The following is a 57671-nucleotide window of genomic DNA, read 5'->3' on the forward strand; positions in this document are numbered from 1 at the left end:
TAACTCATCAGGAGCCGAGCCCAAGTAGATCGCCGCTTCCGCCAGGCTGTTGGTAATCGCAGGCCGAGCAGAAGTCGGCAAGGGCAGGGTAGTCGAGCGGTTCTCATGATCGGTCCACACCACCGAATCGCCCGACACACAAAGCCTGTGCGCCAGCGCATGACTCCAGCCAAACCCCAACCCGCAATCCAGTTCCACCGCACTGGTGCGATACAGCCGCGTCCACTCAAACGGCAAAATCCCGTCCAGCGCGCCATCGGTAAGGGTCAGCAATTCCTCGCCGGTGACCATCGACACCGGGCAACCATGAGTGACCGTCTTATCTGCTGGAGCCGCCGCATCTCCCTTCGGATTCGACGCCACGGCAGGCGCATCATCCACCGATTCCTGGCGGACCAACGTGGTGCGTTGGGTCTTGCTGCGCACCATCGACACCGGGTTCGAAACCAGCGTATCGCCTGCCTTCAACGGCACCACCGGCACGGCCTTGACCGGTGTCGCGGCACTGCTCAGTAACACCGGCTTGGCGACCTCGACATGCGGCCCCAACCCTGGCCCCACTACTTGCTTGGCCAGCAATTCCAACAACGCTCGTGCGCGCCCGGATTTGACGTGACTGAGCACACCAGCCCCCAATCGCACCACTACGCCCATCGCACCCAAGACGCGAATCAGCAGCAGATTGATCAGGACCTCACCGGTAATTTCGCCCCACAGTTCAGCCATCTCCGGCGGCGGGAGCATGCGCATCCAGCTGACCAGCGCCGATAGATAGATAAACAACAGCGGCTCATCACTGAGCACCAGCAAGCCCTGGGCGATCGCGTCACTGCTCAGTGTCAGCAGTTCATCGAGCTCAGTTTGAGAAAGGTATTGCAGCAGTTTTTCGCTGTTGGGCTTGAGGTCCGCCAGCAGCGCCGACAGCTCGCCAATGTTGTCCCACAGGCTGTAAAGCGCCTTGACCATGCCGCTGGCAAAGGCCGCCTCCAGCAGGCGGCGCCGCTCAAGCGGGCGAGCGTCTGCGTAACTTTTCCACTGGGCTTGGAAAGTGTCGGTCCACTCTTTGCGCAGCCGGGCTTCCAGCGCTGCGATCACCGACTGGTAGGAGGCATACAGCGCCTTGAGGTGATCCTGGGAAACGTTGGGGTAAAAGCTCACCCGATATTGCTGGTTGCGATCACACTCGGTGATCTCAAGGATGCCGCTCGGGCCGATGGTCTTGTGGATGGGCTCGCCCAGCGGACCGCCGTTTGGATCAACGCGTTGCAGCATCACCGCTGTGTCGCCGATCGGCACGAACCGCGTGCTCTGGAACATATGCACCAGGGTCAACGTACCGTTGGCCCGGCAGGTGGCGACGGTGCTGCTGGGAAACAGGGAGCGATTGATCGGGGCAACGAGCGTTACCTCATCGCCGACCTTGAACACCTGCTCAAGCTCCAGCGCCGAGAAGCTCCAGAAGCTATTGGCCCAATCGTCAAAGGTGTTCAAGCAATCGCGAAAGTCACGGAAGACGCCTTCAACGTCGACCGTTTTCACGTTCATTGGGGTCAGGGCCAGCCTGCCAATGACCGGGTTCAAGCGCCAACCCCATCAACCGGGGGCGTAACGAAAACAACCATCTGCAATCCCTCGCACTGTTCAATCAGGCGAGGGACTTTGCAGCGGTTCACAGGGCAGGGGAGTAGCGCTTATCCGGCAGTTATGTGGGATGTTTCAGCTAAGGCCAGGCATCCGCTTCGGCTCACCGACGAACCCCGGTTAGACTTACCTGTCGATATCAGCACTGCCCGGCCTGTCGTTAACCAAGGAAGCCTCATGTATCCAAGTCGTCTGTTCTTTTGCCTCATGCCTTTGCTGGTGCTGGCCGGCTGTTCCACCTCCCGTGGCCCGCAGCAACCCGAGCGCAGTGAGGCCGAGGTGAAGGCGCAGATCGTGCGCCTGCTGCCGGCCAAGGTGTCGGACCGCAACGGTTGGGCCCAGGACATCTACACCGCCTTCGACACCCAGAAAATCTACCCCAGCACCGAAAACATCTGCGCCGTGCTGGCGGTGACCGAGCAGGAGTCTACCTATCAGGTCGACCCGCCTGTGCCGGGCATGGGCAAGATCGCCCAGGATGAAATCCTGCGTCGCGCCGGCAAGGTGCATGTGCCCGCGTTCGTGGTACGCAGCGCCCTGCAATTGCGTTCGCCCACCGGCAAAACCTACGCCGACCGCTTGAATGCCGCACGCACGGAGAAGGACTTAAGCGCGATCTTCGATGACTTCATCAGCATGGTGCCCCTGGGTAATACCTTGTTTGGCGGCTTCAACCCGGTGCACACCGCAGGCCCGATGCAGGTCAGTATCGACTTTGCACAAAAACAGGCGCGGGGTTATCCCTACACGGTGGACGGTACGATTCGCCGTGAAGTGTTCACCCGTCGCGGCGGTATGTACTTCGGCATCGCCCATTTGCTCGGCTACCCGGTGAGCTACGACCAGCCGCTGTACCGCTTTGCCGATTTCAATGCCGGTTGGTACGCCAGCCGCAATGCTGCGTTCCAGGCCGCGGTCAGCCGCGTGACGGGTAAAGAGCTGGCGCTGGATGGGGACTTGATCCGCTATGGCTCCCTGCTGCCCGGCACCACCGAACTGGCAGTGCGCTCACTGGGGGCGAAGCTGGACATGCGCAACCCGAGCATCCGCAGCCAGTTGGAGCAGGGCGACCAGTTGGATTTCGAGGACACCACGCTGTACAAGCGCGTCTTCGGCCTGGCCGACCAGGCGGCCGGCAAACCGCTGCCACGGGCGATCCTGCCGGGCATTGTGCTCAAGAGCCCGAAGATCACCCGCAACCTGACCACGGCCTGGTTTGCCAAGCGTGTGGATGAGCGCTATCAGCGCTGTATCAAGCGCTGATCAGCTGCGACGCTTGACGAACCGGCGCCACAACCCAACCCACAGCCACACCACCGGGAACGCCAGGATCACAAACGGCAGCACATAGCTGGCACGCTCCAGGGCGTCTGCCGTGCCGTTCACCAGGTTGTCTCCCAGGTGGCTGAACATCCGGCTGAAACGTGACGCTTGGTTCGCACCGTCAGAAGAGCGGAAATTCAGGGTCACGCGATTGGTATCGAGGCGGCGTTGCTGGCCGACGGCAACCTGGGCCAATGCCTGCAACTCATTTTCAATACTTGCTTGCTCCTTGCTCAGAACGATCAAGTCACTGACGTTGATATCCTTGCGCTTGGCCAGTTCGTCGAGGCGTTGCTGCTGGGCTTGCAGGCGCTGCTGGCGGCGGCGCACATCGTCGATCGCATCGGCCAGGTCTTCGGCGGTAGTGATGCGCTGGCCGAGTTTGCCGCCTTCAGCCGCGAGGGCGACCATCGGTTCCACACCCGTGGGTGCGATCCGCAGGATGATCTGGCCGCCGTTGCTGTCTTCGGTAATGCCAAGGATATTGCAGGCACCAAAGCGTGCCGTTTCACACGCCTCGCGGGTGGCCTGCATACGCGGCGCGAGCAGGGCGCCGGGCAGGGCCAGGGTCAGTTCATGCTCATAGGCCAGTTGCGCCCCGGCCTTGCCCTGTTCGCCATTGATGACCGTGGCGCGAGAGTGGTCCTTGGGTGAGCAACCGGCCAAGGCCAGGCCAGCGAGCAAAATCAACAGCGGCGCGCGAAGCGGGTGGGAATTGCCGTCCAGGTGGCGCATTACGTTTCCTTGAAATGTGCAGGAGAAATTGATCGCGATTAAAGCCGGTCTGGTCCATTAACGCAAAGCATTGCCGGGGATTTGCCTGGCCGATATTGGCATGGGATACGCCATGGCGTTTTCCAGTGAGCCACCGCTGCCGTTGATTACTGCCAGCATGACCTTGGACTACCTGGGCGCCGTGCAGGTGGGGGAGTGGATGGTGGTACGTTTGGAAAGCCACAAGCGCGGGCGGCAGATGGCGTTTGCGACGCTGAGTTTGCAAGTGCAGGAGCGCATTGTGCTGCGTGCGAGTGCGGTGTTTGCGGTGCCACAGGGTGACAGGCAATGAGATCAAATGTGGGAGCTGGCTTGCCTGCGATAGCGGTGTATCAGTCAGCAATAATTTGACTGACACACCGCTATCGCAGGCAAGCCAGCTCCCACCGTCTGACCGAGTGCTTACAGGTAGGGAATCGATAAAAGAAAAGGCCTGGCTTTTCGTGGAACCGGGCCTTTTCTGTGTTGCTCTTATTGGCATGGGGCTGCTACGCAGCCCAACGGGAGCAAGCTCCCTCGCCACAATAGCGATCCGATTCAGCTGCGTTCGAGTGCCAGGGCCACGCCTTGGCCGCCGCCGATGCACAGCGTCGCCAAACCTTTTTTGGCGTCGCGCTTGATCATTTCATGCAGCAGGGTCACCAGCACGCGGCAGCCTGAGGCGCCAATCGGGTGGCCGATGGCGATAGCGCCGCCGTTGACGTTGACTTTATCGGCGTCCCATTCCAGCTCTTTGCCCACTGCCAAAGATTGCGCAGCGAAGGCTTCGTTGGCTTCGATCAGGTCCAGGTCTGCCAACTGCCAGCCGGCTTTGTCCAGGCAGCGGCGAGTGGCCGATACCGGACCGATGCCCATGATGGCCGGGTCCACGCCCGCATTGGCGTAGCTGGCGATACGCGCAAGTACAGGCAAGCCGAGGGCGCGGGCTTTGTCGGCGCTCATCAGCAGCACGGCGGCGGCGCCGTCGTTGAGGCTGGAGGCGTTGCCGGCGGTGACGCTGCCGTCTTTCTTGAACGCCGGCTTGAGCTTGGCCAGGGACTCGGCCGTGGTACCGGCGCGGGGTTGTTCGTCCACCGCGAAAGCCACCGGGTCGCCTTTGCGCTGGGGAATCAGGATCGGGGTGATCTCGTCGGCAAAACGTCCGGCCTCAATGGCAGCGGCGGCTTTTTGCTGGGAGGCGGCGGCGAACGCATCCTGGGCTTCACGGCTGATGCCGTACTTGTCTACCAGGTTCTCGGCGGTGATGCCCATGTGGTAGTCGTTGAATGCGTCCCACAGGCCGTCGGTGATCATGCTGTCGATCATCTTCGCGTGGCCCATGCGCAAACCGGTGCGCGCGGCGGGTAGTACGTAGGGTGCCAGGCTCATGTTTTCCATGCCGCCGGCAATGATCACCTCGGCGTCGCCGCAACGAATGGCCTGTGCGCCCAGGTGCAGGGCCTTGAGGCCCGAGCCGCAAACCTTGTTCAGGGTCAGGCTCGGCACGGCGTGGGGCAGGCCGGCGAGGATCGAAGCCTGGCGCGCCGGGTTCTGGCCGCTGCCTGCAGTGAGCACCTGGCCGAGGATCACTTCATCGACTTGGGCCGGGTCCAGGCCGGTCTGCTCCAGCAGGCGACGGATCACCGCGGCACCCAGTTCCGGGGCCGGAATACTCGCCAGCGAACCTTGAAAGCTGCCCACGGCGGTGCGGGTGGCAGCAACAATCACGACGTCTTGCATGGAATCTGTCCTCACTGGAAGTGCATTTCTGGAACGTGGTCCGGGACGATCAGTTTACCGGCGGTCTTGCTCACAATCTCTTCAACACTGACGCCAGGTGCGCGTTCCTTGAGGACAAAAGCGCCATTTTCGATTTCCAGGTACGCCAGGTCCGTGAGCACACGCTTGATGCAGTTGGCGCCGGTCAGCGGCAGGCTGCATTGGCTGAGCAATTTGGACTCACCGTCTTTGGACGCGTGGGTCATGATCACGATGATATTTTCCGCACCGGCCACCAGGTCCATCGCACCGCCCATGCCCTTGACCAGCTTGCCGGGGATCATCCACGAGGCAATGTTGCCTTGTACGTCCACTTCAAACGCGCCGAGTACCGTGAGGTCGACATGCCCGCCGCGAATCATCGCGAAGGATTCGGCGGAGGAGAAGATCGAAGCACCGATGCGCGCGGTCACGGTTTGCTTGCCGGCGTTGATCATGTCGGCATCAATGGTTTCTTCGGTAGGAAACGGTCCCATGCCGAGCAGGCCGTTTTCCGATTGCAGCATCACTTCCATGCCGTCGGGGATGTAATTGGCCACCAGGGTCGGAATGCCGATGCCCAGGTTCACGTAGTAACCGTCCTGCATTTCGCGGGCGACGCGTTGAGCCATTTGTTCGCGGGTAAGAGCCATGGTTGTTTCCTCTTATTGTTCTGGACGGGGATTATTTGCGGACGGTGCGCTGTTCGATGCGCTTCTCGAAGGTGCCGCAGATGATCCGGTCGACGTAGATGCCAGGGGTGTGGATCTGCGCCGGGTCCAGCTCGCCCGGTTCGACGATTTCCTCGACTTCGACCACGGTGATCTTGCCCGCAGTGGCGGCCAGCGGGTTGAAGTTCTGGGCGGTGTGGCGGTAGATGACGTTGCCGAAGTGGTCGGCTTTCCAGCCTTTGACAATGGCGAAATCGCCGGTGATGGACTCTTCCATCAAATACGGGCGGCCGTTGAATTCGCGGGTCTCCTTGCCTTCGGCAACTGGGGTGCCGACGCCGGTGGCGGTGAAGAAGGCCGGGATGCCGGCGCCGCCTGCGCGCATTTTTTCCGCGAGGGTGCCCTGGGGGGTGAGGACTACTTCGATTTCGCCGCTGAGCAGCTGCTTCTCGAACAAGGCGTTTTCACCCACATAAGAGGCGATCACCTTGCTGATCTGTTTTTCTTCGAGCAGCACGCCCAGGCCGAAGCCATCGACGCCGCAGTTGTTGGAAACCACCGTCAGGTCGCGGGTGCCTTTGCGCTTGATCTCGGCAATGAGGTTTTCCGGAATGCCACACAGGCCAAAACCGCCGGAGAGCACGGTCATGCCGTCTTCCAGGCCTGCCAGTGCTTCTTCATAGGACGCCACGCGTTTATCGAAACCTGCCATATGCACCTCTTTTATTGTTTGTGGTCCAGCCAGTGCGTTGAGTGTTGCGCCAGTGGATTGATTTGTTAAGTTGTTTTTTAAGGTTGATTGATTTAGAAAACAGCATAGTCCAACTGCTGTCTGGAGCTGCCTCATGACCGTCAAACAGATGCGTGCCTTTCTCGCCGTTGCTCAGAGTCTGAGTTTTGCTGCTGCCTGCGAGCGCCTGCACCTTTCTCAGTCGGCACTGAGCTTGACCATCAAGGGGCTGGAAGAAGGGTTGGGCGGGCGCCTGTTCAGCCGCAATACCCGTAACGTCGCGCTGACCCCCGAGGGCGAATCGCTGTTGCCCCTGGCGCGCCGGTTGATTGCCGACTGGGACAACGCCGAGGACGAACTGCGCCAGCGTTTTACCCTGCAACGCGGGCGCGTGACGGTGGCGGCCATGCCGTCGTTTGCCGGTAACCTGTTGCCGCCGATCCTGAAGATATTCCGCGCACGTTACCCTCAGGTGAACGTGACGGTGCATGACCTGATCAACGAGCAAGTGCTGGAGATGGTGCGCGACCGTCAGGTGGAGTTGGGCGTTGCATTCGAGCCGTCCGAAGGGTCATCGTTGGCATTTACGCCGTTATATCTGGATCGCTTTATCGCCGTGGTGCCAGGGGATTCGCCGTTGGCTCAGCGTGCCGAGATCGATTGGAAAACCTTGCTGGAGCAACCGTTTATCACGTTGCAACGCCCCTCCACGGTACGTGTGATGTTGGAAGAACACCTTGGCGCCTTGCAGATGAAATTGCCCGTAGCGTTGGAAAGCCATCAACTGGCGACCGTGGGGAAGATGGTCGCCAGCGGGCTGGGCGTCAGCGCCGTGCCAGCGTTATGTGCCCGGCAGATGGAGGAGGCGGGTGCTCATTGCATTACCTTGACCGGCCCGGTGATCGAGCGGCCAATTGGCGTGTTGACCAAACCGGGCCATGAGTTGTCGGCGGCGGCGCAAGTGTTGTTCGATATTTTTCGGGATGAGGCGGGGAAGGGCAGGTTTCCAACTTTCTAACGTTATAAAAAATGCGGGAGCTGGCAAGCCAGCTCCCGCATTGATTGAGTAATACTTAGTAGTAGCGGTCGATCACTTTAACTTGCGAGCTGTCTTTGAAAGATGCCCAGGCATTGTTGAGTGTATCGAACACCTGCTCGATAAAGTTTCGATCAGCCGCAGCCTTCTTTCCGACATAGCCCTGGCCACGGCGGTACATCTTCAGGCGCGCCGCCAGTTCACGGTTATTGCGGTCGAACTCGGCTTCTTCGGTATGGGGCGCCAGGCAGTCAATTTGCACTTCGCCCGATTTGCCAATCCACAGGATATGGTCGTCGAGTGTGTCTTTCTGCGCTGCGAACATCTCAGCCAATTCATCGATAGTTGGTTGGTTGTTCAGATTCATGTGTAAGCCCCTTGACCAGTTGGCGATCTATCAATTGATTCGTTAAAACTGCGTAGTTGTCTCCGGTTCCGAAAACCGGGCGTCAGTGACGGTCTGCCGAATACGGGCAGGGTCTTGAACCTGATGCATGTAGTCTTGCTGATGAACTGCTACGCAACGCTTTCATAACGAAGACAAGCAGCGTTTTAGCTCCTTGTACCGGACCCTTTCGGGGCTGGTCAGCTTCATCAATCTGCCTTGTGGGCAGTGCACATCCGGAAAAACAGCTCGGCGGTCAGACGAGCCTGTTCAAAACGCTTGTTACCAACGCTCCCGATCCGGGAGACGTCTAGATCATGCAAGGACAAAAAGGTTACGTCAACGATTATGTAGTGATTATTTTTGATCACTACATAATTTGTTGTGGGGGCGGGGGAATGCGGGAAAACGTGACTTGGGCGTCATTTTTTGGAGGTGCAGGTCGGGCGTTTCAACCCTCCTGTAGGAGCCGGTCGACGAGCAACGGCAGTAGCTGCTCGCAGGAGGCCTGGATTTTAACCTGCAGCAGCTCATCCCCGCGTGTCTTGCCCAGATTGATCGCAATCACCGGCTTACGCTGCTCGACCATGGCCTTGCACAATCGGAACGCCGAATAGGCCATCAGTGACGACCCCACCACCAGCAGGCCCTCAGCGTGTTCTACCGCCGCCATCGCCTTCAGCGCCGTCGCCGGTGCGACATTCTCGCCAAAGAACACCACGTCAGGTTTGAGCCGCTCGCCGTTGCAATGGGGGCAGTGGGGCACCTGGAAGTGTTGTTCAAATGCCGGATCGAGCAAGGTGTCGCCATCCGGCGCTTGCACGGCGTGAACCTGCGCCATATGCGGGTTATCAACTTCCATTTGCCGCTGGATCACATCGCGCTCGCTGCGCAGTTGGCAATCCAGGCACAGCACCCGATGCAAGCTGCCGTGCAACTCGATCACGTCATGGCTGCCGGCCTGGTCATGCAGGGTGTCGACGTTCTGTGTGATCAGCCCGCTGATATGGCCACGGTGTTGCAGTGTCGCCAGTGCCAGGTGAGCCTTGTTCGGCTGCGCAATGCGCACACGCGGCCAACCCAGCATCGCCCGTGCCCAGTAACGGCGTCGCGCATCCGGGGTGGCAAGAAATTCCTGGTACATCATCGGTGCTTTGCCCCGGCGTACACCTTCACTGTCGCGGTAATCCGGGATGCCCGACGAGGTGCTGATGCCTGCGCCGGTCAAGGCTAAAAAGCGTCGTTCAGCCATAGCCCGGTGCAGGATTTCGAGGTGGTCTGCCTGATGTTCCAGCGTGTCGAGCATGGTGTCTCCTATTCGCCGCGGATGTATTGCTCCAGCTGTTTGATCAGATCAGCCTGTTCGGCGATGGCTTCCTTCACCAAGTCACCGATGGACAGCAGGCCCAACAGTTCGCCGTCTTCGACCACCGGTAGGTGGCGCAGGTGACTGTCGGTCATGATGTTCATGCATTCCTCGACACTTTTATGGGTGTCGACGGTGATGACGGGAGAGCTCATAACATCGTCGACCCGAGTGGTCACCGACGACAGGCCTTTGAGAATGAGTTTACGTGCGTAATCACGCTCGCTGATGATCCCTACGACCACACCTTCCTTGACGACTGGCAAGGCACCGACGTTTTTCTCAGACATCCGCACCAGCGCTTCGAACACCGTGTGGTCCCATTGAATGGTGTGGACGTCCTGGTTTTTCTGATCCTTGGCTTTGAGCAATTGTGCGACGGTTTTCATGGCGGCCACTCCGGTGTTGTTCTTAGGTAGTCAGGGTCCCCTAAAGAATCCTAGACGGCCTGCGGCAGGGCAAGACCCAAAGCGGCGTTAAACCTGTCGAAAAACGTCATTTGCCGGATTTTTACGCGTTCTAGCCCGCCGTTGTCGGTTTCTTTGTGCGCTTTGGACTGGCCGCAGCCTTGCGTGGAGCGCTCTTGCGTTTCTTCTTCCAGGGCGTGGCACCTCGACCTGCCGGGCTGGCGGGGCCGGTGATGGTCATGCGCATACCGTTACAGCGCGCCACCTGCTTGCTCATCCACGCCGCCTGCTTGGCAACGAATTCTTCCAGGCTCATTTCGCCGCTTTGCACCATGTCCAGCGCTTGCTCCCAGATGGCGGTGGTGCCTGGGTCGGCAATGGCGCGGGGCACCGCGTCAATCAGGCTGAACGCGGCTGGGGTTGCCGACAGGGCTTTGCCGTTTTTCACCAGGTAACCGCGGTCCAGCAAGCCCTGGATGATCCCGGCGCGAGTGGCTTCGGTGCCGATGCCGGTGGTGTCCTTGAGCTTTTGCTTGAGCAGCGGGTCTTGCACCAGTTTGGCGACGTTTTTCATCGCCTTGATCAGGTCGCCTTCGGTAAAGGGCTTGGGCGGTTGGGTCCACAGGTCCTTGAGGTTGACCTTGGCCACGGCGTAGTCCTGGCCCTGCACCAGCGTCGGCAAGGCCTGGGGCGCAGGCGCTTCACGGCCTTTGGCGGGCGCCAGTGCCTCGGGCAATGCGCGTTTCCAGCCGGCTTCGATGATGACCTTGCCCACCGCACGCAACGCCTGGCCGGCACAGTCGAAATCTGCCTGGGTGCGGTCGTATTCATGGTTGGGCAGGAACTGCGCCAGGTAGCGCGCGCGTATCAAGGTGTAGACCGCACTGTGCTTGCCGGTCAGTTGGCTTAAATCCTTGCCCGCCCCAGTGGGGATGATGCCGTGGTGGGCGCTGACCTTGGCGTCATTCCAGGCCCGCGAGCGGCGTTGAGGGTCGATGTGCGGCATCAATTCGTTGACCGCCGCATCCGCACGGCCCAGCGCCGAGAGGATCTTTGGCGCCTCACTGTGCTGGCTCAACGGCAGGTAGCCGCAATCGCTGCGCGGGTAGGTGATGACCTTATGAGTTTCGTAGAGGGATTGGGCAATATCCAGGGTTTCCTGGGCGCCCAGGCCGAGCTTTTTGGAACAGATTTCCTGCAGTGTGCCGAGGTCAAAGGGCAGGGGGGCAACTTCGCGCATGCGTTCGGTGCGCAGCTTTACCAGCCGCGCCGTGTTCGCGTTGCCCATGGCGTCGGCAGCGTCCCGCGCCAGTTGCGGGTTGAGGCAACGGCCCTGATCATCGCAGGCATCTTCATTGGCGCGCCACTGGGCGGTGAAGGTCATGCTTTCGTGACGCAGGTCGACATCAATGGCCCAATACGCCACCGGTACGAAATCGGCGATGCTGCGATCACGGTCCACCACCAGGCGCAGGGTCGGGGTTTGCACCCGGCCTACCGGCAATACGCCCTGATAGCCGGATTGGCGCCCCAGTAGGGTAAACAGGCGGCTCATGTTCATGCCGATCAGCCAGTCGGCGCGGGAGCGGCCCAGGGCCGAGTGATACAGGCTGAAGGTTTCGGCGCCCGGCTTGAGCGCCGCCAGGGCCTTGCGAATGGAGGCCTCGTCCAGTGCCGACAGCCACAGCCGCTGGATCGGCCCACGGTAGCGGCAATGCTCCACCAGTTCACGGGCAATCATCTCGCCCTCACGGTCAGCATCGGTGGCGATCACCAGCTCCTGGGCTTCCCCCAGCAAGCGCTTGACCGCCTTGTACTGGCTGGCGGTCTTGGGCTTGACCAGCATCTTCCATTTTTCCGGAACGATCGGCAGGTCGGCCAGCACCCAGCGTTTGTATTTGGCGTCGTAGGCGTCGGGCGGGGCAGTTTCCAACAGGTGCCCGATGCACCAGGTGACAGTAACCCCGTTGCCCAGCCAGCAGCCGTCGCCGCGGCGTGTGGCGCCGAGCACGGCCGCGATATCCTTGGCCTGGGAGGGTTTTTCACAGAGGTACAGCCGCATGGTCATCACATCAGATCGGGTTGATGCCTTGCAGGATGCTTAGTCAAAAGGATTTGAGCAACCATTATCTGTATGGATGTACAGCAATTTGTGTGAGCAACAACAACCAAAATGTGGGAGGGGGGCTTGCTCCCTCCCACAAGGGATCTTCGGTGTTCAAACGAACTCAGTTGTTATCGATATCCACATGCCGGGTTTCTTTGAGGCAGAACAAACCGACGATCAAGCTCACCCCAGTCACCACCACCGGGTACCACAGGCCATAGAAGATATCGCCGGTGTACACCACCAGGGCAAAGGATACGGTCGGCAGGAACCCGCCAAACCAGCCGTTGCCGATATGGTAGGGCAGGGACATCGAGGTGTAGCGGATACGCGTCGGAAACAGCTCCACCATCAGCGCTGCCAATGGCCCGTAGCACATGGCCGCGATCAGGATCAGCACGACGATCAGCACCACCACCATCACCTTGTTGACCTGGGCCACGTCCGCCGAAGACGGGTAGCCGGCCAGGGTCACGGCGCCACGCAGTGCCGCCTCGTCAAAGCCGTCGATGCGCACATCGCCCACGCTCACCTGCACCGGGCTGCCTGCCGGAGCGGCGGCACTGCTGTAGGGCAGGCCCTGCTTGACCAGGAAGGTCTTGACCTTGTCGCATGGGCTGTCAAAACGCGCCTTGCCCACCGGGTCGAACTGGAAAGTACAGGTGGCCGGGTCGGCCAGCACGGTAATCGGCGCCTGTCGGCTGGCCTGGTCCATCGCTGGGTTGGTGTAGTGCGCCAGGCCCTTGAAGATCGGGAAGTACAGCGCGGTCGCCAGCAGCAGGCCGAGCATCAGCACCGGCTTGCGCCCGACCTTGTCCGACAGCCAGCCAAACAGGATAAAGAACGGCGCGCCAATCACCACGCTGATGATCAGCAACATATTGGCCAGGGCCGGGTCCATGCGCAGGAACTGGGTCAGGAAGAACAGCACATAGAACTGCGCCGCGTAAAAGGTCACGGCCTGCCCGCCGTTGATACTGAACAGCGCGATCAATACGACCTTGAGGTTTTCCCATTTACCGAACGATTCGCGGATCGGCGCCTTGCTGGCCTTGCCTTCTTCTTTCATTTTCAGGAAGGCCGGCGACTCGTGCAGGCTCATGCGGATCCAGGTCGAGATGCCCAGCAGCACGATGGAAAACAGGAACGGAATGCGCCAGCCCCACACTTCGAACTGATCGCCCGTGAAGTAACGGCAGGCCAGCACCACCAGCAACGACAGCAACAGGCCGAGGGTGGCGGTGGATTGAATCCAGCTGGTATGCAGGCCGCGCTTGCCGGGTGGCGCATGTTCGGCCACATAGGTGGCCGCGCCGCCGTACTCGCCGCCCAGCGCCAAGCCCTGCAACATACGCAGTACGATCAGGATGATCGGTGCGGCGATGCCGATGCTGGCGTAGGTCGGCAGCAGCCCGACGCAGAAGGTTGCCACGCCCATCAAAATGATGGTGACCAGGAAGGTGTACTTGCGCCCGATCATGTCGCCCAGGCGGCCGAACACCAATGCTCCGAACGGGCGCACCACGAAGCCTGCGGCGAAGGCCATCAAGGCAAAGATAAACGCAGTGGTGTCGTTGACCCCGGCAAAGAACTGCTTGCTGATCACCGCCGCCAGGGCGCCGTAGAGGAAAAAGTCATACCACTCGAACACCGTCCCCAGGGACGAGGCGAAGATGACTTTTCTTGATTCGCTGGCAGTGCCTGCACTGGCCGCCGAGCCCAGGGGTTGAGCATGTTCTGACATTGGGTGTCCCTCACAGTGATTATTTATTGTTGTCCCACTGTCGGCGCCAACTTCGGCGCCGCTGTTTTTCTTCATATATCGTCAACGATTACGCGGGGTGCCCTGCGGTGCGCGGTGCGGGTGGGTTTTTCGCGAGCAAGCTCGCGCCTACAGTGTTCGGTGAAAGGATCAACTGCGCAGCCTTCTCTGCGATCATCAGCGTCGGTGAGCAGGTATTGCCGGAGGTGATGCGCGGCATGATCGACGCATCGGCAATGCGCAGCCCGGGAATGCCATGCACACGCAGTTGGCTGTCGACCACGGCGTCCTTGTCATCGCCCATGCGGCAGGTGCCCACCGGGTGGAAAATGGTGGTGCCGATGCGTGCCGCGGCTTCGTGCAGTTGTGCTTCTGTTTGCAACGCATCGCCAGGCAGGTATTCCACCGGTTTGAACTGGCTCAAGGCGGGCGCGGCGACGATGCGCCGGGTCAGGCGGATGGCGTCGGCGGCCACGCGCAAGTCCTCGGGGTGGCTGAGGTAGTTGGGTTGTATCAGTGGGGCATCCGCCGGGTTGGCCGAGCGAATATCCACGCGGCCGCGGCTTTGCGGGCGCAGGTCGCAGACCGACGCGGTAAACGCCGGGAAGCCGTGCAACGGTTCGCCAAAGCGCTCCAGGGACAGCGGCTGCACATGGTATTCAAGGTTGGCCGACGTCTGCTCCGGCCCGGAGCGGGCAAATGCGCCAAGCTGGCTGGGCGCCATCGACAGCGGACCGCTGCGGTCGTACAGGTAGCGCAGGCCCATGCCCATCTTGCCCCACAGCGTGCCGGCGATCTGGTTCAGGGTACGTGCATTTTCCAGTTTGTAGATCAGGCGCAGTTGCAGGTGATCTTGCAGGTTGCCGCCCACGCCCGGCAGTTCATGCACCACATCAATGCCCAACGGTTTGAGCACGTTGGTGGGGCCGATCCCGGAACGCTGCAGAATGCCCGGCGAGCCCACGGCACCGGCGCACAATATGATCTCCTTGCGCGCTTTCCAGCTGAGCTGTCGGCCGTGTTGGCGCCCGACAACCTGGGAGGCCCGGCCGTTTTCCAGCAGCACACGGTCGACCTCCACCTCCGTCAACACAGTCAGGTTGGGGCGTTGGCGGATCGGCTTGAGAAACGCCTTCGCCGCATTCCAGCGCACCCCGGCCTTCTGGTTGACCTGGAAGTAGCCGCAGCCTTCGTTGTCGCCCTGGTTGAAATCATTGATGTTGGCGATGCCGCTCTGGGCTGCCGCCTCACGAAACGCATCGAGGATTGGCCACGACAGGCGCTGCTGCTCGACGCGCCACTCGCCACCATCGCTGTGGAATTCCGATCCACCGGCAAAGTGGTTTTCGCTGTGTTTGAACAGCGGCAACACATCCTTCCAGGCCCAGCCCGGGTTGCCTGCTGCCGCCCAGCCGTCGTAGTCCTGGGCTTGGCCGCGCATGTAGATCATGCCGTTGATGGACGAGCAGCCGCCGAGCACTTTGCCCCGTGGGTAACTCAGGGCGCGACCTTGCAGGCCGGCTTGCGCCTCGGTTTTGAAGCACCAGTCGGTGCGCGGGTTGCCGATGCAGAACAGGTAGCCGACGGGGATGTGGATCCAGGGGTAATTATCGCGGCCACCGGCTTCCAGCAGCAGGACGCGGTGGGCCGGGTTGGCGGACAAACGATTGGCCAGCAGGCAACCGGCGGGGCCGGCGCCGACCACGATGTAATCGTATTCAGCAGTTGCAATGGGCATCTGGGGGCTCGCTTGTTTTTCTTGTTGGCCCCATCCTAGTTGTTAGTTTTCGTCTTAAAAATGTTAGTTTTTACCCAGCTGCTGTGCGTTTTTAAACAGCGCGGTCCGGGCTCAGGCAATGGAGGCGATATGTTCGACTGGAATGACCTGCGGTTTTTTCTCGAGTTGCAGCGCAGTGGCCGCCTGCTCACCGCCGCGCAACGCTTGAAAACCACGCATGCCACCGTGGCCCGGCATATCGAGGCCATCGAGAAAAGCCTCGGCACCGCGCTGTTTGTGCAACACGCCCAAGGCTACGAATTGACACCCGCGGGCGAGGCGCTGCTCAAACATGCCGAAGTCATGGAGAACGTGGCGCTGCTGGCCGAAGACGAACTCACCCACTCAGCCGCGCCCTTGGGCAAGATACGTCTGGGGGTGGCCGAAGGTCTGGGCGTGATGTTCCTCGCCGGGCGCATGGGCGGGTTGTTCGAGCGTTACCCAGGTCTGGAAGTGGAGCTGGTGGCCGTACCGCGTTTTGTCAGCATCCTCAATCGCGAAGCGGAGATCAGCATCCACCTGGAACGCCCCAGCGTCGATCAATTGGTGACACGCAAACTCACCGACTACCGTCTGGCGCTGTATGCCAGCCGCGCTTATCTTGCGCGCAACCCGCCGATCGAAAAGCGCGAAGACCTCGCCGCCCATGCCTGGATCGATTACGTCGATGACCTGCTGTTCAGCCAGGAACTGAAGTTCCTCAACAGCTTCTGTCGCAACCCCAAGGTGGTGTTCCACAGCACCAGCGTGATCGCCCAGCACCAGGCGGCGCGTTCGGGGTTGGGCATTGCCGTGTTGCCATGCTTTATGGCGGCGGGCGACAAGAATTTGGTGCCGTTGCTGCCGGCAGAGAGCATCCAGCGCAGCTACTGGATCAGCTCGCGTCGGGAGTTGCACAAGTCGGTGCGGTTGCGGGTGTTGTGGGATTATGTGGTGGAGTTGTGCGCGCGCGAGCAGAGTTTGCTACTCGGCGAATCCCGCTGACACACACGGACTAAAAGGTGGGAGCAGGCAAGCCAGCTCCCACATTTGGGCTGTGGTGTGTCAGGGACGGTCTAGAACTTTACTACCTGATGCACCTGCTCGGCACACGCCCGAGCCTCGTCAATCATCTTGCCGAACGCATCACTGGCCACTTCAGCATGGGTCAGCCAGCGTTTCTTCTGGCTCAGGCGATAGTGGTAGCGCAGCGAGCCATCCTGCAGTTTTCCGTCCAGGTCCAGGTCGTACCAGGGCGAGCGCACTGTGCAGCCGGGGATGGCTTTTTCCATCTTCCCGCCTGTCAGGGTGTAGGTGTAGTCGTAGGTTTCCGGGTTGCCCAAGTAAAGGTCGGCCTGCTGCCCCTGGCGGCGATAGTTGATGTAGCCCTCCCACCGGTCTTTCAACGACGGGTCGGTGTAGACATAGTCATTGGCCAGTTTTTCCAGGGCGCGCTGATCATTCATGCGCGCGGTGACGCTATAACCGTCATGCACCACAAAGCCGGTAGGTTCACGGGTGATCTGGCAGTCGCTGATGTCGTTGCCGAAGTTGGCGCAGATATTCTGGTCGGTGGCGGTGGTGCCTTGCTGGCGGTCGGCGACGCTCATTTGCATCAGCGGCAGGCGGCTGAAGGTGATCGTCGCCTTTACCGCGCCATCTCCCTCTTTGCCGTACTGCACCTGTTTGTCCAGGCGGATCGAGACTTCGGGCCGTTCCAATGGAATGCGCTCTTCGCGCACCTGGCCCTGGGCATCGTTGACCAGCACCCAGCGGTCCTGAATGTCGGGCATGATCTGGCCCGGGGCGAAGACCGGATTGGTCGGGTCAAGCCACCACACCTGGTCATTCACTTCGGCACGCACGATGGCGTGGTTAGGCGCCTGGGTACCCGGAATCAGCAAGGAGTCGACCACATCGCCACGGCTCACCCACGCGGTCTCGGCCTTGATGCCACTGGCCTTGAGCATGGCCGTCAGCAGCGTCGCCAGGTCCTTGCAGTCGCCGTAGCCATGCTGCTCGATTTCCGCCAGGCTGAATGGCACATAACCACGCTCGCTGGCCCGCCAGTCACCCAGGTAGCGATAGTGATCATTGATGTGCTGCATCAGCGCGGCCACTTGCTCGGCCGGTGCCAGGCTGCGTGCGGCGGCCACGGCGGCGGCGGCTTGCGCCGGCAGGTTGGCGCCGAGAATCTGGTTGTAACGCTGGGCGAAATCACCGAAGTAAGCCTGGCGTTCCACGGCGCTACCGACTTCCAGGCGTGGGATGCGCAGCAGGGCGGCAGCGGAGGATTCATTGATGTAGTTGAGGTAGATCGGGGCTTTAAGCGCCACGTCCAGGGTCTTGCCGTTGCTCGAAGGGGTCACGTTGAACGCGTCGAACATTTCACTGCGCCACTGGATCGGGCGTTCGGCGGTAAAGCGCGCCTTGAAGCGATCACGGCGGGCCGCGCCGGGGCCGAACTTGAGCACGTAATGGAACTGGGTCATCAGCGGTTTGGCCGGGTAGTGCTGGCGTACGGTGTAGCGGATCTTTGTGCCCACGCGCAAGTTGGGGAAGGCCAGGGAGGTTTGTTTGTCGCGGCTGAAGCCCTGGTCCGGGTTGGGCGCGCTGCGCGTGTCGATTTGAGTGGCCGCCAGGGGGACCGGCTTGGCGCCAGGCTGGGTGGACTGTGCGCTGATCACCTCAAAGGTATCGCCTTCGGAGTAATCGAAGTCGATGCGCGAAAGCATTTCGCGGCCGTTGGGCTTGAGGATCGTGTAGCGGTAAGTAGTGGTGCAGTCGGTACTGGCGTCGCGGTTGAAGTGGCAGTGCAATTCGGTGTCGTTGGCCAACGGCGCTTCGGCAATAGGTTGCAGGGCAGCGCTGACGGAATGGGAAACAAGCCCCAGACTGATGGCAATCAAAGGGCGGTGAAACGAAAAACGGTACATGGGCGCCTCGGGTGACACATTGAAACAGCTACCCGGCGGGTAGCGAGAAGGCGCCGGATGATAATGGGTCTCAACGGCAAAAGCCAGGATTGTTCGACAATTTATCCGTCTGAAAGGCCCGTGCTAGAGCCTTTCTTTGATTTAAGTCAGGTTTTGGGCAAGTCAGTTTCGGTAGTTTTTAAAGAAACCAGCGATATTCCCGCGCATGAATCTCTTGCTGAAAAGCCAAGTGATCCTGGCGCTTGTTCTCGCAATATACATCGACAAATTCCGCGCCCAGCTTGTCGCGCACTACCGGTTGCTGCTGCATGGCGCGCACGGCGTCGAGCATCTCCACCGGGAAATCGGTACCGCTGTTACGGTCTTCGTTCAGCGATGTGATCGGCTCGCGCTTGGCCTCAAGCCCATGCTCCAGGCCCATCAGGATCGCCGCCAGCACCAGGTAGGGGTTGGCGTCGGCGCTGGCCAGGCGGTGCTCGATCCGCAGGTTGCGCGGGTCGGACTCGGGGATGCGCACGCACGCGTCACGGTCTTCAAAGCCCCAACTGGCGCGGGTGGCGGCGTTGACGGTGCCACCCAGGCGGCGCAAGGCATTGTGGTTGGGCGCGAAGATCGGCATGCAATGCGGCAGCAGCTCCAGGCAACCGGCCACGGCGTGGCGCAGCGGTTGCTGTTGATGAGCGGCAAGCAGGTTATTGCCCGCCGCGTCGTAGAGGCTGACATGCACATGCATGCCGCTGCCGGGAAATTGCAGGTAGGGCTTGGCCATGAAACTGGCGCGGTAACCGTGCTTGAGTGCCACGCCCCGGGTGCTGCGGCAGAACAGTGCGGCCCAGTCGGCGGCGCGCAAGCCGTCGTCGCAGTGGCCAAAGTTGATCTCGAACTGGCCGGGACCAATCTCGGCCGTGATCACGGTGATGTCGATACCCTGTTCCTGGGCGGTTTGCGCCATGTCGTCGAGCACTTCGCTGAAGCGCGAGAGCCGCTCGATATGCAGGTTGGGCTGGTCGTCGGCGTCACCACTGAGCGGGTCTCGGGAAAATTGCGGCAGGCCGTTGTCGAGCTTTTTATCGAACAGGTAGAACTCCAGCTCAAACGCAACCACCGGGTGGATGCCCTTGTGCTGCAAGCGTTCCAGCACCTTGGTCAATACTTCGCGGGGCTCGAATTCGATCGGCGCTGCGGTGCCGTCCGAGGTGATGAGCATTTGCCCCAAGGGCTGCGATTCCCAGCTCACCGGCTTCAATGTGCCGGGCACCAGGCGGCGATTGGCATCCGGGTCACCGTCGTTGAAGCAGTAGTCGCCAATCTTGAACAACCCGCCCTGAGCCCCCAGCAATACCGCGTTCTGCGGCAACTTCAACGGGCTGCCGGCGGCGACTTTTTCAAGCATCTCCACCGGGTAGCGCTTGCCGTAGAAATGCCCGGGAATGTCCAGGGCGATCAGGTCGACATAACGCACGTCGGGGTGGTTCTGGCGAAAGGTCCGTACTTCGGCCAGCAACGTTGCAGATGGGCTTTTCACGGGTGCAGCTCCTAGTTGTAAACCCACAGGACGCGGGCGGGCAGGTCGGTCAGGTTGGCGTAGCGGCAGTGGGCGAAACTGGCCAGGTGGAAACTGTCGCCTTCGTAGAGGGTGACTGCATCGGGCTCACCCTCAACCCACAGGGTTAGCTCGCCCTCCAGCACAAAGCCAGCCTGCTCGGCGCGATCGCTCATGCTTTGCTCGCCGCTGTTGGCACCGGGGGCCAACAAGCTGTCGAGCATCGAGAACGCGCCGTTCATGCTCGGCGACACCAGGATGTCGGTGATGCCATTGGCGTAATACACCGTGCGCCGCTCGTTGGGGCGGGTCACCCAGTCCACCGCCTTGGGTTTGGGCAGGCTGTAGAAATAGGTGGTGGGCACATCGAGGGCGTGGCTGATGGCGGTCAGGTCGGCGACGGTGGGTTGCGACAACCCGCGTTCCACTTGGGACACAAACCCCACCGAGCGCTCGATCTTTTGCGCCAATTGCGCCAGGGTGAGTTTCTTGTGCTTGCGCAGGTCGTGGATCAGGGTCGCGAGAGTGGCGAGTTCTTGTTGCTGGTTCATGAAATTTAGTTCGAATAATTTCATGAAAAATTACATGATTAATTTCATGGAGGCAATCGGGAGGGAGTTTGAAGCGTATTTATTCTTGCTGGAACAGGAGCTGCAGGGGTGTAGCACGCGATCGGATGCGGATCGATTGGGACAATTGTTGGCCGGACTGTATGGGTCAGCAAGGCCGAGCTGGCCACAGGGGAAACTGAGCGGGCTGAATGATTCTGCGCCGCCGCGGTCGGAACCTGGGTACGCACCATTAATTGAAGGAGCACCCATGAAGTCGAAAACCTTAGCCGCTTGCCTGCTGGTCGCTGCCAGCTTTTCCACCGCCAGCGCTGTAGTGCAGGCCGGCGATACCCCTCAGGAAACCGTGCAACCTTCAAACATCAACGCCCGTGATTTGAAAGAAGGTGATCGCGCCCCGGACATGTTGATGCGCGAGGAATCAGCGATTAAAGACTGGAAAAAGCGCGGCCTCAAACAGCCTGAGGATGAGAGCCAATGGGCGCGTGTAGGCGACAAGTACGTCCTGCTCAAGACCACCAACGGCACCATCCTTGAGATTACGCCGGTCAAGAAATAATTCTGCCGGGCCACCTGCTCGTTTCGTGGTTCATGCGTTAAGGTAACCGACCGCAATGGTCGCGTTACCTTCACAGGAAAGAAGCAGGATGCTTGCCACAATAAGAACCTACCCCCGCACGGTGAACCTGCTGCTGTGCGCCACCTTGCTGCTGACGTTGGCCAAGGCCATCACCTTTCCCTACCTGGTGATCTACCTCACCAGCCACTTCGCCCTGGACATTACCCAGGTTGGCCTGGTGATCGGCAGTTCGCTGATTGTCGGCTCGCTGCTCAGCGTGTACGGCGGCTTCCTGGTCGACCGCATCAACAGCTATCGGCTGTTGCTCGCATTGAGCCTGGTGTTTGTACTGGGGTTTATCGGCACGCTGTTGGCGCAGGATATCTGGGCGTTCTATGGCTGCCTGATCCTGATCAACCTGGCCTACGCGGTCATCGACATTGCGGTGAAAGCCGGCTTCGCCAGCCTGTTGCCCGAAGACGCACGCAGTGAAGTGTTTTCAATCAAATATACCCTCACCAATATCGGTTATGCCGTGGGGCCGGCCTTCGGGGCGATGGTGGCCAAGCTGGATATCAGCCTGCCGTTTATTCTGTCGGCGCTGTTGGGGCTCGGTTTTTTCCTGCTGTATTGGCGGTGGGGCGACCGCACCTTGGCCACTGTCGATGCCACGCAAAAACCGGTGCCGTTTCTGGCCGTCGCCCGTGTGCTGCTGCAAGATCGTCGCCTGGTGTGTTTCACCCTCGGCGGTTTGCTCAGTGCGGTGGTGTTCGGCCAGTTCACGGCCTACCTGTCTCAATACCTGGTAACCACCACCACCGCCGAATACACCTACACCGTGATCAGCGCAGTGCTGACCACCAACGCCGTGCTGGTGATTGCCTTGCAGTACCTGATTGGTCGGCGCATTTCGCATCGCTATCTCAGCCAATGGCTGATCGCGGGCTTGAGCATGTTCATGCTGGGGTTGATCGGTTTCGCGCTGTCCACCAGCGTGTTGTGGTGGGTATTGGCAATGGCGGTGTTTACCGTAGGGGAAATCATCGTGTTCCCGGCCGAGTACATGTTTATCGACCGAATCGCCCCGGACCACCTGCGGGGCATGTATTACGGGGCGCAGAACCTGTCCAATCTCGGTGCCGCGCTGGGGCCGGTGCTTTGTGGGCTGGTGCTGGCCAGCCTGCCGGCCCACTACATGTTCTATATGCTGGGGGCGTTTATCATTGGCGGCGGGGTGTTCTATTTCATGGGGGCGGCGATGAAGGCAAATCATCCAGCGTGAGCTTGCCGACGTTGTTGCTTTGCAGTTCGTAGCGCAACTCATCCACCATCTTCGCCACTTCCTGCGGGGTTTGCAGGCGATTGGTGCTGATGCCGGTAACCACCAGGTCGACACGGCCGGTTTCTGCGTCGTAGACCTTGAGGGTCAAGGACGCATCCCGGCACAGGGTGAATTCGCACGTCAGCGGTGACAGGCCTTCTTCGATGCAGTTGCGCAGTTGAGAGAGGGTAAACATGCAGATTCCTTCAAGGCATAAATACGATCCCTTGAAGGTTATGGCGTGCACCCGCGCGCCATAAGGCGAATTCGCACTAGGTGGACTAGTGCATTTGCAAGGGTCAGGGTTTGTTTTTAAGGCGCAATTCACCGGCGAACAGCCCGCGTTCACGGGCCCAAACGATGGCCGCGCTGCGGCTGTGCACCCCCAGTTTGGAATACACCGTGGCCACGTGGTTGCGTACGGTATTGGGCGCCAGTTTCAGGCGCGAGGCGATTTCCTTGTCTGCCAGGCCCTCGCAGATCAGGCCCAGCACATCACGCTCACGGGCGGTCAGGTCGGTGAATGAGACGTTCGGCAGGTTGGGGCTGTTGACGCTCTTGGCGTTGGCCAGTTTCTCGATCAGGGTCTGGCTGAACCAGGACGCGTCCTGCATGACTTCCTCGATGGCCGCCACCAGTTCCAACTCCGAACGTTTGCGTTCGGTGATGTTCATCAGCACCATCAGGTAGCAGGGCACGTCCTGGATGATCACCGTGTCGGCTGACACCACGCAGTCGATCACCTCGTTGCCTTTCTTGCGCACCTTGAGGTCCTGGCCGTCCAGGTTGCCGGCTTTTTCCAGGGTGGCGAACAACTGCGCGCCGGCCTGGGGGCTGTCGATAAAGTTGATGTCTTCGATGGATTTGCCGATCAACTCCTCGCTGATGTAGCCGGTGATGGTCATGAAGGCTTCGTTGACATCCACCACCTGGCGGTTGTCGGCGCTGCACACCAGGGTCGGCACCGGCGTCAGGCGGAAGGATTTGGCGAAGCGCTCTTCACTCTGTCGCAAGGCAATTTCCGCTTTGCGTCGCGGCTCAAGGTCAGTGAAGGAAAACAACATGCAGTCTTCCTCGTTCATGTCCAACGGTTGGCCGGCGACGATCACCAGTTTGCTGCCACCTTCGGGCAATCTCAGTTCGGCCTGCATCTGCGGAATAGTTGCGCCTTCGCCCAGGCGCTGGATCGCCAGGTCCTTGCGCTCGGCCTGTTCCAGCACGTCCAGTTCATACACGGATTTGCCGATGACCTGGTCACGGTTGTAGCCGGTCATCTCCAGAAAACCCTGGTTGACCTTGATGTAGCGCAGGTCGCTGAGGCGGCAGATCACGGCGGGTGCGGGGTTGGCGTTGAAGGTTTTTTCAAAGCGTTGCTCGGCGCTCGCCCATTCGGTGGCGTCGCTGAGGATCAGCACCAGCAACTCCGGCTCACCCTGCGCGTCGGACAGTATCAGGCTGCGCAAGCGGTGCACCCAGTAGCGACTCTCGTCGGCGGCAGGGGTGACTTCCACCACCACATCGCTGAACTCTTCACCAGCGGCCACGCGGCTTAACGGGTAGCTGTCCAGCTGTAAAGGATGGTTATTGCGATAGCGCAAGGCGAAACGCTCGGCATAGGCCTCGGTATTGGCGCCCAGGTCCTCGACGGCGCTGACCCCGTGCATGGTCAAGGCAGCGTCATTGGCCCAGAGGATGGTCTGGTCGACCTCGGCCAGAATCACACCGTCGGACAACCCGGAAATGATCTGCTGCAACTGGCGGCGATTGGTTTCTTTGGCGAGAACATCGTGGGTCATAACGTCTCCGAAGGGGCGAGGCTTGAGTGCATTCGAGTACGACATCCCGGCTTCAGGATAGTGCAGAGAATTTGCCTTGGGAGGAGTGCGAATGCACCACCCGGCCTGGTGCATATGAGCCAGGACTGAACGTATGTCGTTTCGCCACACTCACACTCAACAAGGCGCATTGCCTTGCTTCTAAATTTGAAAAGGACCTTTGTATGACCACTGTCTATGAAACCAATCGATCGCTATTTCGTGTGTCATGGAGCTCGGTATTGGCCGGTAGTGCAATCGCACTGGTGACCTACCTGGTGTTGAGTGTGTTGGGTACGGCTATCGGCGCCAGCGCCGTTGACCCGATGGAAGCAGGTAACCCGTTGAGCGGCTTCGGCACGGGTGCGGGTATCTGGTTGTTTGTCTCGACCTTGGTCGCCATTGCGTTGGGTGCGTTTGTGGCTGGACGCACGGCGCCGGATCGCGGCGGCCTGCACGGGGTGCTGACCTGGACCCTGACCACCTTGCTGACCACCTGGCTGTTGGCAGGCTTGGCTTCCAGCGTCGTCGGCACCGCCGGCAACGTCGTGGGTAAAGGCTTGTCTGCTGCCGGAAGTGGCATTGCGGCCGCAGCGCCGGGGATCGGCAACAGCATCAAGCAGCAGTTGAACGAGCAGGGGATCGAGCTGGACTGGAACAGCCTGCAAGGCCAACTCGATACCTTGCTCAAGCAAAGCGGCAAGGCGGAATTGGACCCGGCCAACGTTGAGCAAAAAGCCGACCAGGCGGCTGCCGATGGCAAACAATCGGCCACCGATGCAGCGACCAACCCTGCCCAGGCCGGTGACGAGCTCAAGCAGTGGTTTGAACGCGTGAAAGCGTCCGGCGAGCCAGCCTTGAATGCAGCGGATAAAGAGGCCCTGGTCAACATCGTTGCGGCCCGTACCGGCAAGAGCAAAGAAGAAGCCACCCAGATTGTCGACAACTATGCCCAGGCTTATCAGCAAGCCATGCAGAAGGTCGATGAGCTGAAAAAACAGGCTGAACAAAAAGCCCGTGAAGCCGGTGAAGTGGCGGCCAAGCAATTGTCCCGCGCTGCATGGAGCACCTTGGCCATGCTGCTGTTGGGCGCGGCTTTGAGCTTCTTTATTGGTCGTATCGCGTTGACTACCCGTCGCGTGCCTTTGGCGTAAAACTGTCTGCGGCAAGGACGCCGCCTGTGGGAACGGGTAAAATGCTGGCCTTTTACCCGTATCCCGCAAAGGTGCCCCTTGAGCGCAGGCAAAGCCGTTGGACTGTTATTACTCACTTCTCTGTTGGCGGCGTGTGGCACCTCGCCGCCACGCACGCCCAATGACCTGTGCGGCATCTTTCGCGAAAAAGATGACTGGTACGACGCCGCCAAGGTCACGCAAAAGCGCTGGGGCGTGCCGATCCAGGTGCCGTTTGCGATCATGTATCAGGAGTCGGGCTTTCGCTACGACGCCAAGACCCCGCGTAAATACCTGTTGTGGATCATCCCCTGGGGCCGAGTGTCCACCGCTGCGGGCTACGCCCAAGCCAAGGATGAAGTGTGGAACGACTACCGCAAAGCCACCGGCCGCAGCGGCGCTGATCGCGAAGACTTCGACGACGCCATCGATTTTATCGGCTGGTACATGGACAAGACTTACACCATCAATGGCGTCTACAAATACGACGCCTATGGCCAATACCTGAACTACCACGAAGGTTGGGGCGGCTACCGCCAGCGCACCTACGCCAGCAAAGCCTGGTTGCTACCGGTGGCGAGCAAGGTGCAGGCGCGTTCGCAGATGTATGCGCGGCAATATGCCGGGTGCAAGGATGAGTTGGGGCGAGGCTTCTGGAGCCGGTTCTGGCATTGGTTGTAGAAACCGGGCTGCACGCAAATCAATATGTGGGAGGGGGCTTGCTCCCGATAGCAGGGTGTCAGTCAATGATGCAGGGGCTGATGCGCCGCCATCGGGGGCAAGCCCCCTCCCACAGTAGATTGCGGTACGGCGCTGGTTCTGTGGCGAGGCTGTTGGCAGCCTGACAGCGGACGGCTATCTAATTGGCAGTGACCGACGAAGACTAGCCACGTGATTCGAACGGCGCAAGCGGTTGGGATTCTCTCGGAAGCGTCCTTCAAGTTAAAGGGAAATGTCATTGTTCCGACTGTTCCTACACTTGCCAAACCCAGCCGAATCTGGGAAAAGCCCAGCCTTTCACCCCTCAATGAGACCCCCATGAGCAACGACAAACTGCAGGTCACCGACATCCGCCTGGGCACCGGCAAAACCGTGGTCAAGGGCGCGCTGATCACCACCCAATACACCGGCACCCTGGAAGATGGCACGGTGTTCGATTCGTCGTGGGAGCGGGGCAAGCCGTTCCAGTGCGTGATTGGCACCGGTCGCGTGATCAAGGGTTGGGACCAGGGCTTGATGGGCATGCAGGTTGGCGGCCTGCGCACCTTGTACGTACCGGCGCACCTGGCCTATGGCGAACGCTCGATGGGCGTGCATATCAAGCCAAACAGCAACCTGCGTTTCGAGATTGAATTGCTGGAAGTGCTGACGCGGGATGATTGAAGAGATTGAACATGGACGTTGACCCACAGGTGTTGCCTGGCTGCTCCCTCAAAGACATTCGGGTGGTTGAGCTGCTTGGCTGCGATGAGGCTGAGCTGCAGCAGTTTTTTGAACAGGCACCGGATTACTTCATCGCGGTGAATGGCGAGCCGGCTACCCCGAGCGAAGCACGGGAAGAATTACACGGTCAGTTACCCGCTGGCTGGCAGTGCAGCCGCATGTACTGGCTGGGCTACCGCGATACGCAGGACCAACTGGTCGCCGTGGTGAATATCGCCGCAGATTTGCTCGCCGCGGGGGTGTGGCATATCGGCTTGCTGCTGGTGCATTCGCGCTGGCACGGCAGCGGGCTGGCGCAGCGCTTGCACTCGGACCTTGAGGCATGGGCGGCGGCGAAGGGTGCCCAATGGCTGCGGCTGACGGTGGTGATGGGCAATACCAGGGCCGAGCATTTTTGGCCCAGGCTTGGGTATGTACAGGTGCGAACTCGCGAGGGCATCAGGATGGGGCGTCAGGTGAACAGGGTGTCCATCCAGATCAAACCTCTCGGCAACGAGACCATTGCGGGCTATCTGGCGCTGGTTGAACGGGACCGACCCATCACCCTGTAGCACGTACCGGTCTCATGGGCGCGCGGCGCCTGATTTCTCCAGCTCCTTGCTTTCAACCGTGATCCCAAATCTGCCGTACAGCTCCTTTCGCCCCTTGGGCGTCAAGGCCAATGCTCGACTATCAAGGTCCTGGATCACCCATTTGCGGCTTATAACGGCTTGTAGAACCGCGGCCCCCAGTGCGCCGGCGAGGTGAGGGCGGCGCATGCTCCAATCCAGGCATGAGCAAGCGAAACGACGTCGCTGCGCCCTTACGGTTTCTATCTCGACACCGAGCCCCGTCATCGCTTTTTCGCCCTCCACGCTAAGCTGATAAGTACCGTCACCAGCGACCGGCATGCTCAACCAGCCGGCGTCGATGAAATAGTCGTGCAGTTGTACAGCCAGGGATCCTGCCATGTGGTCATAACAGGTCCGCGCCAACTGCAATCGACTGGGGGCCGTCGAAACGAACTGGGTCTGCGCGTTTCGGCTGATCACCATGAGGGCTTCAATAGCTTGGGCCACGTGCGCGTCTGCCAGGCTGAAGTAGCGGTGCCTGCCCTGCGTGTGCAGTTTTATCAAACCGTCCTCTTTGAGCCTTGCCAAGTGCGCGCTCGCCGTGGATGCACTGACATCGGCGATGACTGCCAATTCGGTGCTGGTACGGGCGTGACCGTCCATCAGCGAACAAAGCATTTTCGTCCTCGCGGGCTCCGCAATGGCGCCTGCGACACGGGAAATAGCAGTGTCATTGCTTTGGGAATCCATATTTCGTTCCTGAGCGAATTGTGGGGGGGACGATTGCTCGATAGTAGCCGTTCTTTGTGAAAAGGACTGCCAAAATGACGCCGTTTGAAGCCGCTACTCATGTCGATCCCTACGTTTATTACTCATGCCTCAGGCAGCAAAGGGAACTGTTGTTCGATGCAGATCTTGGTGTATGGATTGCCAGTGGCGCCGGCGTTGTCGAGGCCATTCTGGAACATCCCGACTGCCTTGTACGTCCACTGCACGAGCCGATTCCAACTGCCCTTGCGCAAGGCGCCGCAGGCCATGTTTTCGGTCGTTTGATGCGCATGAACGAGGGGACGCAACATCAGTGCCCGCGCAGGGTTATCGAGCCCATCCTGGCCTCGATGGGCACGCAAAACATCGCAGGCCTCGTGGCGCAGGTCGTCGAGACATTTGATATCTCGGGCGATAACCCGAATGAGTGGATGTTCACGTTGCCGGTTTCGGTCATTGCATCCTTGATAGGTTTCACATCCAGCCAGCTAAAGGAAGTCGTGCAGCTGACACGGGATTTTGTTGCCTGTCTGTCGCCGTTAAGCGACGAGGCTCAACTCGGTAAAGCCCATTGCGCGGCGGCACGGCTGAGCCAAATGTTCCAAACGCTGCTGAGTAACGATGATAAAGGTAGTGGTGTGTTGGGCCGTCTTTATAGCGATTACGACGCTTCAGCCTGGGAAGACGATGATGCATTGATCGCGAATCTGATCGGGCTATTGTCACAGACCTGCGAAGCCACCGCCGGGCTGATCGGCAACACCCTTATAGCGCTCCAACGTAAGCCTGAGCTGTTTGAAGGCATGCAAGCCACACCGACGCTTGTCGCTGAGTGGGTGGCAGAGGTCGCGCGCCATGATTCACCGGTACAAAACACTCGGCGGTTTGTTGCCAGGCGATGCAAGATTGGCGACAGCGTTTTAGAGGCGGGCGATACCATTTTATTATTGCTCGCTGCTGCCAACCGAGACCCCTGCGCCAACCCAGACCCCGACAGCTTCTTGCTCAAGCGGGCGCGACGACGAACCTTCAGCTTCGGCTCAGGCAGACATCAATGTCCAGGCCAACCCTTGGCATTGGCTATTGCCTCAGAAGTGATTTCGGCATTCTTGCATCGACAGCCCAACCCTTCTGCCCGTGATTATCGCTGGCGTTATTTGCCTTCCCTGAATGGCCGTATCCCACAGTTCTGCCGTGATGAGGAGACTCAACAATGATCGCTGTTATTTTTGAAGCCTGGCCGCACGAGGAGCACTACCAGCGTTATCTCGACCTCGCTGCCGAACTCAAGCCCCTGCTGGCTCAAATCGATGGTTTCATTTCAGTTGAGCGTTTCCAGAGCCTGAGTGAACCTGGAAAACTGCTGTCGCTATCATTCTGGCGTGACGAGGAAGCAATCCAGCAGTGGCGCAGCCTTGAGCTACATCGAGCAGCTCAATCAGCAGGCCGTCGGCAGGTTTTTGCTGACTACCACCTGCGTATTGCTCAGGTAGTGCGCGATTACAGTCTCGAAGATCGTGTCCAAGCGCCGGACGATAGCAGGCAAGCTCATGAATGAAAGCACAGCACCTGGCCCATAGCTGGGGCGTATCTGCGAATTCAGTGTGTCAGGCAGTGAATGCGTAGCTGACACACCTCTTCGGGAGCAAGCCCCCTCCCACATTTGCTGGCAGATGGGGTTGAGAAAGGCATTCCTGAACCCATCCTGAAGAATTTTCGTGTTCTCCATGTGGGCACCTTCCTACGGTTTACTCGGCCACCATCGGGGCGTAAGCTTCGCGCGTTTTCATTAATAGCGGAGACCCTCAGTGGGTACTTGTTCGAGTGACAGTCGTCGGCCGGTTTCGGTAACCGGCATCTACTTGGCAAGGTAACGCGCATTTTCCAGATGCCGTTGTCTCGCCTCACAAAGCGAGAAGCGGTATCCCGGCAGTGGCCCGTCCTGGCGCCTGCCTGAATCCCTCTCATCGACGCTGACCAGCACCGGGGTAACGCCTGGATGCTACGGACGCGCCTGCCTTTTACGGCCGGCGGGCCATTTTCTCCGCCTGGAGATGCTTGAGACTGTGACTGACGCCAGTGTCAGCCGCGAAGTACCGCCCAGCCTGGCGCACTACTTCACATTGCAGGCGCTGGCGTCGCTGTACTTCGTATTTTTGCCCGCGATTTTGCTGGCGTACATGGTGCTGATCCAAGCGGTGAAGGGCTACTACATCCGCAAGTTTGGCTGGCAGTAATACGTTTTATGCAACACCGCAAAAACTGTGGGAGCCGGGCTTGCCCGCGATGACGGTGTATCAGTCGCCTGATTCATTGGCTGACGCGCCGCTATCGCAGGCAAGCCAGCTCCCACAGGGACCTGCGGTGCTTCCAATTTGCCACTGCATTCATGGAGATTTTTTTATGCAGGCAATCAACAACATCAACCTCAACTCCCTGATCGATACCGTGGTCAGCCTCAGCGCGGCGTTTATTCTGGGTGGTTTGATCGGCTTCGAGCGCCAGTACCGCCAGCGCACCGCGGGCTTGCGTACCAATGTGCTGGTGGCGGTGGGCGCGGCGATTTTTGTCGACATGGCCAACCGCCTCGGTGGTGCGGAAGGCGCTGTGCGTGTAGTCGCTTACGTGGTGTCGGGCATCGGCTTCCTGGGGGCCGGTGTGATCATGCGTGAAGAAGGCAACGTGCGCGGCCTCAATACGGCGGCCACCCTGTGGGCTTCGGCGGCGGTGGGCGCCTGTGCCGGTGCCGACCTGATCCTTGAGGCATTGCTGGGCACGCTGTTTGTGCTGGCGGCCAATACCTTGCTGCGACCGATCGTCAACAACATCAACCGTCAGCCACTGGACGTGGTATCGGCAGAGGTCACCAACATCCTTTACGTGATTGCGCGGCGCAGCCAGCAACAGGCAGTGATGGTCCTGTTGGAAGCCGAGCTGGCACGCTGTAACTACCCGGCCAGCGATGTCGACGTGCGACCATTCGGCAGTGAAGAAGTGGAAATCGAGGCCACTCTGGCCGCAACGTCGGTCGATGGCGATGAGCTGGATGCACTGGTGACGCGCATCTCCACGTCAACCCTGGTGGTACAGGCCTTCTGGAGCCCGAGTACCACCGACTGATCCCTCTGGGCACGCCAGGATTGGCTAAGCTTAGTTGTGGAAAAATCCTACATATAGTCAGGAATATCCCTTCAATTGAAACATCTTGGCGTTGGTAAGGTTGGGCACTTGCGGCTGTTGGGTCGTTGTGGTCCGGCGTCCGTGGTTATGCTGAGTTAATTGAAGGGGCCAGACATCGCCTGGTTATCGCCATGAGGGTATGCAGTGCCGCTCGTCGGAACTGTCATTTCTCACAGGTATCCAGTCCCGGTGTTATGTGTAAGGGTATTTTGTCCACATAGGGAAGTTTTATGAGCAAAGCATTAATTGTGGATGACCATCCATTTATCTGCGCGACGGTCAAACACCTTCTGAAATCGGAAGGGTTTACTGAAATCTACCAAGCAGGGGATGGGGCAGATGCAATGCAGTTGGCCAGGGAGCAACGTCCCGAGCTGATCATTCTCGACCTTGCGCTGCCGAAACTGGGTGGGTTGGAGGTTATCAGCCGGGTCAAGGCACTGGCCCTGCCGTGCAAGATTCTGGTGCTCACCTCTTACATGGCGGTGTTCTTTTCTACCCGCTGTATGCGTGCCGGAGCGATGGGGTTCGTGGCCAAGACCGGGGAGTTGGACGAGTTGATCAAAGCCATCAGGGCGATCAGGTCGGGCTACAGCTGCTTCCCCAGTTTGCCGACCAGTTCGGTACGCCGTGATGACCTGCAGGAAACGGAACGACAAATGATCGAGTCATTGTCGGACCGTGAATTGACCGTATTGCAGATGCTGGCCCTGGGGCTGGGCAATAAGGAAGTGGCCGCGAAAATGCTGCTGAGCCACAAGACCATCAGCACCTACAAGACTCGACTCAAGGAGAAGTTACGTATGTCCTCGGTGGTGCATTTGTCCAAGTTTGCCCAGCGCAACCATCTGATCTGAGCTGCAAATGATCACCACCGCGTTGACCAGGTTCGTCGCGATCCTTTGGATGAGCCTATTACCCCTGATCGCGGTGGCCTTTGAAGAGCCCCAGGCTTTGCAACTGTTGGGGCACTCCCACCTCGAAATCCCCAAAGTAGAGATGACCGAGGCTGATTGGCGCTGGCTACGCGAGCGGCGCACATTGGTCATGGGGATTTCTGCCCCCGATTACGTGCCTTTTGACCTGACCAATAACAACGACGAACTCGAAGGTATCACGGCCGACTTTGCCGCGCTGATTGGCCAGGCCCTGCATATCTCCATCGAGGTTCGGCGTTACGAAACCCGTGATGATGTGGTCCAGGCCCTGAAGCAGGGTGACGTGGATTTTCTCGGTTCCGCCAATGGCTATGAGGCTGCCGACAAGCAATTGCAGTTGTCTCGTTCCTACGCCAACGATCAACCGACCCTGGTGACTCGCAGCGGTGACAGCCAAGCGTTGAGTGACGACCTGGCAGGCAAGCGGGTGGCAATGCTGTATCACTATATGCAGCCCGACGCTGTCCGGGCATTTTACCCCCGTGCACAGTTGGAGCTTTTTGCCTCGACCTTCGAGGCCATTGGCGCCGTGGCGTTTGGTCGCGCCGATGTATACCTGGGCGATGCCATCAGCAGCAATTACCTGATCAATCGCAACCACCTGAACAATGTACGCATGGCTGATTTTTCCACCCTGGAGGTCAACCCGTTTGCGTTTGCCGTCACCCGGGACAATACGCGGCTGCTGCAGATCATCAATGCGGCGCTGGAGGCCATTCCCGCCAGTGAGCACATGGAAATCCTGCGCCGCTGGAGCGGTGGCAACCTGGGCATCGTGGGCATCGACCGGCTGCACTTGAGTGCCAATGAACAACGCTGGGTGCAGAAAAATCCACGGGTCAGAGTCGCGGTGCTAAACGACTTTCTGCCATTGTCTTTTATCGGTGAAAAGGGGCAATTCGAAGGGCTGAGTGCGGAGGTGCTGTCGCGCATCAGCTTGCGCACCGGTTTGAAGTTCGATGTGGTCCCGGGCAGTTCGTTGCCGCGCCAGGTCAATATTGTCAGTGCGGGCACGGCGGATATGCTGGCGGTGGTTACCCCCAGTACGGAACGTGCCGACAAAGTGCGCTTTACTCGGCCCTACCTGACCAGCCCGTTTGTGCTGGTGACCCGCGACAGCCCTGATAGCCCGCTCACGCTGGAGGATATGGTTGGCAAACGCCTGGCCATGGTGACCGGCAATGGCCTGCATGATGAGATAGCGCAAAACTTTCCAGGGGTTGCGTTTATCGACGTTGAAAACCCGCTGCAAGCCATGGCGCTGGTGGCCAATGGCGACGCCGAGGGCGCCGTGAACTCGCTGATCAGTGCGCGCTATCTGATCACCCGGCATTACCGTGACCGCTTGCGTATCACCAGTACGGTCGGCACTGAACCGGCGCGCGTGACCTTCGGGGTCAACCGCAGTCAGTTGGAGCTGTATTCGATCCTGGACAAGGCACTGCTGAGCATCACACCGCAGGAAATGGATGAATTGATTGGCCAATGGCGCAGCGAAGTCATCATCGAGGACAGCTACTGGCTGCGTTATCGCAACGTGATCATTCAGGGCTTCGGGTTGGCCGCACTGTTGTTGGTGGTCACGCTGGGTTGGATCATCTACTTGCGCAGCCTGATTCGTAAGCGCGTGCAGGCCGAGCGGGCGCTCAGCGATCAGATGCGGTTCATGAGCGTATTGATCGACGGCACCCCGCATCCGATTTATGTACGCGACCGCCAGGGTCGGTTGATGGCCTGTAACAATGCGTACCTCGATGTGTTTGGTTACAAGCTTGAAGACGTGATCGGCAAGACGGTGATGGAAACCGACGTCAACAATCCTCCACAGGCCCAGTCGTTTCATGAGGATTACCTGCGCTTGATGGCCGCCGGTGAACCGCAGATTCATGACCGGATACTCAAGGTGCCCAACGGCGACGTGCTGACCATTTACCAATGGATGCTGCCGTATCGCGACGGCGACGAGAAGGTGGTGGGCATGATTGCCGGTTGGGTGGATGTCAGCGAGCGTCATCGCTTGCTGGGCCAATTGCAGGAAGCCAAGGACGATGCCGACGCCGCTAACCGCGCCAAGACTACCTTCCTGGCGACCATGAGCCACGAAATCCGCACGCCAATGAACGCCGTGATCGGCATGATCGAGTTGGCCTTGAAAAATGCCGAACAGGGGCGGGCCGACCGTGATGCCTTGGAAGTGGCATCCGTGGCATCGCGCGGCATGCTGGAGTTGATTGGCGACATTCTCGATATCGCGCGGATCGAGTCCGGGCATTTGTCGCTGACCCTGGAGCCGGCCAATCTGCGTGAGCTGCTGGCATCGGTGGCGCGCGTGTTCGAGGGATTGGCGCGAGCCAAGGGGGTGGCGCTGCAAGTCCAGCTGGAGTCCTTGGTTGAGCGGACGGTGCTGGTCGACCCGCTACGCTTCAAACAGGTGGTGTCGAACCTGTTGAGCAATGCCATCAAGTTTACCGCCAGCGGCCAGGTAAGCCTCGGGGCGCGGGCGGTAGTCGAGGGCGACCGGTTGAATGTGCAGCTATGGGTGCAAGACACCGGCATTGGGATCAGCGTCAAAGATCAGCAGCGATTGTTCAGCCTGTTTATCCAGGGCAGCAATAACCAGCAGTCGGCCCGCAGCGGTTCTGGCCTGGGGTTGGTGATCAGCCGCAGCTTGTGCGAAATGATGGGCGGCCAGTTGCACTTGAGCAGCGTGTTGGGGCAGGGCACCCGGGTGGATGTGACACTGGCGCTGGCCCTGACGGACAGCTTGCCGACCCATGCCGCACACACTGCTGATGCCGTGCCAGAGGGCCGCGCACTGCGCATCCTGGTGGTGGATGACTACCCGGCCAACCGCTTGCTGCTGGCGCGCCAGTTGACCTTCCTGGGCCACCAGATCACTACGGCCGAAGATGGCGTCCAAGGGTTTGAGCAGTGGCGGGCGGGACAATTCGACGGTGTGATCACCGATTGCAATATGCCGTTCAAGAATGGCTACCAGTTGGCGCGCGAGATTCGTGCGCAAGAACGTGAACGGGGTCAGGCACCTTGCCTGCTGTTGGGGTTCACCGCCAACGCCCAGCCGGAGGAAACCGAGCGCTGTCGGCAAGCCGGCATGGACGGCTGCCTGTTCAAACCCACCGGGCTGGACGACTTGCGCTCGGCATTGGCTTCGCGTTCAGCCGAGTTGGGCCCGCCACAAATGCAGGCGTTTGACTTGAGCACCCTGGTCGCATTGACGGGGGACGATCGCCCCGCGCTTATCGAGTTGCTGGTGCCGTTGCTCGACAGCCTGGAAACGGACCGTGCCTTGCTCTCACAGCTGTCAAGCCAGGCCGACTTTGCCAAGCTGCACGACCTGGCCCATCGCGCCAAGGGTGGCGCACGGATGGTCAAGGCGCAGGGGTTGGTCGCGTGTTGTGAAACATTGGAGGCGGTGTGTGAACAGCGGGACCGCCTGGCATTGGGCCCTGCGGTTGATGGCGTCAGTGAAGCGATTGGTATTTTGCAGCAAGGCTTGAACGCGTATTGCAATCGGCCTTGACCGCGGTTGATCACCATTCAGGCGATTTGGGAAAACTCTTACGTGAACGGGGAAAATGCCTGATTTTGTCGTCGGCATATGTCTGGAAAATGGGCGACGCTCACTGCCGAGCACTGCCTGCCCCAGGGGTTTGCCATGCCAAACAAAGCACTGACTGTCCTGATTGCCGATGAACAGCATCTGCGACGCCTGTACATCGAGAAAATGCTCAACCAGTTGGGGTATTACCGGATCGTGCCGGTGCAAACGCTCGAAGAAGTCCAGATTCTGACCTCCATTCCAGCCGAACCCTTCGATGCGCTCATCATCAATGCCGGGTTGCTGGACCATGCCATTGGGCTCCAGCAGTCAGTGCACCACGTGTTGGTATACGAGCACATCGACCTGGGCGAGCCTGCCGGTGCAGCGTCAGCGGTGCGGGTGCGTCTGCCGGGCGTGCCGGACAACGTCAGCCTCGAACACTTCATGGACATCGTCGACCCATCCGAGGCTGCCCATGGCCTGCGGGTACTGCCGTGGCTACGGGAGTTGTCCCGGGCGCGGGTGGCCCGGGCCTAGCTTCGCTTCAACGCTGCTGCCGCATGTTGATCCACACCCGTCAGTTGGTTTTGTGAGAGGCGCGCAGACGTTCGGCCGCACTGCGCAGCAACTGCTCGGTTCCGTCCCAACCCAGGCAACCATCGGTTACCGACACGCCGTATTGCATTGACGCGCTCAGCGGCTGACAGCCTTCGAACAAGTGGCTCTCAAGCATCATGCCGATCAGCGACGTATCACCCTGCAAGCGCTGCTCCAGTACGTCATTGAACACTGCCGGTTGGCGCAGTGGGTCCTTGCCGCTGTTGGCGTGGCTGCAATCGACCATGATCCGCGCCGCCACTTTGGCCTTGGCCAGGTCATGTTTCACCTGGGCCACGCTCTGTGCATCGTAGTTTGGCCCACGGTGACCGCCGCGCAGTACCAGGTGCGTGTCGGGGTTGCCTGGCGTCTGGATGATGGCGGGATGGCCTTGGCTGTCGACACCGAAATGGCGATGCGGGTGGGACGCTGAGCGCATGGCATCACAGGCAATCGCGACGCCGCCGTCGGTGCCGTTCTTGAAACCTACGGGCATGCCCAGGCCGCTGGCCATCTCGCGGTGGATCTGCGACTCGGTGGTGCGTGCGCCGATGGCGACCCAACTGAGCAGGTCATCGAAGTAGCCGGCAGCCATGGGTTGCAACAGCTCGGTGGCGACCGGCAGGCCCAGGCGCAGCATTTCACGCATCAGTTCGCGGGACAGGGTCAAGCCGGCGGCCATGTCATCGCTGCCGTCCAGGTGCGGGTCGTAGGCCAGGCCTTTCCAGCCGATGGTGGTACGCGGTTTTTCGACGTAGGCGCGGATCACCAGCAGCATCTGGTCGCTGACTTCAAGCGCGAGTTTCTTCAGGTTGCGTGCGTATTCCATGGCCGATTGCGGATCGTGGATCGAACACGGGCCGACAATCACCAGTAAGCGCGAGTCTTCGCCATTGAGGATGGCACGCACGGCCTGGCGATGGCCGTGGATCTGTTCATGGAGGAACGGGCTGAGGGGCAGCTGGTGTTTCAGCTCAAGGGAGCTGGGCAGGCGCTGGGTCAGGGCTTCATTGGCGCTGTTGAGGGTGCAGACGGGCAAAGCGGCGACGGAGGAGTTCATATTCAAGGCTTCCTGGGCAAGCGGCGGGTTGTTCCCGCGCGCTTGGCCTACTGGGGTGTTCGACAATTGGCCGTACTGGCGACGTGTGTTGGTTTGCCACCAATAGGTGACCGATCGGAGGCGGCAGGCTGTCCCGAACGGAGCTGGCTAAATCGCCATGCAGTGCAAGTGTCGAAGCGGTAATAAGTGGCGTAGTTCATGGCGTGATTCCTTTAAGTGTTCTTGAACAAACAAAATGGTTAGCGGCTGAAAAACAAAACCCCCGGTCGGGGAGCCGACCGGGGGTTTAGATTTCTCTGGTAGGCGACCCCTTGAGTAGTGGGCGCCGATTTCAGGTATCAGGCGCGCCAGTGGCTAAACCAATACCCAAAATAAAAGCCGGCCAGTGCGCTCGAACCGTTCACGCGGGTAGCCGACACCAAGCGCAAGGCGCTGGCAGCAGGGCAAACCTGAGTGTGGGTGAGTTGCAACATGGTGGCTCTCCAAATGATGGGGGGAGCTTACTAGAGGCGCACGGGTGGATTCAATCAGTAATTTCTATTGCTTGAGGGTACTTACGGCTATGGGGTGAGTGTCGCTATGCTGGTGGCTCATAAACGATGATTGCCAGGACGCGACCATGACTGCCTTGACCCTTGCTGCGGCGCAAACCCTTTCCATTGCCGGCGACGTTGAAGCCAATATCGCACGGCACCGGGTGTTCATGCAGGCTGCGGCAGAGCAGGGTGTGCAATTGCTGGTGTTTCCGGAGCTGTCTTTGACCGGTTATGAACCCACGCTGGCCGCTGACTTGGCCATCGCTCCCGATGCGCCAGTGTTGGCGCCCCTGCGCGAGATGGCGCGCGAGTTGCAGCTGACGGCAGTGGTGGGTATGCCGATCCGACTGGCCCCGCAAGCGGATGTTTTGATTGGCGCCCTGGTGCTGGGGGCCGACGGCTCACTGGCGGTGTACACCAAGCAGCATCTGCATCCAGGCGAAGACGTGGCGTTTGCGGCCGGGCAGGGTGGTGAGGCACTCGAATGGGGCAATGACCGTATTGCCCTGGCGGTTTGCGCCGACTTCTCCCACGCCAGTCATCCACGTCATGCGGCGCAAGCGGGCGCCAATGTCTACGCAGCAGGCGTACTGATCAGCGAAGGCGGCTACGCAAAAGACAGCGCGCTGCTGCAGGGCTATGCCGCGGAGCATCGTCTGCTGGTGCTGATGGCTAACCACGGTGGCCCCTCGGGTGGCTGGGCCTGTGCAGGTCGCAGTGCGATCTGGGCCGCGGATGGCCGTTTGCTTGCAGCGGTGCCCGGTGTCGGCGAAGCGCTGGTGATTGCCCGCCGCGACGACGAGCATTGGGTGGGCCAAGTGGTGGCCGTGTAAATGGCTTTTCACCTGCGTGCCGCCACAGAACAGGACCTGTCGTTTGCGCGAGCCCTGACCCACCAGGCGATGAACCGCTACTACGTGCAAAACCAGCTGATTTGGTCCAATGCCGGCTTCGACACGGCCTGGGCCGGTCGGGAAAACTGGCTGATTTGCCGAGATGACGACACGTTGGGGTTTATCAGCCTGAGCCGTGACGGTGGCGCTCTATACATCCGCGAGTTGCATTTGCTCCAGGCGTATCGCGGGCAGGGCGCAGGCACCTGGGTGCTGGAGCAAATAGCGCTGAAGGCGCAGGCGCTTGGGCTGTTGCGGTTGACCGTGTTCAAGACCAATCCGGCCAGAAGGCTCTATCAACGCATGGGGTTCAGCATTGTTGGCGAGGAGGATGGTTTCTGGCGGATGGAGCGTGTCTGTCGCGTACGCTAAACCCTGTACAAAATCCTAATAAGCGCATACTGATTCAGGAACCGACTTCCCTTGATGTTCCAGCCAGGCCTTGGCTTGTGCAGCGGTGCGGATTCCGGGCATGGTTCAAAACCGCTCAAGTTCGTTCAACGAAGAGATGAGTGTGTCACCTCTTGATGTGTGAAAAATGGGATCATGCATCCAAATGAGTGGAATCGGTTCGCGTTTAAGGCAAGAAAGAGAGCGACTCGGCCTGCCGCAAAAAGTTTTTGGTGAAATCGGAGGCGTTGAAGCCAACGCTCAAGGCAAATATGAAAACGGCGGGCGTGCGCCCCAGGATTCCTGACCTTTTGCCCAATAAATCCGGTCGTCCGCCAGCCGGTGGACGACTACCGAGCAGGCAAACTCCATATATATGACGCTTGCGGCTAGGTCTGCGCCCAGCTTTTTTGCTAAGGTGTTCAGCAATCTATAAGACCATATCGCGAGGTGTCTGCTTGATTAGGGTGCTAGTAGTCGATGATCATGATCTCGTTCGTACAGGCATTACACGAATGCTGGCTGACATCGACGGCCTGCAAGTAGTCGGCCAGGCTGAGTCAGGGGAGGAGTCTCTGATCAAGGCTCGGGAATTGAAACCCGATGTGGTGTTGATGGACGTCAAGATGCCTGGGATCGGCGGTCTTGGTGCCACGACCAAGCTGTTGCGCAGCCACCCGGACATCAAGGTCGTGGTGGTGACGGTGTGCGAGGAAGACCCGTTTCCGACGCGGCTCCTGCAGGCCGGTGCTGCGGGCTACCTGACCAAAGGCGCGGGCCTGGCGGAGATGGTGCAGGCCATTCGCCTGGTCTTTGCCGGCCAGCGTTACATCAGCCCGCAGATCGCCCAACAGTTGGCGATCAAATCCTTCCAGCCCACCAGCGATTCGCCGTTTGATACGCTGTCGGAGCGGGAAATCCAGATCGCCTTGATGATCGTCGGTTGCCAGAAAGTGCAGTCGATCTCCGACAAGCTGTGCCTGTCGCCCAAGACCGTCAATACCTACCGCTATCGCATCTTCGAGAAGCTCGCCATCAGCAGTGATGTTGAATTGACCCTGCTCGCGGTGCGCCACGGCATGGTGGACGCCAGCGCCTGACATGACTACGCCGTTTGATCCAAGTGCCTTTCTCTCGACCTGCAGTGGCCGCCCCGGCGTGTACCGCATGTTCGACAGCGAGGCACGCCTGCTGTATGTGGGCAAAGCCAAGAACCTCAAGAACCGGCTGGCGAGTTATTTTCGCAAGTCCGGCCTTGCGCCGAAAACCGCTGCCCTGGTGGCACGTATCGCCCAGGTCGAAACCACCATCACCGCCAATGAAACCGAGGCGCTGCTGCTTGAGCAGACGCTGATCAAGGAATGGCGGCCGCCGTACAACATCCTGCTGCGTGACGATAAATCCTACCCTTACGTGTTTTTATCGGATGGCAACTTCCCGCGCCTGAGCATTCATCGCGGGGCTAAAAAACAAAAGGGCAAGTACTTCGGGCCTTATCCCAGCGCAGGTGCGATCCGTGAAAGCCTGAGCCTGCTGCAAAAAACCTTTTTTGTACGCCAGTGCGAAGACAGCTTCTACAAGAACCGCACGCGGCCGTGCCTGCAATACCAGATCAAGCGCTGCAAGGCGCCCTGTGTGGGCCTGGTTGAGCCGGCAGAGTACGCTGAGGATGTGCGCCACTCGGTGATGTTCCTCGAAGGGCGCAGCAATGCGCTCACCGATGAGCTGTCCGGGGCCATGGAGCAGGCGGCCAGCACCCTGGATTTCGAAAAGGCTGCCGAGCTACGTGACCAGATCTCTCTGCTGCGTCGCGTCCAGGACCAGCAAAGCATGGAAGGCGGCACCGGTGACGTCGACGTGATCGCCGCGTTCGTCAATCCGGGCGGCGCCTGTGTGCACCTGATCAGCGTGCGTGGCGGGCGGGTGCTGGGCAGCAAGAACTTCTTCCCGCAGACCGGTATCGACGAAGACGTTGCAGAAGTGATGGCCGCGTTCCTTGGCCAGTACTACGTCAGTAGCCCTGAGCGCGACCTGCCGTCGGAGCTGATCGTCAACGTGGTGCATGAAGACTTTCCCACCTTGATCGAAGCGATCCACGAGCTGCGCGGTCGCGAGTTGGACATCAGCCACCGCGTACGCGGCACCCGTGCCCGCTGGCAGCAACTGGCCGTGACCAACGCCGAACAGGCCCTGGGCGCGCGGCTGGCGAACCGACAGCACGTCGCTGCACGCTTCGACGCCCTGGCCGAAGTCCTCAACCTGGACGAGCCGCCCCAGCGCCTGGAGTGCTACGACATCAGCCACTCCAGCGGTGAGGCCACGGTTGCTTCCTGCGTGGTATTCGGGCCGGAAGGGCCGATCAAGTCCGACTACCGGCGCTACAACATCGAAGGCGTTACCGCCGGCGATGACTACGCCGCGATGCACCAGGCGCTCACGCGGCGTTTCAGCAAGTTGAAGGACGGGGAGGGCAAGTTGCCCGATATCCTGCTGGTAGACGGCGGCAAGGGCCAGTTGTCCATGGCGCGAGACGTGCTCAACGAACTGGCGGTGCCCGACCTGATCCTGCTCGGCGTCGCCAAGGGCACCACGCGCAAGGCCGGTTTCGAGACGTTGTACTTGAATGATGCCGCCCATGAGTTCACGTTGAAGGGCGACTCGCCTGCGCTGCACCTGATTCAACAAATTCGCGACGAAGCCCACCGTTTCGCCATTACCGGCCACCGCGCGCGCCGTGGCAAAACCCGGCGAACCTCAACCCTGGAAGGGGTGGCAGGGGTTGGCCCGACGCGGCGTCGCGACTTGCTTAAACATTTTGGTGGCTTGCAGGAGCTCTCCCGTGCCAGCATTGACGAAATAGCCAAAGCACCCGGTATCAGTAAAAAGCTCGCTGAATTGATTTATGCCAATCTGCACAGCGAATAGAATGCCTTCTCACCTCGTAGCCAGTTGTGCCGATGAATATCCCTAATCTGATCACCGTACTACGCGTCCTGCTTATCCCGATTTTCATTTTGTTGTTCTATTTGCCGTATGAATGGAGCTACGTCGCGTCCAGTTCGGTATTTGCATTCGCAGCCGCCACCGACTGGCTCGACGGCTACCTGGCCCGCCGCCTGGAACAGAGCACGCCGTTCGGCGCGTTCCTCGACCCCGTGGCCGACAAACTCATGGTCGCCGTCGCCCTGGTGCTGCTGGTGCAGGAACACGGCAACCTGTGGCTGACCCTGCCGGCCGCCGTCATCATCGGCCGCGAGATCGTCGTCTCGGCCCTACGCGAATGGATGGCCGAAATCGGCGCCCGCGCCCACGTCGCCGTATCGAACATGGGCAAATGGAAAACTGCCGCGCAGATGCTCGCGCTGGTCATCCTGCTGGCCAACCCGTCGGACTTCACATTCTGGGTGCTCACCGGCTACGCCCTGCTGCTGGTCGCCGCAGGCTTGACGCTGTGGTCCATGCTGCAATATCTGCGTGCGGCCTGGCCCCATCTGCGAACCACTGTTGAAAAGAAATAAAACTTTTTTGAATCAAGGGGTTGACGGGTGCTGAGGATTCTATAGAATGCGCATCACCAAGCGGGAATAGCTCAGTTGGTAGAGCACGACCTTGCCAAGGTCGGGGTCGCGAGTTCGAGTCTCGTTTCCCGCTCCAAGCATTAATGAAAAAGCCACTCTAACGAGTGGCTTTTTTTTGCCTGCGATTTGTGGAATAGACGCTTTGGCGTCGTTTTTCGTTTCTTGAGAAAACCACTGAAATCCAGGGTGATCGGTAAATCTAGGTACCGTTCCAGGTGCTGTCTCATGGCCAGGCTCGAACCCGCATTGTTGCTGGATACTCTCAGGTCGTGAGACGAGCTGTTCACCCCATCATTGGTTCGGGCTGGCCTTAAATGACACTGAAATCAATTAAAATTCGATGTGTCCGGGGTGAGTAAAATTCGGTGACTCAATTTTCTGAACCCTCTGCCAACCCCGATAGTTGATCCAGTTCTGTGTAGTCAGATGATGTTTCTACAGCCGTAAAGTCGTGATCATTTGTTTTATGAGCGTGCTCCTGAATCGTTGTGAAATCTTCGTTGTCAGGGTTATGGACAGGTACCATTTCTATTTGAAGGGCAGGGCCGAACGGAGCGCAGCTTGAACTCTTCTTCAGAACCATCGCCCAGGATTTGGGTGAGCTTAAAGCGCTGAGCGTGGGGCAGAGCAGTGATGAGGTGGTCCGTTTACTGCATCGGATTCGGGGCGCGCTGGCGGTCGGCAAAGCCAAGAGCCTGATCCAGTTGTGTCGCGAGCTGGAGATCGCTGTCGCACGGGATGGGCTGGCCCACACCCATGCAGATGTTGCAGCGTTTATCCAGCGCGTCGAATGCGCTATTGAGATTTATAAGCTTGGAATGCCGCCCCGTTCAGGCAGATCCCCACCGCATAAGGCTACAAAGCCGACCCCGAGTCGTTTCTTGGAGAACGATGCTGCAGATAGCTATAACGTCGGCGATACGTCTGCCTCCTCATGGTCAGTTTCAACTTCTCCTTGACTGATCACTATGACCGTCTGCCATCTGGACGATCACAAAGCTTTTCTGGAGCACTGGCTATTAACCGGTTCCCGCCATCCTCTTAAGCTGGCTTGACTGATTTTCAGCCAGCAACAAGTAGGAAGTGAACATGAAAAGGTTGCATAAGAAAGTCGCGCTGGTGACTGGTGCCTCCAAGGGCATCGGCGCAGCGATTGCCAAGCAATTGGCCCAGGATGGCGCCACTGTGATCGTCAACTATGCCAGCAGTCGCTTAGACGCCGAGCGAGTGGTTGAGCAGATTTTGCAAACCGGCGCCAGGGCCTACGCGGTGCAGGCGGACGTGTCCAACAGCACTGACCTCAAGGCGTTGTTCAAGACCATCGTGCATGAGCATGGCCATCTCGACATTCTGGTCAACAATGCCGGTGTCTATTCGACCAGTCCCCTGGCCGATATCACCGAACAGGAGTTTCACCGTCAATTCAACCTCAACGTTCTAGGGCTGATCCAATGCACACAAGCTGCCGTTGAAGTGTTCAACGTGCTGGGGGGCAGCATCGTCAATGTCAGCTCAAGCGTGACTTCGTTCACGCCGGCCAACTCAACGGTGTACACCGCGTCCAAGGCTGCGGTTGACGCGATCACCCGCACGCTGGCCAATGAACTGGGGCCGAGAAATATCCGGGTCAACTCGGTCAACCCAGGGTTGGTCGTCACCGAGGGCGTGCACGCCAGTGGCTTCTTCGAAGATGCGTTCCGTCAGAAAATCGAAGCGATCACGCCGCTGGGCCGCATCGGTCAGCCCGAAGACATCGCACCCGCCGTCGCCTTCCTGGCGTCGTCCGATGCAAGCTGGATCACCGGTGAAACCCTGATAATCGGCGGTGGCCTGCACTAAGCCTGGGTGGCGTGCTCGCGCACATAGTGGCGGGGCGACTGTGACATCACGCGCTTGAATGCGGTACTGAATGCGCTTTCGGACTCATAACCCAATGAGAACGCGATGGTGGAGACCGAGTCATCGGAGTTTTTCAGTCGGTCGCTTGCCAGCAACATCCGCCAGTACGTCAGGTATTCCATCGGTGCTGCGCCCACCACTTGCTTGAAGCGCAACGCGAACGCCGAGCGCGACATGGTAGCCCGTTGCGCCAACTCCTGGACGCTCCAGCGATGGGAAGGGTCAGCGTGCATGGCACTCAGAGCGACACTGAGGTGACGGTCAGCCAAGCCGTAAAACCAACCAGTGCCGTTGTTCTCCAGCGTTGCCAGGTGGGTGCGTAGTACTTCGACCAGCATCAGGTGCGCCAAGTGCTCATTCATCAGCGAGCGGCCGGGGCGCTTCTGCTGTAGCTCCGACGTGAACCGTTCCAGCGCCCAGCGCAGGAGCGATGCCTGCGGTTCATTGGCCTGCACGTGAACCATTGAGGGCAGGCTGCTGAGTAATAACTGGGTAGGAACACCGCTGAAGTCAAACCGGCCACCGACCAATTGCGTGTCGTTGCCGCCGTAATGCAGGGCCAGTTCGTCCGTTGCGAGGGTTTGAAAGTGACCATCGGAATTCATCAGCGGCTGGGACATATCGCTGTAGAGCGAAAAAGGCATGCCCCGAGTCATCAGAAAGCAATCGCCTTGGTGCAGGCGCTGCGGCTGCTGTTCGCCCTCTACGTGCAGCCAGCAACTGCCCTTGATCACCGCCGTGAACTTGATGCCTTCGCGCTCGGGAAAGGTGAAAGCCCAATCACCGCCCAGGGAAAGCGTGGCGGAGTGGTAATTACGGATTCTCAACAGTGAAAGAACGTCGGACAGAGGATCCATGCATCACCTGGTTGGACGAATAATAAAGTAATCGCGATTTTATATCAGAGCTAATCCAGATTTCATCTTTAAATGTGAGGTTCTCCATGCAAATCAATTTCGATAAGTCTTATGGCCCGCTGATCGATGGCGTGTTTGAAACTGAGGATAAGTCGCGCTCGTTTGCTGCGGTCGACCCTGCCACGGGCAGACACCTAGCTTACATTCATTATTGTGACGCCAAAGATGTTGATCGCGCTGTGAAGGCCGCGCATGCAGCGTTTCCAGCCTGGCGTACCCTGGGTCAGCAGATGCGCGCACGCCTGGTGAACCTCTTGGCGGACGAGATCGAAGAGCACAGCGAACGTCTGGCCATGATCGATGCCCATGACGTGGGGCGCTGCATCAGCGAAGTACGCAAGGACTACCTGACTGCTGTCCGGCACTACCGCTATTTCGCCTCGGTTATCATGGCCCATGAAGACACCGGCCGTGAAATTGAAGGCGGTTATGCCATTGCCAAGCGTGAACCACTTGGCGTTTGCGGGCAGATCATTCCCTGGAACGCGCCGGCGATCATGGCCGCGTTCAAGCTCGCCTCCGCGCTGGTAGCCGGCAATACCGTCGTGCTCAAACCTGATGAAAATGCTTCGGTGTCGACGCTGGAACTGGGCAAGTTGATCAACAAGATCTTTCCCGCCGGGGTGGTGAACATGGTCACTGGGTTGGGAGAGATAGTCGGTGCAGCATTGAGCGAGCATCCTCTGGTCAGGAAACTGTCATTTACCGGCAGTACCGAAGTCGGCCGCACAGTAGCCGGTGTTGCAGCCCGGCGCCTCGTGCCTTCAACACTGGAGCTGGGCGGCAAGAGTGCCAATATCGTATTCCCTGACATCGACGACATCGATGCGGTGGTCGACAACGCCACTTTCGCGGCCATTCATAACAATGGGCAGTCGTGCCTGGCTGGCACTCGTTTGTTTGTGCATGCCTCGATCGCAGAGGCGTTTCAGGAAAAGCTGATAGCCGCGTTCAAGCGTGTGAGAGTAGGAGCACCCTTGGCAGAGGATTCACGGGTCAGTTGTGTGGTCAACGCCCAACAAGGTGAGCGCGTGTTGAGTTACATCACCATGGGCCTGGAAGAGGGCGCCGAGTTGCTCGCAGGTGGCGGCCGGGCTGCAGTCCCAGGTTGTGAAAATGGCTACTTCATTCAGCCAACGTTGTTACTTGCACGTAACGACATGAGCATCTGCCAGGAAGAGATTTTTGGCCCGGTGCTATCGCTGATCGTGTGGGACGACTATGAAACGATGATCGCCCAAGCCAATGACACTGAATATGGGTTGGCCTCCGGGATCTACACCAGCAATTTGCAGCACGCTATGGAGACTGCAGCACGGCTGGAGGCAGGTTCGGTGTGGATCAATCGTTACTCGAACATTACCGATGGCACTGCGTTTGGAGGGTATAAGAACAGTGGGATTGGGCGTGAGTTTTGTCGGGAGACGCTCAATGCTTATACACAGATAAAGACGATCACAATGCAGGCGCGTGCACCACTGCCCTGGTTTGCAGGCGTGTAATTCAACGGGGATCTGCGCGCAGCCGTAGGGTGCGCGCATGACTTGCCCCTTCATGATTTCAACGATTGTACGTGGTTAAATTCGCCGCAAACTACCCCTTCACTTGTCCGACCTGCACTGGCATGTACTCGGCGCCGCCTCGGCAGCCATGTTCCAGTTCCTTGCTGCGTCCAGGCACCTATTCATTGCGCATCAATGCCGTGCTGGCCGGCTCAGGATCGGCCACGGGCGTGGCCGATTACCTTGGGAGTTAGGCTTACCCGCGAGGGCCTTGTCCGGTAACCGCATACGAACTGAGCGGCTCCGGCGCACGCCAGCCACCACCCAACGCTTTATAGAGTTGCACCACATTGAGATACGACGCGGTCTCTGCCTGCGTCAGCGCGTCCTGAGCATTCAGTTGCGTACGCTGCGCGTCCAGCTCTACCAGATACGCCGCACTACCTGCTTCATAACGCGCATGTGCCAGTCGAGCCGCACGCTCACTTTGCGCTGCTGCTTCAGCCAGGCTACGTACCCGTTGCTGCGACAAGCTATAGGTCGTCAGCGCGCTCTCGGTTTCCTCAATCGCATTCAGCACCACTTGCTCGTAACGCGCTCGGGTGCCCACCTCACGCGCCTGCGCCTCCCGCTGCCGGGCTTTAACACTGGCCAGGTGCAGCGCCGGCCAACTGACCGAGGGCATCACGCTGAACGCGCGGCTGCCGCTGTCGCCCAAATCCCCACCGCGCAAGGCCACGAAGCCGAGGAAGCCGCCCAGGTCAATCCTTGGGTAAAGCTCGGCTGTCACGGCACCAATGTCCGCATTCGAGGCCGCCAAAGCGCGTTCGGCGCTGGCGACATCGGGACGCTGGCGCAGCAAATCGCTGACCTGGCCAATCGGCAAGCGCGTGACCAATGCCGGAAGCGCTTTCAGGTCGGTCAGCGCTTGCAGCTCATTGGGCCGCGAGCCCGTGAGTACGGCGAGCCGATAACGGCTGAGCGCTTGACGGGTTTCCAAACTCGGCAGTGTGGCTTGCACCCGTGCGCGCTCGGCCAGGGCGCTGGCCAGTTCGTCGGCGGTGCCGCGCCCGGCATCCACGCGGCCCTGGACCAGCGCCACGGTTTTTTCCTGATTACTCAGGTTAGCCTGGGCCACCGCTAACTGCCGTTGCGCGCCGCGCAGTTCAAAGTAGTGACGCGCCACGTCGGCGGTCACTACGATACGGGTTTGCGCCAGGTCCGCCGCGACGGCCTCGGCGCGTGCCGAAGACGCCTGCGACAGGCGCTGCAGCCTGCCGAACAGGTCCAGCTCCCACTGCGCATCCAGGCCAGCCTGATAGGTCTTGGCCAGGTTGCGTTCACCGCTTGGGCCGGGGTTGGCTTGGGACAGGCTACGGGAATAAGCCCCGCTGGCGGTCACCGTTGGCAGTTGGTCCAACTGACGCTGATCCAGCACCGCACGTGCCTCCAGCAGCCGGGCCTGGGCGATGCGCAGGTCATGGTTACGCGCCAGCGCTTGATCGATCAGCGCATCCAGTTGTGGGTCCTGGAATTGTCGCCACCAATCCTGTTGTAGGCGGGTGCTGCTATACAGCGCGTTATCGGGGCTTTGAGTCAGCTCTACTGCGGGCTCGTTACTGGCCCGGTAGTCCGGGCCAACGGTACAGCCCGTCATCCAGGCCGAGCAGACCAGCAGCGCGAGCGGGCGAATCACGAAGGTATTAAAGGGGTGCATATATGTCTCCTTACACCGTCTGGGTCGTGGCGGCGTCGGCTGCATCGGCAGCGGCCAGCGCACGGGCGCGGGGTGTGGTGGCCGCGATACGATGGTCGACGGCAATGAACGAATACATGGTCGGCAAAACCAGCAAAGTGAACAGCGTACCCACCAACATGCCCACCACGATCACCAGGCCAAGGTCATAACGGCTATGGGCACCGGCACCGGAGGCGAACAGCAGGGGAATCAAGCCCGCCACCATCGCCGCCGTGGTCATCAGGATCGGCCGCAGGCGCATCTTCGCCGAGTGCAGAATTGCCTCACGACGATCCAGGCCCTGCTTGACCTGCATCTCATTGGCGAACTCCACCATCAGGATGCCGTGTTTGCTGATCAGGCCGATCAGGGTCACCAGGCCGATCTGTGTGTAGATATTGATGGTCGCCATGCCCAAGGCCAGTGGAATCAATGCACCGCATATCGACATCGGCACGCTGATCAGAATGATCAACGGGTCACGCAGGCTTTCATACTGCGCAGCGAGTACCAGGTAGATCACGATGATTGCGAACAGGAACGCCATGACCAGCGCGCCGCTTTCCTGATGATATTGGCGTGCATCCGAAAGCCAGTCGTAGGTGAAACCCGGCGGCAGCAGTTTGGCTCGCGCCTCGAGGAACTTCACCGCGTCGCCCATGGCCACGCCTGGGTTGGGGATCGCCTGGAAGATCGCCGAGTTGAGCTGGTCGAACTGGGTCAGTTGATTGGGCTCAACGCCGGTGGAGACGCTGACGAGGTTGGACAGCGGTACTTGCCCACCGCTGGCGCTGGTCACATAAAAGCGCGACAGCGCTTCAGGCGTCAGCCGCTCGCCGCGCAGGCTCTGCGGGATCACATCGTAGGAGCGGCCGTCCATGGCAAAGCGGTTGACGTAGTTTTCGCCCACCAGCACCGCCAGGGTGTCGCCCAGATCCTTCATGGTCACGCCCAGGCTGTTGGCCTTGGTGCGGTCGACTTTGATCTTGATCACCGAGTTGTTGTAGTCCAGGTCGCTGTCGACCACCATGAACAAGCCGCTTTCACGTGCAGCGTGCTTGAGTGCTTCCATCGCCTCATAGACCACGCTGTAGTCACCGGCGCTCTTGATCACCATCTGTACCGGCAGGCCACCGGTCGAGCCTGGCAGTGAAGGCAACTGGAAGGCAAAGACGTTGCTGCCCTCGATGGTGTTGGCGCGGTTCTGCATATCGCCCTGAATCTGGTCAGCGTTGCGCTCGCGTTTTTCCCAATCGACGAAGTTGACCCCGCCGATGCTGTTGGATACGCCGTTGCTGCCGTTGACCAGCCACAGGTTGCTCTGCTCCGGCAATGTCCCCATGGCTTCGTTCCACTGTTTGCCGAACTTCTCGACGTAGTCGATGTTGGCGTTTTGTGGAGACTTGATGGCCGTTAACACCGTGGACTGGTCCTCGGTGGGCGCCAGTTCGGTCTGGGCACGGCTGTATAGCCAGGGCACGCTGATCAGCACGATGACCGCAATCGTAAACGTGACCCAACGGTGGTGCAGCGACAGATCCAGCACCCGGCCATACGCGCTGCCGAGACGGTGAAAGAATCTCTCGGCCTTGCGCGCCATCCAGCCTTCGTTCATCTGGCTGTTGAGCAGCAGTGAGCTCATGACCGGCGACAGCGTAAGCGCGATAATGCCTGAGACCACCACCGAGCCGGCCAAGGTGAAGGCGAACTCCTTGAACAGCGAGCCGGTCAGCCCGCCCATGAGGCCTATGGGCGCATACACGGTCGCCAGCGTCAGGGTCATCGCAATCACCGGCGCTGCCACCTCACGTGCGCCCAGCAGGGCTGCATATGTGGGAGACTTGCCTTCTTCGATATGACGGTGAACGTTCTCCACCACAATGATCGCGTCATCCACCACCAGGCCGATGGCCAATACCATCGCCAGCAAGGTCAGCAAGTTAATGCTGAACCCGAACATCGACATGAATGCGGCCGCACCCAACATCGACAAGGGAATGGTGACCACCGGGATGATCACTGCCCGCGCCGAGCCGAGGCTTAAGAAAATCACCAGTACCACGATGGCAATGGCTTCGCCCAGCGTACCGAGTACTTCATCAATCGATGCGCTGATAAAACGTGCCAGCTCAAACGGCACAGCGACTTTCACGTCCGGCGGAAGGTTGGCGCGGATCCCCGGCAGCAATTCATTTACCTTCTTGACGATCACCAGCGGGTTGGCATTGGGCGCGGCATTCAGGCCGAAAAACACTGCTTGAACTCCGTCCATGGTGGCGCTGGTGTCGGTGGACGCGGCGCCCAGTTCCACGGTAGCGATATCATTCAGGTGCACCACACCGGCAGCGCTGGACTTGACCACCAACTGTCGAAACTCGGCGACATCGACCAGGTCGGTGTTGATCTGGATATCCGACACCACATACAAACCCTTGGCCTGGCCGGGCGCAGCCTGCACGTTGTTATTCAACAGGGCCTGGGCCACATCGCTGCCGGAAATGCCATGGGCGGCCATGCGATTGGCATCCAGCCAGATACGCATGGCCATTGTCTGCCCGCCGCTGAGGTTGATGCTGCCGACCCCTTCGATGGAAGACAGTTGCGGTTGCACCACGCGCTGCAAGTAGTCCGAGAGTGCGGCGGTGGACAGGGTCGGGCTGGAAAAACCCACATAGGCCACGGCTGTGGCCTCACCGGAGGACTTCACAATCACCGGATCGTAAGCCTGCTCCGGCAAGCGGTATTTGACCTCGTTGACCTTGGCCATCACCTGGGTCATGGCCTTGTTGGAGTCGGCGTTGAGCTTCATGCGCACGGTGATCACGCTTTTGCCCTGGGTCGACGTCGAGCTCATGTAGTCGACGTCTTCCACGGTGGCGACCGATTGCGCGATGGCCTGGGTGACGAAACCCTGCATCAGTTGCGGCGAAGCACCGGGGTACTGGGTGGTGATCGTCAGCGTGGAGCTTTCCGTCAGGGGGTACTGACGAATCGGCAGGTTGTTTATGGCCAGCAGCCCCATCAATAAAATCAGGGTGCTGACCACCAGCGCCAACACCGGGCGCCGCACGAACAAGTCGGTGAATTTCATTTTCAGATCCTTGGTGTATCAGCGGCTTGCGGCTTGGTCGAGCCCGACGGTGTCCTTGAGCGCGATGCGTACCAGGGCGCCGCTGCTCAAGCGCAACTGGCCGGAGGTGACCACGCGATCACCGGCCTTTACGCCGTCAAGCAGCACGACCCGGCCATCCGAGCGTTCGCCGGTCTCCACGTAGACTTGGCGTACCGTGTTGGTCAGTTGGGTATCAGCGCCCTCGACGACGTAGACAAAGTCACCGTAGGCGCTGTAGCTCACGGCTGTTTCAGGCACGCTGATCACGTCTTTTTTGGCTGGCAGATGGACTTCGCCATTGGCGTACATGCCGGGTGACAGCAGGTTGTCCGGATTCGGAACCGTGGCCTGGACCAGCACCGTGCGGGTGCCGGGGTCGATACGTGGTTCGAGGGTACTGACGTGGCCCATGAACAAGCGCTGGGGGTACGCGTCTACGCTGACGCTCATCTCCTGGCCCGTTTTGAGCTGTGCCAGGGCACGTTCGGGCAGGGTGATGTTGGCGTACAGCGTCTGTGCGTCGGTCAGCGACACCATGGCATCTCCGGCCTGCACGAACTGGCCCAGGTTGACCTTGCGTACACCCAGCACGCCGGTGAAAGGGGCCTTGATGCGTTTCTGATCGATCAGCGCCTTGATCCGCACGATATCGGCCAGCGCCTGGGAGTAGGCGGACTGCACCTGATCCAGTTCCTCTTGCGTCGCCGCCTGTTGGGGCAGCAAGCGTTGGGTTCGTTGCAACTTGGCCTTGGCGTTGGCGGCCTGGGCCTGAAGCCTGGCCAGTTCGCCTTGCTCCGGCGCATCGTTGAGTCGCACCAGAGTTTGCCCGGCTTTCACCCGCTCGCCGGGTTGGAATGCAATGGCACGTACCAGGCCACCGCTTTCGGCGGTGACCATGACTTGGTGGGTGGCTTCCAGTTCACCGATACCCGCCAACGTGTTAGGCATATCGGCTTGCGTGGCGGTGGCGACGGCTACCTGGATGGCCGGCGCAGCCGTTCCGGCCGTCGTTTGGGTAGGTTGCGCAGAGGTGGACTGCCGGTACAAGCCGACGGCGCCGCCAATGGCGAGCACCGCAGCAATCGTGACGCACACTTTAAGTTTTTTATGCATGATTCCGGTACTGACGTAAGGCAAAAAATTAAGAGCCCTGATGGCTCAACGGTGACGAGCGCTCAACTGGACTGTTGATGCGCATGAGGGAGTCGGACCCGTGCAGCGAGAATCGCCAGCACGGCACCGAGCCCCAGAAAAAAGACCAAGGCGGCGAGCACGCTCGGGGCAAGCCCCATCGAATCCACCAGTAGCCCAAGCGGAATAGGCACAGCGTTGAACAGGTAGATGGTCATATAGAAATACGCCACCAACTTGGCGTGGCAGTTGGCGGGAGCCAGCTGATTGATCAGCCGCGCACTGCCGACAAAAATGGCCCCGTAGGCATAGCCGCCGATTACCAGGGCCAACGCGGCGAGCGTCAGCGAATGGACCGAGAAGGCCGTCAGCAGGAGCAGGAAGGCCGCACACTGGGCGAGCAGCCCAGAACGCAATGCACGCGCTGCATCCAGGCGTTTGCAATACAGCTGGCTGGCCCCGGCGATCAACAGGTACACCGCCATGCTGTAGCCAAACATCCCACGGTCACTCAAGCCCAGTTGCTGTTCGGCAGCGCCGGGGCCAATCACGAAGACGCAGGCCGTGAACGACCAGCTGAAAAACACCGACCACGCGCACAAGTGGAAGGGCCGACCAATACCCCGCAGGCTTTCACGTAACGACGCTTGTGCAGTGTGAGCGGCGGTGTGGGCCTGGAGGGCGTGGCGGGGCCAGAGCGCCAGTACGCCGAGGGCGGCGACAGCGACCAGGGCCATGATCGACCAGAAGGGCAGGCTGGCCGGGTACAGGTTCAGTTGCAGTGCCACGCCGCTGAGCACTGGGCCGAAAGCCAACCCCAGGATCATTGCCAAGGTGGCCAGCGTCGCCGCCAACTTGCCGTTGTCGAGCGGACCGAACCGCACCAGCGTCACGTTCACCGCGGTGGTCATGATCCCTGCGCCAAGCCCCGAGATGGCGCGGGCCGCACATAGGGCCCACAACGAATCGCATTCGGCGCACAACCAGGCGCCGATCAGCACCAGTGCAATGGCTGGGAGCAGCAAAAAACGCTGGTCTTTGACATGGCCGGCGATGCGCGCCAGGGTCATCAAAGCCAGCAAAACACCGGCACCGTAGGCGCCGAATATAAACGTCAGGTCCACAGCGTTGATCTGCAGGTGTTCTTGGTAAAAAGGGTACAGCGGCGTGGGTGCGCTGCTGTTCATGAGCGCTGCGGTCAGTGACAGCGCGAGAAAAAACATCAAGCCTTTTGAGCCGTGTTTAGTGATATCGACGGACATGAGTCTCCCAGCCCAGCGCTCAGGGCTTTTGCCGAGTGAATGTTTGCAAGCGGGATGTGAATGCGGTTTAGAGGGCTTTGCCCATTGGCAAATGATACGGACCGGTGCGATTGGCACCATGCCCGAAACCCCAGGCTTCATTTGCCATCGTCCAAAGCGGGGCCGACCTAACTCATCGGGGGTAACAACTGTGGGTTATCGTCAACGGCTGGCCGACTACCTAGACTTGAGCCAATTCTTCACGGGCTTATCGAGAGTAAAAACATGCGCTTACGAGACCTGGGCATCACCATTGGCACGGGCACACCCGGGGCGTTCAACGCCATCACCGACGTGCCCGGCGTTCGCGTCGGCCATCACACCCTCAATGCCGAAAGCACCGACGGCTCGATGCATACCGGTGTGACCATCATCGAGCCGCGGCCGGTCGCAGCTCATCTGGCGCCGTGTTTCGCCGGCGTTCACGTGCTCAACGGCAACGGCGACGCCACCGGTCTGGAGTGGATTCGCGAAGCAGGCTTGCTGACCACACCCATTGCCTACACCAATACCCACAGCGTCGGCGTGGTACGTGATGCACTGGTGGCCGCCGAACGTGAAATGGGCAAGCAACACACCTATTGGTGCATGCCGGTGGTGCTGGAAACCTACGATGGCATTTTGAGCGATATCTGGGACCAGCACGTCACCGCCGAGCATGTGCACGCCGCATTGGCGGATGCACACAGCGGCCCGGTGCAGGAAGGCTGCGTGGGCGGCGGTAACGGGATGATCTGCCATGAATTCAAAGGTGGGATTGGTACGTCGTCTCGCGTGCTGAGCGCCGAAGAGGGCGGCTGGACCGTGGGCGCACTGGTGCAGGCCAACTACGGCGTACGCAGCGCCTTGCGCGTGGCGGGTTACCCGGTGGGCAGCGTATTGCAGGACACGCCTTCGCCTTATGACGGGCCGGTGAACGTCGGCGTGCCTGGCATGGGGTCTATCGTGATCACCATCGCCACCGACGCGCCCTTGGTGCCCCATCAATGCACACGCCTGGCACAGCGTGCGAGTATCGGTTTGGCGCGGGTCGGTGGCGGCACCGAAGACGACAGCGGCGACATCTTCATCGCGTTCTCTGTAGGCAATACCGGCTTGCCGGTTGCTAATCTCGGGCAACCCGGCCCGCCGACCACGGCCTTACAGATGGTCAATAACGACTACATCTCCGCGTTGTTTGTGGCCGCTGCGGACGCCGTCGAGGAAGCAATTCTCAATGCTCTGTTGGCCGCCAACGACCTGCAGGGCCGTGGCCGACAAGCACTGGCGCTCAAACCTGAACAATTGCTGGCGGCGATGACGAAGGTGGGTTGGACGGCTGCTGTTCACTCCTGAGCCTGAAGGAACAATAGGAACAGCTCGGACTGGGATTTGATCCCCAGCTTGTTGTACATGTGCTTGCGATGCACCTTGACCGTTTCGGCAGAGATCGCCAGCTTGCGGGCGATCTCTTTGTTCGAGCAGCCACTGAGCATCAACTGCGCTACCTCGGCTTCACGGCTCGACAACGCCGAGCTGATCTGCAGCGTCGGTGACAGCAGGCGCTCTTGCCAGTCCGTTGACGGCTCTGCTGACGGCGCGCTGTTCGAAGCCTGTTCAAACACGCAGCGCTGACGCATCAGGCCGGCCACCCAGGGCTGGATCAACCGCAGCAGTGCCAGTTGCTCCTGGCTGAAGCGGCAACGGCTGCCCAACGACAGGCTCAGAGTGCGCTGGGGATCGAGTTGCACATTGAGATGTATCTCATCGGCGACCACGTTCAGGCGGAAGTAGCGCTGGTAATAATCGGTCTGCTCAAAACACTCGGGGGCAACGTCGTCCAGTTGAAACAGCCCACTTCGCGGTGATTCGCGATTGGCCAGGTAAAACGGATCGAGCAGGTAAAGCCCCTTGAGGTAGTCCTGGAACAGCGAGTCGGTGCCGCCTTCCTCCGTAGGCGATTCAGCCAGTACCAGTGGCCTGCCAGGGTTGAAGATCAGTACCACCCAGCTGTCCACCGGCACATAGCGCCCGAGCAAACGCGTCATGGATACCCAGAAGTGCGGTTGGTCGAGGTTTTCGATCAGCCGCCCGACCGCGTCATGCCAGGCCACATCCTGCAAGGTCAGATTGGTTTGACTACCCATTGCGGGGTACCCCATTGAAGTGATTTTTTCCCATTGCGCTGCACCCCATACTCATTTGAAGGCCCGGGTAAATTCGGGTTTCCACTTTGCCCAAGGACCTGCCATGAACATCGAACTCTTGCAGTTAGCCGGCCGCGACGGTGATACCGCTTATAACCTGGGACGCACCTTGGAGACCATCGCCAACTGCAACGCGGATACCGACTTGCTGGTATTTCCGGAAACCCATTTGATGGGCTTCGTCGGTGGCGAACAACTGGCCAAGGTCGCCGAGCCTCTGGACGGCCCGACGCTGCAAACCGTGCAGCAGGCGGTGCGCCAACGCAATGTGTCGGTTGTGATTGGCTTGGTCGAACGTGATGCGGACGCCTATTACAACACCTCGGTATTGATCACACCCGAGGGTATTGCCCTGCGCTATCGCAAAACCCATCTGTGGCCCTCCGAGCGCGCCGACATCACGCCAGGCGATCGCTTCGTCACTACGCTGTGGAACGGCGTGCGTGTCGGCCTGCTGATCTGCTACGACATCGAGCTGCCGGAAACGGCGCGGGCGCTGGGGCAATTGGGTGCCGAATTGATCATCGTCACCAACGGCAACATGGACCCCTACGGCCCGGTGCATCGCACCGCGATCATGGCCAGGGCCCAGGAAAACCAGGTGTTCTGCGTGATGGTCAACCGCGCGGGGCAGGGCGATGACGGTCTGGTATTTGCTGGCGGCAGCACGGTGGTCGACCCGTTTGGTCGCGTGCCGTACGAAGCCGGGCGCGAAGAAACCCGTCATGCGATCAGTCTGGACCTTGCTCAAATCAAGGCGGCTCGCAGGGATTATCACTA

49 protein-coding genes, 1 tRNA gene and 3 pseudogenes (1 of these 53 running past the window's edge) are annotated in these 57671 nt (G+C 59.8%); 28 read left to right on the forward strand and 25 right to left on the reverse strand.

The features are described 5' to 3' along the window. The coding region (locus E4O98_RS25475) for a DUF6531 domain-containing protein (RefSeq protein ID WP_248136563.1) at nt 1–1545 on the reverse strand (1545 nt) is incomplete at its 3' end. Nucleotides 1546–1818: 273 nt separating this feature from the next. On the opposite strand from E4O98_RS25475, the gene E4O98_RS25480 reads away from it, so the two are divergent. Continuing rightward, complete coding sequence (locus E4O98_RS25480; RefSeq protein WP_248136565.1) at nt 1819–2904, forward strand: DUF1615 domain-containing protein; 1086 nt, start codon at nt 1819–1821, stop codon at nt 2902–2904. Here E4O98_RS25480 and E4O98_RS25485 read toward each other — a convergent pair whose 3' ends face one another. Continuing rightward, nucleotides 2905–3699: a DUF4349 domain-containing protein gene (locus E4O98_RS25485; RefSeq protein WP_248136567.1), complete on the reverse strand. Its 795-nt coding sequence runs from the start codon at nt 3697–3699 to the stop codon at nt 2905–2907. 85 nt (nt 3700–3784) lie between these two features. On the opposite strand from E4O98_RS25485, the pseudogene E4O98_RS25490 reads away from it, so the two are divergent. Further along, a pseudogene (locus E4O98_RS25490) lies at nt 3785–4030 on the forward strand (acyl-CoA thioesterase domain-containing protein); the annotation flags it as partial. 245 nt (nt 4031–4275) lie between these two features. Here E4O98_RS25490 and E4O98_RS25495 read toward each other — a convergent pair. The 3 genes from E4O98_RS25495 to E4O98_RS25505 are packed head-to-tail and all read right to left on the reverse strand — an operon-like array spanning nt 4276 to nt 6858. Beyond that, complete coding sequence (locus E4O98_RS25495; RefSeq protein ID WP_248136569.1) at nt 4276–5457, reverse strand: acetyl-CoA C-acetyltransferase; 1182 nt, start codon at nt 5455–5457, stop codon at nt 4276–4278. 11 nt (nt 5458–5468) lie between these two features. Then, nucleotides 5469–6128, reverse strand: a complete 660-nt coding sequence (locus E4O98_RS25500) for a CoA transferase subunit B (protein ID WP_005786928.1) — start codon at nt 6126–6128, stop codon at nt 5469–5471. 31 nt (nt 6129–6159) lie between these two features. Continuing rightward, the gene (locus E4O98_RS25505) at nt 6160–6858 is read right to left on the reverse strand and encodes a CoA transferase subunit A (protein ID WP_010211319.1); all 699 of its coding nucleotides are present in this window, start codon (nt 6856–6858) and stop codon (nt 6160–6162) included. Between the two features lie 133 nt (nt 6859–6991). Here E4O98_RS25505 and E4O98_RS25510 point away from each other — a divergent pair, with 133 nt between their 5' ends. Then, nucleotides 6992–7894: a LysR family transcriptional regulator gene (locus E4O98_RS25510; protein WP_032876764.1), complete on the forward strand. Its 903-nt coding sequence runs from the start codon at nt 6992–6994 to the stop codon at nt 7892–7894. A 55-nt stretch (nt 7895–7949) separates the two neighbouring features. Here the strand turns inward: E4O98_RS25510 and E4O98_RS25515 are convergent, their stop codons facing one another. The 6 genes from E4O98_RS25515 to E4O98_RS25540 all read right to left on the reverse strand — a co-directional run bounded on the left by E4O98_RS25515 (nt 7950) and on the right by E4O98_RS25540 (nt 15677). Further along, nucleotides 7950–8279, reverse strand: coding sequence for a hypothetical protein (locus tag E4O98_RS25515; protein ID WP_003190335.1), 330 nt, complete (start codon nt 8277–8279; stop codon nt 7950–7952). Nucleotides 8280–8748: 469 nt separating this feature from the next. Beyond that, entirely contained in the window at nt 8749–9603 is an 855-nt protein-coding gene (locus E4O98_RS25520; RefSeq protein ID WP_248136572.1) for an NAD-dependent protein deacetylase, read from the reverse strand. A gap of 8 nt (nt 9604–9611) precedes the next feature. Beyond that, a complete protein-coding gene (locus tag E4O98_RS25525; protein ID WP_005786938.1) occupies nt 9612–10052 on the reverse strand; it encodes a CBS domain-containing protein in 441 nt (146 codons plus the stop codon). A gap of 130 nt (nt 10053–10182) precedes the next feature. After that, nucleotides 10183–12132, reverse strand: coding sequence for a DNA topoisomerase III (locus tag E4O98_RS25530; protein ID WP_248136574.1), 1950 nt, complete (start codon nt 12130–12132; stop codon nt 10183–10185). Between the two features lie 166 nt (nt 12133–12298). Beyond that, nucleotides 12299–13921 (reverse strand): MFS transporter, encoded by a 1623-nt coding sequence (locus tag E4O98_RS25535; protein ID WP_148854146.1) that lies wholly within the window; start codon nt 13919–13921, stop codon nt 12299–12301. Nucleotides 13922–14009: 88 nt separating this feature from the next. Next, nucleotides 14010–15677 carry a GMC family oxidoreductase N-terminal domain-containing protein gene (locus tag E4O98_RS25540; protein ID WP_103735349.1) on the reverse strand — a complete coding sequence of 556 codons (1668 nt, stop codon included), beginning with the start codon at nt 15675–15677 and terminating at the stop codon, nt 14010–14012. A gap of 129 nt (nt 15678–15806) precedes the next feature. On the opposite strand from E4O98_RS25540, the gene E4O98_RS25545 reads away from it, so the two are divergent. Next, a complete protein-coding gene (locus E4O98_RS25545) occupies nt 15807–16700 on the forward strand; it encodes a LysR family transcriptional regulator (protein ID WP_248136576.1) in 894 nt (297 codons plus the stop codon). Between the two features lie 71 nt (nt 16701–16771). Here the strand turns inward: E4O98_RS25545 and E4O98_RS25550 are convergent, their stop codons facing one another. The 3 genes from E4O98_RS25550 to E4O98_RS25560 form a co-directional block, all read right to left on the reverse strand. Continuing rightward, nucleotides 16772–18631 (reverse strand): DUF3857 domain-containing transglutaminase family protein, encoded by a 1860-nt coding sequence (locus E4O98_RS25550; protein WP_248136578.1) that lies wholly within the window; start codon nt 18629–18631, stop codon nt 16772–16774. Nucleotides 18632–18809: 178 nt separating this feature from the next. Next, nucleotides 18810–20156, reverse strand: a complete 1347-nt coding sequence (locus E4O98_RS25555; RefSeq protein WP_248136580.1) for a glutamine synthetase family protein — start codon at nt 20154–20156, stop codon at nt 18810–18812. Between the two features lie 11 nt (nt 20157–20167). Continuing rightward, complete coding sequence (locus tag E4O98_RS25560) at nt 20168–20725, reverse strand: XRE family transcriptional regulator (protein WP_216091035.1); 558 nt, start codon at nt 20723–20725, stop codon at nt 20168–20170. A gap of 268 nt (nt 20726–20993) precedes the next feature. On the opposite strand from E4O98_RS25560, the gene E4O98_RS25565 reads away from it, so the two are divergent. Both E4O98_RS25565 and E4O98_RS25570 read left to right on the forward strand, forming a co-directional pair. Further along, complete coding sequence (locus E4O98_RS25565) at nt 20994–21302, forward strand: RcnB family protein (protein ID WP_005786954.1); 309 nt, start codon at nt 20994–20996, stop codon at nt 21300–21302. An 88-nt stretch (nt 21303–21390) separates the two neighbouring features. Further along, nucleotides 21391–22584, forward strand: coding sequence for an MFS transporter (locus E4O98_RS25570; protein ID WP_032876744.1), 1194 nt, complete (start codon nt 21391–21393; stop codon nt 22582–22584). Here the strand turns inward: E4O98_RS25570 and E4O98_RS25575 are convergent. Continuing rightward, nucleotides 22547–22819 (reverse strand): DUF1652 domain-containing protein, encoded by a 273-nt coding sequence (locus tag E4O98_RS25575; RefSeq protein ID WP_032876742.1) that lies wholly within the window; start codon nt 22817–22819, stop codon nt 22547–22549. The genes E4O98_RS25570 and E4O98_RS25575 overlap by 38 nt on opposite strands. A 103-nt stretch (nt 22820–22922) precedes the next feature. After that, nucleotides 22923–24419, reverse strand: coding sequence for a helix-turn-helix transcriptional regulator (locus E4O98_RS25580; protein ID WP_078820868.1), 1497 nt, complete (start codon nt 24417–24419; stop codon nt 22923–22925). Nucleotides 24420–24622: 203 nt separating this feature from the next. Between E4O98_RS25580 and E4O98_RS25585 the strand changes: the two genes are divergently transcribed. From E4O98_RS25585 to E4O98_RS25600, 4 genes are all read left to right on the forward strand, one after another. Continuing rightward, nucleotides 24623–25591, forward strand: coding sequence for a hypothetical protein (locus tag E4O98_RS25585; protein WP_019821429.1), 969 nt, complete (start codon nt 24623–24625; stop codon nt 25589–25591). Between the two features lie 78 nt (nt 25592–25669). Beyond that, nucleotides 25670–26290, forward strand: coding sequence for a lipoprotein (locus tag E4O98_RS25590; RefSeq protein WP_032876738.1), 621 nt, complete (start codon nt 25670–25672; stop codon nt 26288–26290). Nucleotides 26291–26647: 357 nt separating this feature from the next. Further along, nucleotides 26648–26992: an FKBP-type peptidyl-prolyl cis-trans isomerase gene (locus E4O98_RS25595; RefSeq protein WP_223018803.1), complete on the forward strand. Its 345-nt coding sequence runs from the start codon at nt 26648–26650 to the stop codon at nt 26990–26992. A gap of 11 nt (nt 26993–27003) precedes the next feature. Next, nucleotides 27004–27603 carry a GNAT family N-acetyltransferase gene (locus E4O98_RS25600; RefSeq protein WP_148854141.1) on the forward strand — a complete coding sequence of 200 codons (600 nt, stop codon included), beginning with the start codon at nt 27004–27006 and terminating at the stop codon, nt 27601–27603. 12 nt (nt 27604–27615) lie between these two features. On the opposite strand, the gene E4O98_RS25605 is transcribed toward E4O98_RS25600, so the two are convergent. Continuing rightward, nucleotides 27616–28353 (reverse strand): helix-turn-helix transcriptional regulator, encoded by a 738-nt coding sequence (locus E4O98_RS25605; RefSeq protein WP_248136582.1) that lies wholly within the window; start codon nt 28351–28353, stop codon nt 27616–27618. A gap of 74 nt (nt 28354–28427) precedes the next feature. On the opposite strand from E4O98_RS25605, the gene E4O98_RS25610 reads away from it, so the two are divergent. From E4O98_RS25610 to E4O98_RS25640, 7 genes are all read left to right on the forward strand, one after another. Continuing rightward, entirely contained in the window at nt 28428–29588 is a 1161-nt protein-coding gene (locus E4O98_RS25610; RefSeq protein ID WP_223018800.1) for a cytochrome P450, read from the forward strand. Further along, nucleotides 29585–29929, forward strand: coding sequence for an antibiotic biosynthesis monooxygenase (locus E4O98_RS25615; RefSeq protein ID WP_148854139.1), 345 nt, complete (start codon nt 29585–29587; stop codon nt 29927–29929). Before E4O98_RS25610 ends, E4O98_RS25615 begins: the two co-directional genes overlap by 4 nt. Nucleotides 29930–30437: 508 nt before the next feature. Continuing rightward, nucleotides 30438–30608 carry a hypothetical protein gene (locus E4O98_RS25620; protein ID WP_158254351.1) on the forward strand — a complete coding sequence of 57 codons (171 nt, stop codon included), beginning with the start codon at nt 30438–30440 and terminating at the stop codon, nt 30606–30608. A 166-nt stretch (nt 30609–30774) separates the two neighbouring features. Then, nucleotides 30775–31491, forward strand: coding sequence for an MgtC/SapB family protein (locus E4O98_RS25625; protein WP_005786976.1), 717 nt, complete (start codon nt 30775–30777; stop codon nt 31489–31491). Nucleotides 31492–31781: 290 nt separating this feature from the next. Next, a complete protein-coding gene (locus tag E4O98_RS25630; protein ID WP_032876719.1) occupies nt 31782–32408 on the forward strand; it encodes a response regulator transcription factor in 627 nt (208 codons plus the stop codon). A 7-nt stretch (nt 32409–32415) separates the two neighbouring features. Continuing rightward, nucleotides 32416–36030: a transporter substrate-binding domain-containing protein gene (locus E4O98_RS25635; RefSeq protein WP_050549310.1), complete on the forward strand. Its 3615-nt coding sequence runs from the start codon at nt 32416–32418 to the stop codon at nt 36028–36030. 135 nt (nt 36031–36165) lie between these two features. Continuing rightward, nucleotides 36166–36588: a hypothetical protein gene (locus E4O98_RS25640; RefSeq protein ID WP_032876716.1), complete on the forward strand. Its 423-nt coding sequence runs from the start codon at nt 36166–36168 to the stop codon at nt 36586–36588. A gap of 40 nt (nt 36589–36628) precedes the next feature. Here E4O98_RS25640 and E4O98_RS25645 read toward each other — a convergent pair whose 3' ends face one another. Next, a complete protein-coding gene (locus E4O98_RS25645) occupies nt 36629–37708 on the reverse strand; it encodes a 3-deoxy-7-phosphoheptulonate synthase (protein WP_248136584.1) in 1080 nt (359 codons plus the stop codon). Between the two features lie 619 nt (nt 37709–38327). On the opposite strand from E4O98_RS25645, the gene E4O98_RS25650 reads away from it, so the two are divergent. After that, a complete protein-coding gene (locus E4O98_RS25650) occupies nt 38328–39077 on the forward strand; it encodes a carbon-nitrogen hydrolase family protein (protein ID WP_148854137.1) in 750 nt (249 codons plus the stop codon). Next, nucleotides 39078–39509, forward strand: a complete 432-nt coding sequence (locus E4O98_RS25655) for a GNAT family N-acetyltransferase (RefSeq protein WP_078820876.1) — start codon at nt 39078–39080, stop codon at nt 39507–39509. 39 nt (nt 39510–39548) lie between these two features. Here E4O98_RS25655 and E4O98_RS25660 read toward each other — a convergent pair. Beyond that, nucleotides 39549–39611, reverse strand: a pseudogene (locus E4O98_RS25660) (DNA-binding protein); the annotation flags it as partial. Nucleotides 39612–39693: 82 nt separating this feature from the next. Here E4O98_RS25660 and E4O98_RS25665 point away from each other — a divergent pair. From E4O98_RS25665 to E4O98_RS25690, 6 genes and pseudogenes are all read left to right on the forward strand, one after another. After that, nucleotides 39694–39825: pseudogene (locus E4O98_RS25665) on the forward strand (transcriptional regulator); the annotation flags it as partial. Between the two features lie 160 nt (nt 39826–39985). Further along, entirely contained in the window at nt 39986–40627 is a 642-nt protein-coding gene (uvrY, locus tag E4O98_RS25670; RefSeq protein WP_005786991.1) for a UvrY/SirA/GacA family response regulator transcription factor, read from the forward strand. Nucleotide 40628: 1 nt separating this feature from the next. Then, the gene (gene uvrC / locus E4O98_RS25675; RefSeq protein ID WP_248136586.1) at nt 40629–42452 is read left to right on the forward strand and encodes an excinuclease ABC subunit UvrC; all 1824 of its coding nucleotides are present in this window, start codon (nt 40629–40631) and stop codon (nt 42450–42452) included. Nucleotides 42453–42484: 32 nt separating this feature from the next. Further along, a complete protein-coding gene (gene pgsA / locus E4O98_RS25680; RefSeq protein ID WP_034135291.1) occupies nt 42485–43045 on the forward strand; it encodes a CDP-diacylglycerol--glycerol-3-phosphate 3-phosphatidyltransferase in 561 nt (186 codons plus the stop codon). Between the two features lie 60 nt (nt 43046–43105). Then, nucleotides 43106–43181: transfer RNA gene (locus E4O98_RS25685), tRNA-Gly, on the forward strand. Between the two features lie 1013 nt (nt 43182–44194). Next, on the forward strand, nt 44195–44944 hold the full coding sequence (locus E4O98_RS25690; protein WP_103735335.1) for a glucose 1-dehydrogenase: 750 nt from the start codon (nt 44195–44197) through the stop codon (nt 44942–44944). Here the strand turns inward: E4O98_RS25690 and E4O98_RS25695 are convergent. Next, a complete protein-coding gene (locus tag E4O98_RS25695; protein ID WP_103735334.1) occupies nt 44941–45861 on the reverse strand; it encodes an AraC family transcriptional regulator in 921 nt (306 codons plus the stop codon). The two genes, E4O98_RS25690 and E4O98_RS25695, sit on opposite strands and share 4 nt — an antisense overlap. A gap of 86 nt (nt 45862–45947) precedes the next feature. Here E4O98_RS25695 and E4O98_RS25700 point away from each other — a divergent pair, with 86 nt between their 5' ends. Continuing rightward, on the forward strand, nt 45948–47423 hold the full coding sequence (locus E4O98_RS25700) for an aldehyde dehydrogenase family protein (protein ID WP_248136587.1): 1476 nt from the start codon (nt 45948–45950) through the stop codon (nt 47421–47423). 256 nt (nt 47424–47679) lie between these two features. On the opposite strand, the gene E4O98_RS25705 is transcribed toward E4O98_RS25700, so the two are convergent. From E4O98_RS25705 to E4O98_RS25720, 4 genes are all read right to left on the reverse strand, one after another. Continuing rightward, the gene (locus E4O98_RS25705; RefSeq protein ID WP_248136588.1) at nt 47680–49140 is read right to left on the reverse strand and encodes an efflux transporter outer membrane subunit; all 1461 of its coding nucleotides are present in this window, start codon (nt 49138–49140) and stop codon (nt 47680–47682) included. 10 nt (nt 49141–49150) lie between these two features. Then, nucleotides 49151–52252 carry a MexW/MexI family multidrug efflux RND transporter permease subunit gene (locus E4O98_RS25710; protein WP_248136589.1) on the reverse strand — a complete coding sequence of 1034 codons (3102 nt, stop codon included), beginning with the start codon at nt 52250–52252 and terminating at the stop codon, nt 49151–49153. A gap of 18 nt (nt 52253–52270) precedes the next feature. After that, nucleotides 52271–53386 (reverse strand): efflux RND transporter periplasmic adaptor subunit, encoded by a 1116-nt coding sequence (locus E4O98_RS25715; protein WP_248136590.1) that lies wholly within the window; start codon nt 53384–53386, stop codon nt 52271–52273. 62 nt (nt 53387–53448) lie between these two features. Beyond that, nucleotides 53449–54666 (reverse strand): MFS transporter, encoded by a 1218-nt coding sequence (locus tag E4O98_RS25720; protein ID WP_248136592.1) that lies wholly within the window; start codon nt 54664–54666, stop codon nt 53449–53451. A gap of 264 nt (nt 54667–54930) precedes the next feature. Here E4O98_RS25720 and E4O98_RS25725 point away from each other — a divergent pair, with 264 nt between their 5' ends. Then, nucleotides 54931–56040: a P1 family peptidase gene (locus E4O98_RS25725; RefSeq protein WP_248136594.1), complete on the forward strand. Its 1110-nt coding sequence runs from the start codon at nt 54931–54933 to the stop codon at nt 56038–56040. Here the strand turns inward: E4O98_RS25725 and E4O98_RS25730 are convergent. Beyond that, complete coding sequence (locus E4O98_RS25730; RefSeq protein ID WP_032876637.1) at nt 56031–56831, reverse strand: LuxR family transcriptional regulator; 801 nt, start codon at nt 56829–56831, stop codon at nt 56031–56033. The genes E4O98_RS25725 and E4O98_RS25730 overlap by 10 nt on opposite strands. Nucleotides 56832–56934: 103 nt before the next feature. On the opposite strand from E4O98_RS25730, the gene E4O98_RS25735 reads away from it, so the two are divergent. Then, on the forward strand, nt 56935–57671 hold the 5' portion of the coding sequence (locus E4O98_RS25735) for a carbon-nitrogen hydrolase family protein (protein ID WP_248136596.1). Its footprint extends 79 nt past the window's final position; 737 of the gene's 816 nt are visible here — the first part of the coding sequence; it begins with the start codon at nt 56935–56937; its stop codon lies off the right edge, out of view.

The organism is Pseudomonas sp. W2Jun17 (assembly GCF_023127795.1).
Classification (GTDB): Bacteria; Pseudomonadota; Gammaproteobacteria; order Pseudomonadales; family Pseudomonadaceae; genus Aquipseudomonas; species Aquipseudomonas synxantha_A.

Excerpts from the sequence above, each read along its gene's own strand:
- E4O98_RS25480 (WP_248136565.1), top strand. The coding sequence starts at position 1,819 with ATGTATCCAAGTCGTCTGTTCTTTTGCCTCATGCCTTTGCTGGTGCTG.
- E4O98_RS25485 (WP_248136567.1), bottom strand. The coding sequence starts at position 3,699 with ATGCGCCACCTGGACGGCAATTCCCACCCGCTTCGCGCGCCGCTGTTG.
- E4O98_RS25495 (WP_248136569.1), bottom strand. The coding sequence starts at position 5,457 with ATGCAAGACGTCGTGATTGTTGCTGCCACCCGCACCGCCGTGGGCAGC.
- E4O98_RS25500 (WP_005786928.1), bottom strand. The coding sequence starts at position 6,128 with ATGGCTCTTACCCGCGAACAAATGGCTCAACGCGTCGCCCGCGAAATG.
- E4O98_RS25505 (WP_010211319.1), bottom strand. The coding sequence starts at position 6,858 with ATGGCAGGTTTCGATAAACGCGTGGCGTCCTATGAAGAAGCACTGGCA.
- E4O98_RS25510 (WP_032876764.1), top strand. The coding sequence starts at position 6,992 with ATGACCGTCAAACAGATGCGTGCCTTTCTCGCCGTTGCTCAGAGTCTG.
- E4O98_RS25515 (WP_003190335.1), bottom strand. The coding sequence starts at position 8,279 with ATGAATCTGAACAACCAACCAACTATCGATGAATTGGCTGAGATGTTC.
- E4O98_RS25520 (WP_248136572.1), bottom strand. The coding sequence starts at position 9,603 with ATGCTCGACACGCTGGAACATCAGGCAGACCACCTCGAAATCCTGCAC.
- E4O98_RS25525 (WP_005786938.1), bottom strand. The coding sequence starts at position 10,052 with ATGAAAACCGTCGCACAATTGCTCAAAGCCAAGGATCAGAAAAACCAG.
- E4O98_RS25530 (WP_248136574.1), bottom strand. The coding sequence starts at position 12,132 with ATGCGGCTGTACCTCTGTGAAAAACCCTCCCAGGCCAAGGATATCGCG.
- E4O98_RS25535 (WP_148854146.1), bottom strand. The coding sequence starts at position 13,921 with ATGTCAGAACATGCTCAACCCCTGGGCTCGGCGGCCAGTGCAGGCACT.
- E4O98_RS25540 (WP_103735349.1), bottom strand. The coding sequence starts at position 15,677 with ATGCCCATTGCAACTGCTGAATACGATTACATCGTGGTCGGCGCCGGC.
- E4O98_RS25545 (WP_248136576.1), top strand. The coding sequence starts at position 15,807 with ATGTTCGACTGGAATGACCTGCGGTTTTTTCTCGAGTTGCAGCGCAGT.
- E4O98_RS25550 (WP_248136578.1), bottom strand. The coding sequence starts at position 18,631 with ATGTACCGTTTTTCGTTTCACCGCCCTTTGATTGCCATCAGTCTGGGG.
- E4O98_RS25560 (WP_216091035.1), bottom strand. The coding sequence starts at position 20,725 with ATGAACCAGCAACAAGAACTCGCCACTCTCGCGACCCTGATCCACGAC.
- E4O98_RS25565 (WP_005786954.1), top strand. The coding sequence starts at position 20,994 with ATGAAGTCGAAAACCTTAGCCGCTTGCCTGCTGGTCGCTGCCAGCTTT.
- E4O98_RS25570 (WP_032876744.1), top strand. The coding sequence starts at position 21,391 with ATGCTTGCCACAATAAGAACCTACCCCCGCACGGTGAACCTGCTGCTG.
- E4O98_RS25575 (WP_032876742.1), bottom strand. The coding sequence starts at position 22,819 with ATGTTTACCCTCTCTCAACTGCGCAACTGCATCGAAGAAGGCCTGTCA.
- E4O98_RS25580 (WP_078820868.1), bottom strand. The coding sequence starts at position 24,419 with ATGACCCACGATGTTCTCGCCAAAGAAACCAATCGCCGCCAGTTGCAG.
- E4O98_RS25585 (WP_019821429.1), top strand. The coding sequence starts at position 24,623 with ATGACCACTGTCTATGAAACCAATCGATCGCTATTTCGTGTGTCATGG.
- E4O98_RS25595 (WP_223018803.1), top strand. The coding sequence starts at position 26,648 with ATGAGCAACGACAAACTGCAGGTCACCGACATCCGCCTGGGCACCGGC.
- E4O98_RS25600 (WP_148854141.1), top strand. The coding sequence starts at position 27,004 with ATGGACGTTGACCCACAGGTGTTGCCTGGCTGCTCCCTCAAAGACATT.
- E4O98_RS25605 (WP_248136582.1), bottom strand. The coding sequence starts at position 28,353 with ATGGATTCCCAAAGCAATGACACTGCTATTTCCCGTGTCGCAGGCGCC.
- E4O98_RS25610 (WP_223018800.1), top strand. The coding sequence starts at position 28,428 with ATGACGCCGTTTGAAGCCGCTACTCATGTCGATCCCTACGTTTATTAC.
- E4O98_RS25615 (WP_148854139.1), top strand. The coding sequence starts at position 29,585 with ATGATCGCTGTTATTTTTGAAGCCTGGCCGCACGAGGAGCACTACCAG.
- E4O98_RS25625 (WP_005786976.1), top strand. The coding sequence starts at position 30,775 with ATGCAGGCAATCAACAACATCAACCTCAACTCCCTGATCGATACCGTG.
- E4O98_RS25630 (WP_032876719.1), top strand. The coding sequence starts at position 31,782 with ATGAGCAAAGCATTAATTGTGGATGACCATCCATTTATCTGCGCGACG.
- E4O98_RS25635 (WP_050549310.1), top strand. The coding sequence starts at position 32,416 with ATGATCACCACCGCGTTGACCAGGTTCGTCGCGATCCTTTGGATGAGC.
- E4O98_RS25640 (WP_032876716.1), top strand. The coding sequence starts at position 36,166 with ATGCCAAACAAAGCACTGACTGTCCTGATTGCCGATGAACAGCATCTG.
- E4O98_RS25645 (WP_248136584.1), bottom strand. The coding sequence starts at position 37,708 with ATGAACTCCTCCGTCGCCGCTTTGCCCGTCTGCACCCTCAACAGCGCC.
- E4O98_RS25650 (WP_148854137.1), top strand. The coding sequence starts at position 38,328 with ATGACTGCCTTGACCCTTGCTGCGGCGCAAACCCTTTCCATTGCCGGC.
- E4O98_RS25655 (WP_078820876.1), top strand. The coding sequence starts at position 39,078 with ATGGCTTTTCACCTGCGTGCCGCCACAGAACAGGACCTGTCGTTTGCG.
- uvrC (WP_248136586.1), top strand. The coding sequence starts at position 40,629 with ATGACTACGCCGTTTGATCCAAGTGCCTTTCTCTCGACCTGCAGTGGC.
- pgsA (WP_034135291.1), top strand. The coding sequence starts at position 42,485 with ATGAATATCCCTAATCTGATCACCGTACTACGCGTCCTGCTTATCCCG.
- E4O98_RS25690 (WP_103735335.1), top strand. The coding sequence starts at position 44,195 with ATGAAAAGGTTGCATAAGAAAGTCGCGCTGGTGACTGGTGCCTCCAAG.
- E4O98_RS25695 (WP_103735334.1), bottom strand. The coding sequence starts at position 45,861 with ATGGATCCTCTGTCCGACGTTCTTTCACTGTTGAGAATCCGTAATTAC.
- E4O98_RS25700 (WP_248136587.1), top strand. The coding sequence starts at position 45,948 with ATGCAAATCAATTTCGATAAGTCTTATGGCCCGCTGATCGATGGCGTG.
- E4O98_RS25705 (WP_248136588.1), bottom strand. The coding sequence starts at position 49,140 with ATGCACCCCTTTAATACCTTCGTGATTCGCCCGCTCGCGCTGCTGGTC.
- E4O98_RS25710 (WP_248136589.1), bottom strand. The coding sequence starts at position 52,252 with ATGAAATTCACCGACTTGTTCGTGCGGCGCCCGGTGTTGGCGCTGGTG.
- E4O98_RS25715 (WP_248136590.1), bottom strand. The coding sequence starts at position 53,386 with ATGCATAAAAAACTTAAAGTGTGCGTCACGATTGCTGCGGTGCTCGCC.
- E4O98_RS25720 (WP_248136592.1), bottom strand. The coding sequence starts at position 54,666 with ATGTCCGTCGATATCACTAAACACGGCTCAAAAGGCTTGATGTTTTTT.
- E4O98_RS25725 (WP_248136594.1), top strand. The coding sequence starts at position 54,931 with ATGCGCTTACGAGACCTGGGCATCACCATTGGCACGGGCACACCCGGG.
- E4O98_RS25730 (WP_032876637.1), bottom strand. The coding sequence starts at position 56,831 with ATGGGTAGTCAAACCAATCTGACCTTGCAGGATGTGGCCTGGCATGAC.